The sequence below is a fragment of the Streptomyces lothianensis genome (genome assembly GCF_047779955.1).
GTDB lineage: Bacteria > Actinomycetota > Actinomycetes > Streptomycetales > Streptomycetaceae > Streptomyces.
Genome location: NZ_JBLMKT010000019.1, coordinates 1 through 55,500 on the forward strand (window position 1 = coordinate 1; position 55,500 = coordinate 55,500).

A 55,500-nucleotide genomic window follows, 5' to 3' on the forward strand; every position below is an offset into this window, starting at 1 on the left:
CGGAGGCGTCGTGTGCGGAGGCGTCGTGTGCGGAGGCGTCGTGTGCGGAGGCGTCGTGTGCGGAGGCGTCTCCTCGCACGGCGGCTTGTTGTCGCCGTAGCCGGGCCCGTGGTCGTCGCCGTACCCGTCGGCGCCCGATCCGTTGCCACTGCCGTGTCTCTCACCGCCGTATGCGAGCGCGATGTACTTGGCGGCCCACCCCTCGTGTTCCTTGACGCAGGGCGTGGATCCGCCGCCCGTGGTGGTTCGTTCGGTGGCGCCCGCCTGCAGGGCGAGCGCCGAGGATCCGAGAGCGGACAGGGTGACGGCGAGCAGCGCTGCCTGAGAGGCGCGGCTGGAGATCCTGATCATGAACGCCTTCCTCGACCGGATGCGGTGTACGGAATGCATACGACGTCGGAACGGCTTTGTTGTGTGGGCGCGCGGCGAGTCCTCGCGGCTTTCCGGTAAGACGACCTGAACAGCTCACACTTTCATACGAAGAACGAGCGACCGGATGAAAGAGCCGTTTCCGAACACGGGCTCTCTCGTTGGGCCAAGCGGATCCGGCGGACCCCGTTCGCCGGGCAATCCCCGGTAATCGACCCGCTTTTGCGCACCCCATCGAGGACGGACGGCCACGTTGAAGATCACGTGTGTGGGCGCGGGCCCCGCGGCCCTCTACCTGTCCATCCTGGCGCGGCTCGACCGGAGCGACCACGAGATCACCCTCGTGGAACGCGATCCGCGCGGCGCCACCTACGGATGGGGCGTCACGTACTGGCCCGACACGCTCGCCGCGCTCGAACGGCACGATCCCGTCTCGGCCGCGCGGATCCGCGACTCCTCCCTGATCTGGGGCGATGGCGAAGCCCATGTCCGAGGGCGGATCGTGCGGCACGCGGGGGACTCCGGCTATGCCGTCGGACGGCACAGACTGCTTGAGATCCTCTCCGACCGCGCACGCGAACTCGGCGTGCGGATCGAGTACGAAAGGGAACTCGACGCCGCAGCCCCGCTCCCCGATGCGGACCTCGTCGTGGCCGCCGACGGGATGCACAGCCAGGTGCGTTCCCGCCACGCCCGGGAATTCGGGACCCGTGTCACGCACGGGGCGAACCGCTTTCTGTGGCTCGGCACCACGAAGGTCTTCACCACCTTCGGTTTCTCCTTCGTCGAAACACCGCACGGCTGGATCTGGTGTTACGCCTACGGATACACGCCGAGTCAGTCCACGTGTGTCGTCGAATGCTCCGAGGCGACCTGGCGCGGCCTCGGCTTCGAAGGGCTCGGCCGCGATGAATGTCTGCGGCTCCTCGAGGGACACTTCTCCCAGTTCCTCGAAGGGCACAGCCTGACCAGCCGCGGGGAGCCGCGCTGGCAGTCCTTCCGTACGGTCGTCAACGCGTCGTGGGCGCACGGCAACGTGGTCCTGATCGGGGACGCCGCGCACACCACGCACTTCTCGATCGGCGCGGGCACCGCCCTCGCCTTCCAGGACGCCATCGCCCTGGCCCGGCAGCTGCGGACGGTGCCCGCCGGGCAGAGCCTCGGCGAGGCGCTCGGCGCGTACGAACGGGAGCGGATGCGCGCCCTGCTGCCCGTGCAGAGCGCGGCCCGGCTCAGCGCGCAGTGGTACGAGAACCTGCCGCGCTATGCGGCGCTCCCACCGGAGCAGATGTTCGCGCTGCTCGGGCAGCGCCACTCCCCCGTACTGCCGCATGTGCCGCCGCGCCTGTACTACGCCCTCGACCAGCTGGTCACGCAGACTCGTTGGCTGCGCCCGGTCAAACGCCGGCTCGGCCACGGGCTCAGCCGCGTACTGCAACGGCGGCACCTGGCACCGGCTGCGCGGCTGCCACAACAGGACACGGCCGCCCGGCCGGTCGGACGCCCGGACGCCCGGACGCCCGGTGCGGGCGCCGAGCCGGCTCGCGAGGGTGCCGGGCCGACCCGCCCGGACGCCGCACCGGCCGGTGCGGCGGGCAGCCACTTCGACGGGCCGCCGCACCAGCCGCAGTAGCCTCCCCGACCTCCCCTCCGCCCCCCTTCCGCCCCTCACCCCACGGTGGTTTCCATGGCCAAGCACCGCGCTCCCTCCGCTCCCGCCCGCGCCCGGCTCGGTCTGGGGGTGATGCTCGCCGCGGGCTCCGCCGCGATCGGCTTCGCCGGCTCCGCCCAGGCGGCCGAAGGACCGGCCCAGGGCGGCCCCTCCGTGGCCGCACCGGAGCTCGCGCCCGCCCTCGACTCGGCGACCCGCTTCGGTCTTGCCCCGGTCAAGGACCTGCAGCTCAACCCCTTCGCCAACACCAGCGTCGACCCGCTGAACAACGCCGTCGGTACGCAGGTCGCGGACTTCAAGCCGCTGTCGACCGAACTGCTGACCGGCGACCTGTCACGTGGGGCCTCGCTGGAGGAGGTCCCACTGGCAGGCGGCCTCACCCAGGTGCTGCCCGGCTGACACCCCGGCGGTCGTCCGGTCGGGAGCCCGGGAGCCCGGGAGCCCGGGAGGTCGGGAGGTCGGGAGCCCGGCGAGCGCCCCGGGCGTACGGACGGATCAGGCTCCCGAGCCACCACCGGCAGCCGACGCCGCGGCCAACCGGCCCTCGTGCACCCGCAGCTGAAGCAGCGCCAGGTCGAGGAGCGGCGTGGCGATCCCCGACGCACGTGCGCGGTCGGTCAGTTCGCCGAAGAGATGCTCGGCCTCCGTGGCCCGGCCCTCGACCACATCGCGGTACAGGGAGGGCACGAGCGGCGAGCCCTCCGCCGTGACCATGGTCTTCGTCATGGCCAGATCGGCCTCCGGGACCGGGTGCCCGGCCGCCTCGGCCACCGCCGCCGCCTCGGCGAGCAGCGCGGGCCCGAGCTCCGCCCCACCGGGCACGGCGCATACGTCACCGACGGTGCCGCGGCCCAGGCAGGTGAGTGCGCCGATGGTGGTGATGAACGCCCACTTCGACCACATCGCGCCGAGTACGTCGGTTGAGGCGACGGCGTCGATCCCGGGTGCGTCGAGGACCTCCCGTAGTGCGGTGACCCGCTCCGAAGGGCCACCGGCCTGCTCTCCGAAGGTCAGCTCGGAGACGGGTGCGGTCCTCATGATGTCGCCCTCGGGCGTGAGCTTGGTGACGACCTTCACCGTCCCGCCGAGCACCGCGTCCGAACCGAACTCCGCGCCGAGCCGCCCGAGATGGGAGAGCCCGTTGAGGAACGGCAGGATCACGGTCGAGGGTCCGACCGCGGGCCGGATCGCCTCGATGCTCTCGTCGAGCGTGGTCGCCTTCACTGCGAGCAGGATCAGATCGTACGGAGCGGGGGAGCCGGCGGCGAGCTCCTCCGCGAGGACCAGCCGGGGCTCGAGGCGGGCCCAGTCCTCCGTGCCCCTGCCCGTGATCCGCAATCCGCGCGAGCGCAGGCTCGCGGCGCGCGCGGGCCGCACCAGGAAGCTCACATCGCGCCCCGCGTGCGCGAGCAGCGCGCCGAAATATCCGCCGGTGGCACCGGCTCCGACCACCAGAATCCTCATGGGTCTCCTCCTGAGTTCCACGTCCCGTACCAGGGATCGCGTTCCGCCCATGAGTGAATCACCCGGCCCCGGAGCCCGTCACCGGACCCCCGGATCCAGGCCGTACGGGAACGACCGCGGCCCGCCGGGAGGTTCCGGCGGGCCGCGGTCGATTCGGTCCTGCGTCAGGGTGGTTGGGGACCCTGGGGAATGCGTGTCTGTGTGTGTGGGGGGGGGGGGAGGCGGCGGTCAGGCCTGGGAGCCCGCCGTCCACTCGGACCAGCTCATGTTCCAGCCGTTGAGGCCGTTGTCCGGGGCGATGGTCTTGTCGCCGGTGTTCTTGACGATCACCACGTCGCCGATCATCGAGTTGTTGTAGAACCAGTAGCCCGCGGTGCCCTTGTCGTCGGCGCCCTTGGTGTCGGACAGACCCACGCAGCCGTGGCTGGTGTTGGCGCTGCCGAAGACGGACTTGGCGCCCCAGTAGTTGCCGTGGATGAAGGTGCCGGAGGTCGACAGGCGCATCGCGTGCGGCACGTCCTTGATGTCGTACTCGCCCTTGCCGTCATCGTCGGTGAAGCCGACCGTCGCGCCGTTCATCCGGGTCTCCTTGAACTTCTCCGAGATCACCATCTGACCTTCGTAGGTCTTGTTCTCGGGCGAACCGGCGGAGATCGGGATGGTCTTGATGACCTTGCCGTCGCGCATGACGGTCATCTGCTTGGTCTTCGCGTCGACCGTGGAGACCTGCGAGCGGCCGATCTTGAAGCTGATGGACTTCTGCTGGACACCGAGGACGCCGTCCGCGCCCTCGACGCCGTCGAGCTTCAGGTCGAGGGTGACGGTGGAACCCGCCTGCCAGTACTTCTCGGGGCGGAAGTCGATCCGCTTCGAGTTGAACCAGTGACCGACGACCTCCTGGCCGCTGCTGGAGGTGACGGTGATGCCCTGCTGCACCGCCGCCTTGTTCTCGATCGCCTTGTCGAAGTTGATCGAGACCGGCATGCCCACACCGACGGTCGAACCGTCCTCGGGGGTGAAGTAGCCGATGAAGCTGTTCGCCGCGGCGACGGTGGTGAAGGTGATGTTCTCGTGCGCCTCCAGGCCCTTGGCGTCCTCGGCGACGACCGCGACCTTGTAGGTCGTGGCGCGCTTCAGCTTGCCCTCCGGCTTCCAGGACTTCTTGTCCGCGGAGATCGCGCCGGCGACCTCCTCGCCCTCGGCGGTCGTCATCTGGACGCTGGTGAGCGTGCCGTCCTCGACGCTGACCTGGCCCGCGTTGTTGATCGAGGCGTTCTTCTCGCCGTTCTTCGGCGTGACGGATATTCGGGCGGCCGAGGTGTCCTGCGCGGCGGCCTTGTCGGCCTGCTCCTGCGCCTTCGACTCCTTGCTCTTCGGGCTCTCGTCGTCCCCGCCGCCGCTGCTGCAGGCCGAGAGCACCAGGACACCACCGAGCATCGCGGACACGGCCGCCAGGCCCCTGCGCCTCCCCCAAGCTCTCGACCTCGTACGAGCAGGGGAGACCCCATTGCCGTCCGTCATCACACGCTTCTCCATCGTTGCCGAATCCCCGGAAATACTCGAAAGTCCCCGTTTGTCCCCGTGCGCGGAGACACCGCGCACACACCCTTAAAACACGCTGACAGGTTCGGCGGGTTCCATGGCTGAGGCCGATTGTGGTCAAGGACACGTACCCAGGGGCACCCGGAGGACACTCCCTAGCTGCCCCGACAGTAAAGACGCAAACGACAGAACCCCGGTTCACCCTCCCCGAGGGGGAGCCGAGGGCCGGGGTTCCGGAGTGCTCCTTTGAGGCTACGCGCCGATCGGGGCCGTTCCGTGGGGCCGCGTGTGATTCTCCTCGCCCTCACCGCCGCCCCCTTCGCCCCCTTCATCCCCTTCGTCTCCACCCTCGTCGCCCTCGGCCTCGTCATCACCCTCGTCGTCGTCCAGGTCGTCCTCGTCCCATACGAGGCTGCCGGGCTCGTCGGGGTCGTGCTCGACCGCCTCGCTGCTCCAGGAGGCCTGGTGCAGTTCGACGCCCGGGACCTCGGCGACCAGATCGAAGGGGTCGACGAGATACGCCAGCGCCTCGGCCGCCTCCTCGCGTACGGCGGACCGCGCGTGCGCACGCTCCTCGTCCGGCATGTAATCGTCCTCGCCGATGCGGTCGAGGGCCGCGCCGGTGAGGGCGCCCTCGTCGGTGACCTCGAGCACGAGGTCCACCCGGAGGCGTACGAAGCGGGAGGTATCAGGGCTGGTCATGCCGGGGGTTTCCATGCACGGAGAGTAAATCGAAAGCCGTCCTCCACTTTCGCGCGACCCGCTGGGTTCACTACCATCGCGGGACACGGTCCAACCACCGGCACCACAAAGGGGATCGACTCCGTGTCATCCGCACGCCGTTCACTGCTCACCGCCACAGCCGCAGGGTCCCTGCTCGGCGCCCTGTGGTTCGTCCCCTCGGCGGGGGCCACCGGAGAGCAGCAAGGGCGGGCGGCCGTCGACGCCGCCGTCCTGACGCAGAGCGCGCAGGCCGCGGAGGCCTCGGCGCTGTCCCGGGCGGACGCGTCCGCCGCGTCCGCGGGGACCCGGCTCGCCGAGACCGGGTCCACGGACACGACGCCGTACATCGCCGGCGGCCTCACCTTCCTGATCTCCGGAGTGGGGATCTACGCGCTGAGCCGGCACCGGATCGTCGGCGGCTGACCGCACCGGCTCACGCCGCTCCGGACGTACGGGTCTCCCTCGGCCGTGGCCGCTACTCCCCCGGCCACCGCGGTGCGCGCTTCTCGTTGAAGGCCGCGACGCCCTCCGCACGGTCGCCGGAGAAGGCGACCGAGCGCCAGGCCGCGTCCTCGACCTCCAGGCCGGCCCGCAGATCGAGCCCGTGCCCGAGCCGCAGCGCGCGCTTGGCGGCGCGCAGGCCCACCGGCGAGTTCGCGGCGATCCGGGTGGCGAGCGCCAGCGCCTGGGTACGGTCCTGACCTGCCTCGACGAGCTGGTCCACCAGGCCGAGCTCGCGCGCCTCGGGCCCTTCGAGCCGCCGCGCCGAGAAGATCAGCTCGGCGGCGCGGGCGGCGCCCACGCGGCGCGGCAGCAGCTGCGTACCGCCACCGCCGGGGATCACGCCGACGGAGACCTCGGGCAGGCCGACCACGGCGGTGGTGTCGGCGACGATCAGGTCGCAGGACAGGGCGAGCTCGAAGCCGCCGCCGAGGGCGAAGCCGTGCACGGCGGCGATCGTCGGCATCGGCAGCTCCAGGACGCCGGTGTAGGCGGCGCGGGCGACCGGGCGCTGGCGAAGGAGCTCGGCGTCGGTGAAGGAGTTGCGCTCCTTGAGGTCCGCGCCGACGCAGAAGGCGCGTTCGTGCGAGGACGTGAGGACGACGACGCGGGCCTCGCGGTCGGCGGCGAGCGCGGCGCAGGCCTCGCCGATCGCGGTGGCCATGGCGCTGGACACGGCGTTCATGGCCTTCGGGCGGTCGAGTACGAACTCGGCCACGTGTCCGTGCCGGCGTACGGCGACGAACTCGCCGTACCGCTGCTCGTCCTGCGCCGCTGACTGCGCCATGGGCTCCGTGGGCTCCGTGGATGCCATGGTTGAACCTCCGCCTCAAGGGTTAACGCACGTTCACTGACACCGGCATCATGGCAGGTAATGGGTGCCACCGGAACCCACCCGTGACAGAAGGCGATTCAGTCCGTAGTCTGCTGAATATGACTATGCACACCGTGGTGCTCGGGACCACCGGCACGACCCCCGCCGACGTCATCGCCGTGGCACGCGGCAATGCCCGAGTCGAGCTTTCCGCCGAAGCCGTCACCGCCCTCGCGAAGGCCCGCGAGATCGTCGACGCGCTGGCCGCCAAGCCCGAACCGGTCTACGGCGTCTCCACCGGATTCGGCGCGCTCGCCACGCGCCACATCAGCACCGAGCTGCGCGCACAGCTGCAGCGCAACATCGTGCGCTCGCACGCGGCCGGGATGGGTCCGCGCGTCGAGCGCGAGGTGGTGCGCGCGCTGATGTTCCTGCGCCTGAAGACCGTCTGCTCCGGCCGCACCGGCGTACGGCCCGAGGTCGCGCAGACCATGGCCGACCTGCTGAACGCGGGGATCACCCCGGTCGTGCACGAATACGGCTCCCTCGGCTGTTCCGGCGACCTCGCGCCGCTCTCGCACTGCGCGCTCGCGCTCATGGGCGAGGGTGACGCGGAAGGCCCGGACGGTGCGGTCCGGCCCGCCGGCGAGCTGCTCGCCGAGCACGGGATCGAGCCGGTCGAGCTGCGCGAGAAGGAGGGGCTCGCCCTCCTGAACGGCACCGACGGCATGCTCGGCATGCTGCTCATGGCCATCGACGACCTGGAGCGGCTCTACAAGAGCGCCGACATCACGGCCGCGCTCTCCCTGGAAGCCCTGCTCGGCACGGACAAGGTCCTCGCGCCCGAGCTGCACGCCATCCGGCCGCACCCCGGGCAGGGCGCCTCGGCCGCGAACATGGCGGCGGTGCTCGACGGCTCGGGGCTCACCGGGCACCACCAGGACGACGCCCCGCGCGTCCAGGACGCGTACTCGGTGCGGTGTGCGCCGCAGGTCACCGGGGCCGGGCGGGACACGATCGCGCATGCCGCGCTCGTCGCCTCGCGGGAGCTCGCCTCCGCCGTCGACAACCCCGTCGTGCTGCCCGACGGGCGGGTCGAGTCCAACGGCAACTTCCACGGTGCGCCGGTCGCGTACGTACTCGACTTCCTCGCCATCGCGGCGGCCGACCTCGCGTCGATCGCCGAGCGGCGCACGGACCGGCTCCTCGACAAGAACCGCTCGCACGGGCTGCCGCCGTTCCTCGCGGACGACGCCGGGGTGGACTCCGGTCTGATGATCGCGCAGTACACGCAGGCGGCGCTGGTCAGCGAGATGAAGCGGCTGGCGGTTCCTGCCTCGGCGGACTCGATCCCCTCCTCCGCGATGCAGGAGGACCACGTCTCCATGGGGTGGTCGGCGGCGCGCAAGCTGCGGACTGCGGTGGGGAACCTCGGGCGGGTGCTCGCCGTGGAGCTCTACGCGTCCACGCGGGCGATCGAGCTCCGGGACGGGCTGACGCCCGCGCCCGCCTCGGCCGCCGCGATCGCGGCGACGCGCGCGGCGGGTGTGGAGGGTCCCGGACCGGACCGGTACCTGTCGCCCGACCTGGCGGCGGCGGAGTCGTTCGTACGGGACGGGGGCCTCCTTGAGGCCGTGGAGAAGGTGACGGGCCCGCTGGCCTGAGGCCTTTTCCCCTACCCGCCCCTTCCCGAAACCGGGGGCTCACGCCCCCGGACCCCTTGGGCACCCACGGGGTGGGTGGGCCCAGGGCGGGCGGGCCGGGTTGCGCGGAGTACCCACGGGTGGGTGGGTCGCGGGGGCTTCGCCCCTTGCCCCCTGTCGCGCTGAACGCGCTCGTCCTCAGACGCCGGACGGGCTGGCAGTTCCCCCCCCGGGCTCAAGCCCAGGCGAAAGGGCGGGGCGGGGAACTCAGCGCCGGAACCGCCGCCGCTCCCCGCGCCGCACCTCCCCCGGCGACCCCGGCGCGTCCGCCAACCGGATGACCGGGTCGTCGGGGCCCTCGCGGCCCGCCACGATCGGCTTGGTCGTGTGGGCCGCCTTGGCCCGGTACTGCGCCGCGTCCGCGAGACGGAAAAGGCGGCGCGCGGAGCGGACGGGCCCGATGGGGTCGCCCGTCGAGGCGACCCCGCAGGCCACGCCCTCACCGAGGTCCAGGTCCTGGGCCCGTACGCACAGTTCGTCCGCGACCCGGACCACCTCGTCGGCGGACGGCCCCACCGTCACCAGGCAGAACTCGTCCCCGCCGAGCCGCGCCGCCAGCGCACCCGGCAGCATCGCGCCGCAGAGCGAGAGGACCGAGCCGAAGCGTTCGAGGAGCCGGTCGCCGGTGGCGTGACCGAGGGTGTCGTTGACGCGTTTGAGGCCGTTCAGATCGCAGACGACCAGCGAGACCACCGTGCCGTCACGGCGGTACGACTCCACCGCCTCGTCGAGCCGCGCGTCCACCGCCCGCCGGTTGGCGAGCCCGGTGAGCGCGTCCGTGAAGGCGAGCCGCCGGGCCTCCTCCAGGCGTTCGGTCTGGGCGAGCCCGGCCGCGATCACCGCCGCGAGGACCGTCGCGAAGTCGGCGTCCCCGCGGTCGAAGACCGGCGCCTCCCCGGGCCGGGCCACGTACAGCTCCCCCCAGGCCCGCCCGTGCAGCACGATCGGGGCGACCACGCAGCAGCCCCGGCCGCGGCGGCGCAGCGCGGCCACCCGCTCCCACTGCCCGAAGGGGGTGCCGGGGGCGTCGCGCCCGACGGGCCCTTCGGCGGTCTCCACCCAGGCATTGGGTTCGCCGCCGCCCGCCCAGCGTTCGTGCAGGAATTCGGTGATCTCCGGGAACTGGTGCACGGGGTAGGTCTCGCTGTCGGGGAACTCCTCCTCCCCGGGTGCCCGTTCTCCGGCGTTGACCAGGACCTTGAGCCGCCCGCGCTCGCGCTCCCAGACGGAGAGCGCCGCGAAGCTGCCGCCGAGGGCGCGCCGGGCGCCGTGTGCGGCGGCGAGCCAGGACTCGCGCGGGCTGCGCGCGGCGGCCATGGCCTGCGCGACCCGTACGACTCCGGCCAGCCGATCTTCCTCTGCCATCCCCTAAGCGTATGGAGATATGACTGGATTGGTTAGTTTTGCTCCTCGTATCCGATCCGCAGGTGCGCCCGCGTCTCAGCCACGCCGGCTGAGCAGCCAGGGCTCCACGAGTCCGAGCCCTCGCACCGACCGCTGCCACATCGGCTGCAGCGCGAAGCGGTACTGAGGCGGTTCCTCGCCCGCCGCGGCGGCCTTCTCCGCCTCCGCGGCGGCCTCCGCCTCGGAGACCGGCGCGTCGCCGCCGCGCTGCAGGTCCTGGGCGAAATCCCCGTCCACGAGGACGGCGTCCTTCGGCGCTATCGACGTGAGCCGGGAGGCGAGGTTGACGGTCGTGCCGAAGACATCGCCCATCCGGGTCGTCACCGTGCCGAAGGCGATGCCCACGCGCAGCTCGGGCATCGTCTCGTCGCCCGCCATCGTCTCGATGAGCCGGAGCGCGATCTCGCCGGCGGTGCCCGCGTCGTCGGCCGCGAAGAGGACCTCGTCGCCGAGGGTCTTGATGAGCCGCCCGCCGTTCGCGGCGACCAGATCCGCCGAGGTGGTCTCGAAGGCCTCGACGAGCTCGCCGAGTTCCTCCTCCTCCATCCGGCGGGTCAGCCGGGTGAAGCCGACGAGGTCCGCGAAGCCGACGGCGAGCCGACGGTCCACCATCTCCTCGTCGTCGGCTGCCTGTACGACCCGGCCGGTCGCGGCGGCGAGCTGGCGCCGCCATACGTAGACGAGGAACTCCTCGAGCTCGGGCAGGAGCAGCTCCATCAGCGGATACGTGACCTCGGTGCGGGTCATGCCCGGCTCGGGCGGCTCGGTGAGGCCCGCGAGGAAGGAGTCGATCTGCCATTCGGCGAGCCGCGCCGTGGTCTGCCCGGTGGAGCGCGCCACCTGCACCGCCATGGCCTCGCTGAGCAGCCCGGCCTCGACGAGACCGGCGAGGCGGCGCAGCGCCAGGACGTCGGCCTCGGTGAGGGCCTTCGCCTGGCCGATGTCCGCGAAGCCCATCGCGCGCCAGAAACGGGAGGCGAGCTCCATGGAGACGCCCGCGGTACGGGCCGCCTGGAACGGAGTGTAGCGGCGCTCGGCGCCCAGGATCAGGCCTTCGAGGCGCAGCGCCAGCGGATCGGTCTCGGCCTCGGGGTCGGCCGCCGTCTGCGCGGCGTGGTCGACGGGCCGGGGGCCGGGCTCCTCGCCCTGCTCGGCAGGGGCGGTGCCCCGGGCGCCGGGAGGCGGATCGCCGCCTTCGGCGGGCGCGGCGGTGGAGCCGGCGCCGGTGTCCGTGTCATCGACGGTCACTGCCTAATGCCCTGCCCTTCGCACTCGCTGCCGCTGCTGCACAAACTGCGCCACATGATCTGTCACAGCCCCATAACGACTGACGAACGCCTCAACGATACGGCAGCTGTGGGCTGGCTCACGTACGTACGGAAGTCCTCCCCCGCACGCACCACGGACCGCGACCCCGCACGCACCACGGACCGCGACCCCGCACGGGCCATGCACCGCCACCGCCGTCACCCGCACCGCCCCCGCCGTCGCCCGCACCGGCGCCGCTCTCCGTCCTCGCCGGTGGCTCACTCCGCCCTCAGGTGCACCACGTCCCCCGCCCCGACCGCCTCGCGCCCGCCGCCTTCCGTGGCGACGACGAGCCGGCCGTCGCCGTCAAGGGCGACCGCCTCGCCGACGAGGGTGCGCTCGCCGGGCAGCTCCGCGCGCACCCGCCGCCCGAGGGTGGCGCACCCGGCCGCGTAGGCCTCCTGGACCCCGGAGGCGGCCGGGTCCCCGGCGGCCTCGCGCCACCGCACGTACCACTCCTCGATCCCGCGCAGGACGGCCCGAAGGAGCGGGTCGCGGTCGTGCACCCGCGCGCCGGCGAGGGCGAGCGAGCCCGCGCCCGGTACGGGCAGCTCCTCTGCACCGAGGGTGACGTTGATGCCGATGCCGAGGACGACGAAGCGCTCCCCGGCGCGTTCGGCGAGGATGCCGCCGGTCTTGCGTTCCTCGCCGTCGACCGTGACCAGCAGGTCGTTGGGCCATTTCAGGGCGGTGTCGATGCCCGCCGTCCGGGAGATGGCGCTGGCGGCGGCGACCCCGGCGAGCAGCGGCAGCCAGCCGAGCCGCTCCACGGGGACGCCGGTGGGCTCCAGGACCACGGAGAAGAACAGACCCGAGCGCGCCGGTGCGGTCCAGCTGCGGTCGAGGCGGCCGCGGCCCGAGGTCTGCTCCTCGGCGACGAGGACCGTGCCCTCCGCCGCGTCGCCCTGGCCCGCGCGCGCGGCGAGATCGGAGTTGGTGGACCCGGTGGAGGCAACCAGTCCGATCTCGCGGTACAGACCGCCCTCACGGACCAGCGCCTGCCGCAGCGCCGAGGCGTTCAGCGGCGGCCGCTCCAGGTCGGACCAGGGGTTGCTGGGAGGGTTTTCGCTCGTCATGCAAGACAGAGTAGGTGTGGGGAACACCGCACTGCCGGTAGCGGCCCGCGCCGTTACGCTACGCATCAGTAGCCCAGTGTTCTCATACGAGCAAGCCACAGCGTTCTCATACGAGCAGCATCCGAGCAGGCAGGGAGCAGCATCCCGATGTCCGAGCCGCAGCAGCAGGCGCCCGAGATCGACATCCACACCACGGCAGGCAAGATCGCCGATCTGCAGCGGCGCATCGAAGAAGCCACCCATGCCGGTTCCGCGCGAGCGGTGGAGAAGCAGCACGCCAAGGGCAAGCTGACGGCCCGTGAGCGGATCGAACTGCTCATGGACGAGGGCTCGTTCATCGAGCTCGACGAATTCGCCCGGCACCGCTCCACCGACTTCGGCCTGGAGCAGACCCGCCCGTACGGCGACGGTGTGGTCACCGGCTACGGCACGGTCGACGGCCGTCCGGTCGCCGTGTTCTCGCAGGACTTCACGGTCTTCGGCGGTGCGCTCGGCGAGGTCTTCGGACAGAAGATCATGAAGGTGATGGACTACGCCCTCAAGACGGGCTGCCCGGTCGTCGGCATCAACGACTCGGGCGGCGCGCGCATCCAGGAGGGCGTGATGGCGCTCGGGATGTACGGCGAGATCTTCCGCCGCAACACCCACGCCTCCGGCGTCATCCCGCAGATCTCCCTGGTCGTCGGCCCCTGCGCGGGCGGCGCGGTGTACTCGCCCGCGATCACCGACTTCACGGTGATGGTCGACCAGACCTCGCACATGTTCATCACCGGCCCGGACGTCATCAAGACGGTCACCGGCGAGGACGTGGGCTTCGAGGAGCTGGGCGGTGCGCGCACCCACAACGCCACCTCGGGCGTGGCCCATCACATGGCGGGCGACGAGAAGGACGCGATCGAGTACGTCAAGTCGCTGCTCTCGTACCTCCCTTCGAACAACCTCTCGGAGCCGCCGGCCTTCCCCGAGGAGGCCGACCTGGAGCTCTCCGACGAGGACCGCGAGCTCGACACACTGATCCCGGACAGCGCGAACCAGCCGTACGACATGCACACCGTCATCGAGCACGTCCTGGACGACGGCGAGTTCTTCGAGACCCAGTCGATGTTCGCGCCGAACATCGTCACCGGCTTCGGCCGCGTGGAGGGCCGCCCGGTCGGCATCGTCGCCAACCAGCCGATGCAGTTCGCGGGCTGCCTGGACATCGACGCCTCCGAGAAGGCCGCGCGCTTCGTGCGCACCTGCGACAGCTTCAACGTGCCGGTGCTCACCTTCGTGGACGTCCCCGGCTTCCTGCCGGGCGTCGACCAGGAGTACGGCGGCATCATCCGCCGCGGCGCCAAGCTGATCTACGCCTACGCCGAGGCCACCGTCCCGCTGATCACGATCATCACCCGCAAGGCCTTCGGCGGCGCGTACGACGTGATGGGCTCCAAGCACCTGGGCGCCGACCTCAACCTCGCCTGGCCGACCTCGCAGATCGCCGTCATGGGCGCGCAGGGCGCCGTCAACATCCTGCACCGCAAGACCCTCGCGGCCGCGGATGCCGCCGGAAACGCAGAGGCGACTCGCGAGCGGCTCATCCAGGAGTACGAGGACACCCTGCTCAACCCGTACACGGCGGCCGAGCGCGGCTACATCGACGCCGTGGTGATGCCCTCGGAGACGCGCCGGCACATCGTGCGCGGGCTGCGCGGGCTGCGCACGAAGCGGGAGTCGCTGCCGCCGAAGAAGCACGGCAACATCCCGCTGTAGGCGGCATCCCCTTGCAGGTGGCATCCCCTCGCAGGCGACGCCAGTGACCTCGTACGAGCGGCAGGAGACCGCGATGATGATCAAGGTGGTCCGGGGCAATCCGACCCCGGAGGAGCTCGCCGCCGCCCTGGCGGTGGTCCAGGCGCGCGCCGCGTCCCTGAGCGCGATGGGATCCGGCGCGCCCGCACCGGCCGACACCTGGTCCGATCCGGCGCGCGTCGCCCGGCACCGGCTGCCGGCCCCGGGGCCGACGTCCTGGGCGCGTACGTACTGGCCCGGATAGGCCCGGATAGGCCCGTACGCACCGGCCCGCCGGTGAACCCCGCGGTGCGGCTGAGTACCCGTACTCAGGCGCACCGTCGTTCACGGCGGCACCATCGGGGGCATGCTCTGGTCCGACCCCGAGAACAAGCCGCCGAAGGAACTGCGCGAGACGCAGGCGATGCTGCGGCGCGCGGGCTTCGTGCTCGCCCTGATGATGGTGCTCGCGATGTTCGTCCTCGGGATGCGCTGAGACCGGGCCCTTCCTCGGGATACGCCGAGACCGGGCGGCGCCCAGGGGAGGGCGGCCGCGCTCCCGGCCGTACACCAGGGACCCGGGCTGCGGCAACCGGCCGCCGCGTCCTATCGTCCCTACTGCGGAAGACCGCATTCTTTTCGGGGCCGGGGAGGCGCACCACGTGAACAAGCCACTGCGGCACATAGCCATCTTCTGTGGGCTGCTCGTGCTCGCACTGCTGATCCGCGCGAACTGGCTCCAGTACGCTCAGAGCGAAGAGCTGAGCAAGCACGACGAGAACCGCAGGGTCTCGATCGAGCGGTACTCGAAGCCGCGCGGCAACATCATCGTCGCAGGCAAACCGATCACGGGCTCGAAGGCCGTGGACGGCACGGACTTCAAGTACAAGCGGACGTTCAAGAACGGTCCGATGTACGCGCCGATCACCGGCTACTCCTCGCAGGTCTTCGGCTCCAGCGCCCTGGAGAACCTGAACGACGAACTGCTCTCCGGCACCGACGACCGGCTGTTCATCCAGAACACCGTCAACATGCTGACGGGCAATGACCGGCGCGCCGGCGATGTGTACACGACCATCGACCCCGATGCCCAGAAGGCCGCCTACCAAGGTCTCCTCGACCTCGACCTGAAGGGCGGCGTCGCGGCGATCGAGCCCTCGACCGGCAAGATCCTCGCCATGGCCTCGACCCCCTCGTACGACCCCTCCGCCTTCGCCGGGATGAGCAACAAGGACGGGGAGGCCTGGAACAAGCTGAACAAGGACAAGTCCAAGCCGCTCAGCAACCGGGCGCTCAAGGAGGTCTACCCGCCGGGTTCGACGTTCAAGGTGCTCACCACCGCGGCCGCCATCGAGGCCGGCATCGTCAAGGACGTCAACGATCCGACGGACACGCCCGATCCGTACACGATGCCGCAGACCAGCAGGCCGCTGGACAACCACTCCCCGAACCTGCAGTGCGGGGACGCCACGGTGAAGTACGCCATGGAGGTCTCCTGCAACACGGTCTTCGCGAAGCTGGCCATCGAGGTCGGCAAGGACAAGATGCGTGAGGTCGCCGAGGGCTTCGGCTTCAACGACCCCGAGGTCGACACCCCGGTCCGCGCCGCCACGTCCGTCTACCCCTCCGAGATCGACGTCCCGCAGACCGGCCTGAGCGGCATCGGCCAGGGCTCGGTGGCCGCGAGCCCGCTGCAGATCGCCATGCTCGCCGCCGGTATCGCCAACGACGGCAAGGTGATGAAGCCGTACATGGTCGACGAACTGCGCGGCCCCGACACCGACGTCATCGCGAAGACCGAGCCGTCCGTGTACGGCGAGCCGATCTCCGCCGAGACCGCCGCCAAGGTCCGCGAGGCCATGGAGTCCACGGCCACGAACGGCTCGGGCCGCCCCGCCCTCATCGACGGCATCACCGTCGGCGCCAAGACGGGCACGGCCCAGCACGGTGTCGACAACAAGCTCCCGCCGTACGCCTGGTTCATCGCCTACGGCGAGAACAGCGACGGCAAGCAGGTCGCGGTCGCGGTCTTCGTCGACCCGGGCCAGGACATCCCCCGCTCGGACATCGCGGGCGGGCGCCTCGGCGGGCCGATTGCGAAGGACGTGATGGCGGCGGTCCTCAAGAAGTAGCCGGAGCCCACGGCATCGGGGGTGCCCACCCGCCCCCCGATACCCTGGCCCGTATGACTTCTCAGCCCTCCCGCCGTCTGATCCTCGCCTCGCAGTCCCCAGCCCGCCTGGGCCAGCTCCGTGACGCGGGGCTTGTGCCCGAGGTGATCGTCAGTGGGGTCGATGAGGACGCGATCAGCGCGCCCACTCCCGGCGAGCTGGCCCGTGTCCTCGCCGAGGCGAAGGCGCGGGTGGTCGCCGCCCGGCCGGAGGCGGCAAACGCGCTGGTCGTCGGTTGTGACTCGGTGCTGGAGCTCGACGGCGAGGCGCTGGGCAAGCCCGCCGACGCCGAGGAGGCCACCGCGCGCTGGAAGGCGATGCGCGGGCGCTCCGGGGTGCTGCAGACCGGTCACTGTGTGATCGACACGGCGACGGGACGGCAGACGTCGGCCACCTGCTCCACCACGGTCCGCTTCGGCGAGCCGACGGACGCCGAGATCGCCGCGTACGTCGCGAGCGGCGAACCCCTCCACGTGGCGGGCGCGTTCACCCTGGACGGCCGCTCGGCGCCGTTCCTCGACGGGATCGACGGCGACCACGGCAACGTCATCGGGATCTCCCTGCCGCTGCTGCGCCGTCTGCTCGCCGAGCTGGGCACGTCGATCGTCGACCTCTGGGCGCCGTCATCGGAGGCGTAGGAGGGTACTCAGGGGCCTGAGACGGCCGGTGGGGCCGCTCAGGGGACTGGAGGCGGCCGGGTGGGCCCTCTCCGCTCGGGGAGGCCGCTCGGCGAGGCCGGTTGCGCGCAGGCCGCCGTTCAGGCGGTCTGTGGTGTTCCGTCGCCGTTCGCCGGGCCCGTCGGTGCCGTCGGTGCCGTGGGAGGGGTCGGCGCCGTGGGAGGGGTCGGCGGTGGTTCCTCGGTGGGGGCGGCCGGCTTCTGCTCGTATGACATGAGGCTGAGCACGAGCAGCCCGAAGAGCACCATCATGAAGGCGAAGGCGCCCCAGCCGACGATACCGACGGTGACCGCGCCGAGGATCGCGTGCAGCACGGCCGCGCTGATCAGCAGGACGCGGGCGAAGCGGCCGTGCGGGCGGCCCCGGATCGCGGAGATCAGGAGGATCAGCGCGCAGGCGCCGAGGTAGAGGAAGATGACGACCGCCAGGACGTACGTGGAGGTCGACATGACATCCGGGTCGAGTCCGTCCAGGGACATCGACTGCGCCTCGGTGACCTTGGCGAGCACCACGTTGACGATCAGCAGGCCCACGGCCTCGATCAGGAGAAGGATCGCGGCCACGACCGCCGCCACTCTGCGCACCACGTGAACCCCTACCCCCACTGCCGCCGCCGCTGCCACCGCCTCGGGTCACCCCTACTACCCCGGGTTACCCCTACGCTTCGTCGGCGAAGGCTACTGGCGGGTAAGGGCCAGGGCAAGGGTTCCGGCCCGGTCAAGAGCGCCCGCAAGGGCCCGGCGCGGCCTCGCGGGCAAAGAATGATTCGGCCGTTCGTAGGGACTCCACAAAGAAACGCGCGGCGGCGCTGGCCGCCGGAACAGAGACCTGCACCACATCCCGCGGTTACCGTGCTGTCAAGAAACCCGGCGTACCTTGGTGCGACAAGGGATTTCGCGAGTGGAGCGGCCCCCGGATCACACTGCGTGTGGGCAAGCTCACCCTTGGGGACGGGTCGTAACGCCGTGTCGGCTGTCCCTAAACTCAGCTTGTTTCAAGGAGGGAGCCATCGTGCGCAAGGTGCTCATCGCCAACCGTGGCGAAATTGCTGTCCGCGTAGCCCGGGCATGCCGGGACGCAGGGATCGCGAGCGTAGCCGTCTACGCCGACCCGGACCGGGACGCTCTGCATGTACGGGCCGCGGATGAAGCGTTCGCCCTTGGTGGTGACACTCCGGCGAGCAGCTACCTGGACATGGAGAAGGTCCTCAAGGCCGCCCGCGAGTCGGGGGCTGACGCCATCCACCCGGGCTACGGATTTCTCTCGGAGAACGCCGAGTTCGCCCAGGCGGTCCTGGACGCGGGCCTGATCTGGATCGGCCCGCCGCCGCAGGCGATCCGCGACCTGGGCGACAAGGTCGCCGCGCGCCACATCGCGCAGCGCGCGGGCGCGCCGCTCGTGGCCGGTACGCCGGACCCGGTGAGCGGCTCCGAGGAGGTCGTGGCCTTCGCCGAGGAGCACGGCCTGCCGATCGCGATCAAGGCCGCCTTCGGTGGCGGCGGCCGCGGCCTGAAGGTGGCCCGCACCCTCGAAGAGGTGCCGGAGCTCTACGACTCGGCCGTACGCGAGGCCGTCGCCGCCTTCGGGCGCGGCGAATGCTTCGTCGAGCGTTACCTGGACAAGCCGCGGCACGTCGAGACCCAGTGCCTGGCCGACCGGCACGGCAACGTGGTCGTCGTCTCGACCCGTGACTGCTCGCTGCAGCGCCGCCACCAGAAGCTCGTCGAGGAGGCACCCGCGCCGTTCCTGACCGAGGCGCAGAACGCCGAGCTGTACGCGGCCTCGAAGGCGATCCTCAAGGAGGCCGGATACGTCGGCGCCGGCACCGTCGAGTTCCTGGTCGGCCTGGACGGCACGATCTCCTTCCTTGAGGTCAACACGCGTCTGCAGGTGGAGCACCCGGTGACCGAGGAGGTCACGGGCATCGACCTGGTGCGCGAGATGTTCCGTATCGCCGACGGCGAGGAACTCGGTTACGGCGACCCGGAGATCCGCGGCCACTCCTTCGAGTTCCGCATCAACGGCGAGGACCCGGGGCGCAACTTCCTTCCGGCGCCCGGCACGGTCTCGCTGTTCGCGCCGCCGACCGGCCCGGGTGTCCGCCTGGACGCCGGTGTCGAGTCCGGCTCGGTCATCGGCCCGGCGTGGGACTCGCTGCTGGCGAAGCTGATCGTCACCGGTGCGAGCCGTGAGCAGGCGCTGCAGCGTGCGGCGCGTGCGCTGGCGGAGTTCAAGGTGGAGGGCATGGCGACGGCCATCCCGTTCCACCGGGCCGTGGTGGTCGACCCCGCCTTCACCGCGGACCCGTTCAAGGTGCACACGCGGTGGATCGAGACGGAGTTCGTCAACGAGATCGCGCCGTTCTCGGTGGCCCCCGAGGCCGCCGAGGACGAGGACGAGGCGGGCCGCGAGACGATCGTCGTCGAGGTCGGCGGCAAGCGGCTCGAGGTCTCCCTGCCGTCCTCGCTGGGCATGACGCTGGCCCGTACGGGCCTCGCGGCGGGCGCCAAGCCGAAGCGGCGCGCGGCGAAGAAGTCCGGCCCTGCCGCCTCCGGTGACACGCTCGCCTCCCCCATGCAGGGAACGATCGTCAAGGTCGCCGTGGAGGAGGGCCAGACGGTCGCCGAGGGCGAGCTGATCGTGGTCCTGGAGGCGATGAAGATGGAGCAGCCCATCAACGCGCACCGGGCCGGGACGGTCAAGGGCCTGGCGGCGGAGGTGGGCGCGTCGCTCACCTCCGGTGCGGTGATCTGCGAGATCAAGGACTGAGTCCGAGCTCGACTCGGATTCGCCTCGATCGCCGGCTGTGCTGTTTCAGCCCGGCCGGCGATCGAGGTCGAGCGCGTTGAAGCGCGACAGCGGGTGCGCTAGGGCGTGTCACGTCCTACCGGCGACGCAGATCCGCCACCCTGGCCCCCTCCCCCGCCCCCGCCAACGCCGAGGCGGGCCGGAGCGCGGGCGCCGTGACGCCTCGCCGTTGCCCGGGCAGCGGCACGTCCCGGCGCGGCTGGCGCCCCGGCGGGACGGGTTCGGCGCCCGGTGGCGATGACCCGGCCACCGCCACCTGGACGCCTTGGTCCGCAAGGGCCTGCAACTCCGTGGCGGCCCGCTCGTCGTGCGCGGGCGGCTCGTCCGTCACCAGGTGGGTGATGACATCCGTCGGCACCGTCTGGAACATCGTGTCCGTCCCCAGCTTGGTGTGGTCCGCGAGGACCACCACCTCCGCCGCGGCCTGCACGAGCGCCCGGTCCACCGACGCCGACAGCATGTTGGACGTCGAAAGGCCGCGCTCGGCGGTCAGGCCGCTGCCGGACAGGAACGCACGGGACACCCGCAGCCCTTGCAGTGACTGCTCCGCACCACTGCCCACCAGGGCGTAGTTGGAGCCGCGCAGGGTTCCGCCGGTCATCACCACTTCGACCCGGTTGGCATGGGCGAGCGCCTGTGCCACGAGCAGTGAGTTGGTGACGACCGTCAGGCCGGGTACGCGGGCGAGCCGGCGGGCCAGCTCCTGTGTGGTCGTACCCGCTCCGACCACGATCGCCTCGCCCTCTTCGACGAGTCCGGCGGCGAGGTCGGCGATCGCCGTCTTCTCGGCGGTCGCCAGATGGGATTTCTGGGGGAAGCCGGATTCACGGGTGAATCCGCCGGGGAGGACCGCTCCGCCGTGGCGGCGGTCCAGGAGTCCTTCTGCCTCCAGTGCCCGCACGTCCCGCCGTACGGTCACTTCGGAGGTCTGGACGACGCGGGCGAGCTCACGGAGCGAAACGGCCCCGTTGGCGCGCACCATTTCGAGGATCAATTGGCGACGTTCTGCAGCGAACACGAAACTGACAGTAACCCCAACGTCCGTCTGCTTTCAGCACTTTGCGCCGAATTACAGAAGATGAGCATGTGAGGACGCCCGGAGTGGTATAAGGCCCCAGCCCTCTGGCCTATGCCGGACGACTGGGGCCCAACTCTCCGTAATCGGACGGGAGTCAACGGCCCGTCACCGCTCTGCCTGCGGCAACGGCCTGCGGGGCGGGGCGGGTTCAGACCTCGCCGGTCGCCTTGCGGGTGTGCAGCTGGCGCGCGACCTCCGCGATCGAGCCCGACAGGGAGGGGTAGACCGTGAACGCTTTCGCGATCTGTTCCACCGTCAGGTTGTTGTCGACCGCGATCGAGATGGGGTGGATCAGTTCCGAAGCGCGCGGGGCGACGACCACGCCGCCGACCACGATGCCCGTACCCGGACGGCAGAAGATCTTGACGAAGCCGTCCCGGATGCCCTGCATCTTCGCGCGCGGGTTACGGAGCAGCGGGAGCTTGACGACCCGGGCCTCGATCTTGCCGCCGTCCACGTCGGCCTGGGTGTAGCCGACGGTGGCGATCTCCGGGTCGGTGAAGACGTTCGAGGAGACGGTCTTCAGGTTGAGCGGCGCCACCGCGTCGCCCAGGAAGTGGTACATCGCGATGCGGCCCTGCATGGCCGCGACGGAGGCGAGCGCGAACACGCCGGTCACGTCACCGGCCGCGTACACGCCGGAAGCGGACGTGCGCGAGACCTTGTCGGTCCAGATGTGACCGGACTCCTTCAGCCGGACCCCGGCCTCCTCCAGGCCCATGCCCGCCGTGTTGGGCACGGCGCCGACGGCCATCAGGCAGTGCGTACCGGAGATGACGCGGCCGTCGGCGAGGGTGACCTCGACGCGGTCGCCGACGCGCTTGGCGGAGGCGGCGCGCGAGCGGGCCATGACGTTCATGCCGCGGCGGCGCATGACGTCCTCCAGGACCGCGGCGGCGTCCGGGTCCTCGCCCGGGAGCACGCGGTCGCGGGAGGAGACGAGGGTGACCTTGGAGCCGAGCGCCTGGTAGGCACCGGCGAACTCGGCGCCGGTGACACCGGAACCGACCACGATGAGCTCCTCGGGGAGCTCCTCCAGGTCGTAAACCTGCGTCCAGTTGAGGATGCGCTCGCCGTCGGGCTCGGCGTCGGCGAGCTCGCGCGGGTGGCCGCCGGTGGCGATCAGGATGGCGTCGGCGGTGAGCAGCGTCTCGGTGCCGTCGGCGGCGGTGACGATGACATCGCGGGTGCCGTCGATGCCCTGCGGGCCGCCGAGGCGGCCGCGGCCGCGCATCACCTTGGCGCCGGCGCGCGTGACGGCGGCGGTGATGTCGTGCGACTGGGCGAGCGCGAGGCGCTTCACGCGGCGGTTGACCTTGCTGAGGTCCACGCCGACGACCCGGGCCGGATTCTCCGGATCGGGGGTGCCGTCCTCGACGATGATGCCCAGCTCTTCGTACGAGGAGTCGAAGGTGGTCATCACCTCGGCCGTGGCGATCAGAGTCTTGGACGGCACGCAGTCGGTCAGCACCGACGCCCCGCCCAGGCCGTCGCAGTCCACGACGGTCACCTCCGCGCCGAGTTGAGCCGCCACGAGGGCCGCTTCGTATCCGCCGGGTCCGCCACCGATGATCACGATCCGAGTCACGTACTCCATTGTCCCGCACGACGCGCGTGCTCACGCCCCCGGGGGCTCCGCGTGTGAGGGCGCGCTGCTCGGCCGGGGCGCGAATCGGGGGTGGCACGGAGGGCAGGACGGCGCACGGCCGGGAGATGGACGGCGGGCGCGCGGGTACGGACCGGGTCCCGCGGGCCGTGCCGGTCCGCACGACCGGCGGCCCCCTCTGCCGTACCCTCGGTCCCATGTCGCTCTACGCCGCGTACGCCGGCAATCTCGACCCGCGGCTCATGTCCCGCCGCGCCCCGTATTCGCCGCTGCGTGCCACCGGATGGCTGAACGGCTGGCGCCTGACCTTCGGCGGGGAGCACATGGGATGGGAGGGGGCGCTCGCCACGGTCGTCGAGGCGCCGCGCTCGCAGGTGTTCGTCGCGCTGTACGACGTCGCCCCGATGGACGAGGACTCCATGGACCGCTGGGAGGGTGTCGGGCTCGACATCTACCGGCGGATGCGGGTCAGGGTGCAGACGCTGGAAGGCGAGATGCCGGCGTGGGTGTACGTCCTGAACGGCTACGAGGGCGGCCTGCCCTCGGCCCGCTACCTCGGCGAGATCGCCGACGCGGCGGAGTCGGCCGGCGCGCCGCACGACTACGTCATGGAGCTGCGCAAGCGGCCCTGCTGACCTCGAAGACTTCGCCTTGCGGACCTGCGTCCGCCCACGAGATCCACACCCTGTTGGCGAAACGCACAAGCGTTCTCCGCCACACTTGTACCCCAAGGGTCTACGCGCGTAGGCCGAGAACGGCTACGCTCTTGGGCGTGAACGCTTCGATTACCCCCACCGACCCGTACGCCTCCGCCGACGCCGCAGCCGCCACGCTGCGCGAGCTGACCGGGGCCGAGACCCATGACGTCGCCCTCGTGATGGGCTCGGGGTGGGCCCCCGCCGTGGACGCGCTCGGCACGCCCGAGGCCGAGTTCCCCGTGACCGAGCTGCCCGGCTTCCCGCCGCCGGCCGTCGAGGGCCACGGCGGCAAGATCCGCTCGTACAAGATCGGCGACAAGCGCGCGCTGCTCTTCCTCGGCCGCACCCACTACTACGAGGGCCGTGGCGTCGCGGCCGTCGCGCACGGTGTGCGCACCGCCGTGGCCGCCGGCTGCAAGACGGTCGTCCTGACCAACGGCTGCGGCGGTCTGCGCGAGGGCATGCGCCCCGGCCAGCCCGTCCTGATCGCCGACCACCTGAACCTGACGGCGACCTCGCCGATCGTCGGCGCGAACTTCGTCGATCTGACCGACCTGTACTCGCCGCGCCTGCGCGCGCTGTGCAAGGAGGTCGACCCGACGCTGGAGGAGGGCGTGTACGCCCAGTTCCCCGGCCCGCACTACGAGACGCCGGCCGAGATCCACATGGCCCGCACGATCGGTGCGGACCTGGTGGGCATGTCGACGGTCCTGGAGGCGATCGCCGCCCGCGAGGCGGGCGCGGAGGTGCTCGGCATCTCCCTCGTCACCAACCTGGCGGCGGGCATGACGGGCGAGCCGCTGAACCACGAGGAGGTCCTCCAGGCGGGCCGCGACTCGGCGGCCCGGATGGGCCGCCTCCTCACGCAGGTCCTGTCCCGGATCTGATACCCACGGAGTGAGGGTGCGGCCACCGTGCGGCCTCCGTGCGGCCACCGTGCGCCGCACCCTCCCCCCCGGGGCACCCACCCCGCGTCAGGGCGTGTTTCGAAACACGCCCCAGCCGCCCCTCGCCGCCTCCCCCTGGACCTCCTGCTCCCCGAAAGGCATTCACCGTGTCCGAAGAACTCATCGCTCGTGCGCAGGCCTGGCTCGGCGAGGATCCCGATGCCGAGACCCGGGATGAGCTGGCGAAGCTCATCGAGGCCGGGGATGTGGACGCGCTGGCCGAGCGGTTCGCCGGGACACTGCAGTTCGGGACCGCCGGGCTGCGCGGCGAGCTCGGGGCCGGGCCCATGCGGATGAACCGGAGCGTCGTCATCCGCGCCGCCGCCGGACTCGCCGCGTATCTGAAGGCGAAGGGGCAGGACGGCGGCCTCGTCGTCATCGGTTACGACGCGCGGTACAAGTCCGCGGACTTCGCGCGGGACACCGCCGCCGTCATGACGGGCGCCGGGCTCCGCGCCGCCCTGCTGCCGAAGCCGCTGCCGACGCCCGTCCTCGCGTACGCCATAAGGCATCTGGGCGCCGTGGCCGGTGTCGAGGTGACCGCGAGCCACAACCCGCCGCGCGACAACGGCTACAAGGTCTACCTCGGCGACGGCTCGCAGATCGTGCCGCCCGCCGACGCGGAGATCGCCGCCGAGATCGCCGCCGTCCAGGCGCTCGCCGACGTCCCGCGCCCCGAGAGCGGCTGGGAGACGCTCGGCGACGAGGTCGTCGAGGCGTATCTCGCCCGTACGGACGCGGTCCTGAAGCCCGGCTCGGCCCGCACCGCCCGGACCGTCTACACGCCCATGCACGGCGTCGGCAAGGAGACCCTGCTCGCCGCCTTCGCCCGCGCGGGCTTCCCCGAGCCGGCCGTCGTCGCCGAGCAGGCCGAGCCCGATCCGGACTTCCCGACGGTCGCCTTCCCCAACCCGGAGGAGCCGGGCGCCATGGACCTCGCGTTCGCCGCCGCCGAGCGGGAGCGTCCTGACCTGGTCATCGCCAACGACCCGGACGCCGACCGCTGCGCCGTGGCCGTGCACGACGGCGAGCGCTGGCGGATGCTCCACGGCGACGAGGTCGGTTCGCTGCTCGCCGCCCATCTCGTACGCCGCGGCGTCGAAGGCGTCTTCGCCGAGTCGATCGTCTCCTCCTCCCTCCTCGGGCGGATCGCCGCGAAGGCGGGACTCGGCTACGAGGAGACGCTGACCGGCTTCAAGTGGATCGCCCGCGTCGAGGGCCTGCGCTTCGGCTACGAGGAGGCGCTCGGCTACTGCGTCGACCCCGAGGGCGTACGCGACAAGGACGGCATCACGGCCGCGCTGCTCGTCGCCGAGCTGGCTTCCGAGCTCAAGGCCGAGTCGAAGAGCGGCTCCGCCGCGGGGGGCCGCACCCTCCTCGACCTGCTCGACGAGCTTGCCGTCGAGCACGGCCTGCACGCGACCGACCAGCTCTCGGTACGCGTCGAGGACCTGTCGATCATCGCGGACGCCATGCGCAGGCTGCGCGAGCAGCCGCCGACGGTCCTCGCCGGCCTCGACGTCGTACGCCGCGAGGACCTCGCCGAGGGCACGGAGACCCTGCCGCCCACGGACGGCCTGCGCTACACCCTGGACGGCGCGCGCGTGATCGTCCGCCCGAGCGGCACCGAGCCCAAGCTGAAGTGCTACCTGGAGGTCGTCGTCCCGGTCGACGGGGGCGTGGCGGGTGTGCCCGCGGCCCGCGCCCAGGCCGGGCAGCTGCTCGCCGGGATCAAGCGGGACCTGGCGGCGGCGGCCGGAATCTGAGCCGCCCCACCGGCTCGGCCAAACGAGTGGGCCCCCTCGGTACTTCCCGTACCGAGGGGGCCCACTCGTCTGCGGAGCCTTGAGCGGCGCTCAGCCTGCACAGCTCTCAGTAGGACGACCCGCCCGAGCCCAGCGACCCGGTGGGGTGCCAGACGGTCTTGGTCTCCAGGAAGGCCGTCATGCGGGAGGTGCCGGGGTCCGCGGTCCAGTCCACAGACTGTGGACGCAGGACGCGCTTCAGGTTGTCGGCCGCCGCGACCTCCAGCTCCTTGGCGAGCTGCTCCTCCGCACCCGCGAGGTCGATCGCGTTGACGTCCTGGTGGGCGGCGAGCGGGGTGGCGATCTCCGCCGTGCGGCCGGAGAGGATGTTGACCACGCCGCCGGGGACGTCGGAGGTGGCGAGTACCTCGGCGAGGGAGAGGGCGGGCAGCGGGCGGTCCTCGGAGGCGATGACCACGGCGGTGTTGCCGGTGGCGATCACGGGGGCGAGGACGGAGACCAGGCCCAGGAAGGAGGAATCCTGCGGCGCGAGGACCGTGACCACACCCGTCGGCTCGGGCGAGGACAGGTTGAAGAAGGGGCCCGCGACCGGGTTGCCGCCGCCGGTCACCTGAGCGATCTTGTCGGTCCAGCCCGCGTACCAGACCCAGCGGTCGATCGCCGCGTCCACGACCGCGGCCGCCTTGGCCTTGGACAGGCCCTCGGCGTCGGCGACCTCGCGTACGAACTGCTCGCGACGGCCCTCCAGCATCTCCGCGACCCGGTACAGGATCTGGCCGCGCAGGTACGCCGTGGCGCCCGCCCAGCCGCCGAAGGCCTTGCGCGCGGCGACCACCGCGTCGCGGGCGTCCTTGCGGGAGGACAGCGGGGCGTTGGCCAGCCAGTTGCCCTTTGCGTCGTTCACTTCGTACACCCGGCCGCTCTCGGAACGAGGGAACTTCCCGCCCACGTACAGCTTGTAGGTCTTGAAGACGGACAGCCGCCCGTCAGTGCGCTCAGACATCGAGGTACGCCTCCAGACCGTGCCGGCCGCCCTCGCGGCCGAAGCCCGACTCCTTGTAGCCGCCGAACGGCGAGGTCGGGTCGAACTTGTTGAACGTGTTGGACCAGATCACGCCCGCGCGCAGCTTGTTCGCGACGGCGAGGATGCGCGAGCCCTTCTCGGTCCAGATGCCGGCCGAGAGTCCGTACGGGGTGTTGTTGGCCTTCGCGACGGCCTCGTCGGGCGTACGGAAGGTGAGGACCGACAGCACCGGGCCGAAGATCTCGTCGCGGGCGACGGTGTGGGCCTGGGTGACGCCCGTGAACAGCGTGGGCGCGAACCAGTAGCCGGTGCCCGGCAGCTCGCAGGGCGCGCTCCAGCGCTCGGCGCCCTCCGCCTCGCCGGTCTCGACGAGTGCGGTGATACGGGCGAGCTGCTCCTCGGAGTTGATCGCGCCGATGTCGGTGTTCTTGTCGAGCGGGTCGCCGAGGCGGAGGGTGGTCAGGCGCCGCTTGAGCGAGTCGAGCAGCTCCTCCTGGATGGACTCCTGGACGAGGAGGCGGGAGCCCGCGCAGCAGACCTGGCCCTGGTTGAAGAAGATGCCGCCGACGATGCCCTCGACGGCCTGGTCGATGGGGGCGTCGTCGAAGACGATGTTGGCGCCCTTGCCGCCCAGCTCCAGGGTGAGCTTCTTGTCGGTGCCCGCGAGGGTGCGGGCGATCTCCTTGCCGACGGCCGTGGAGCCGGTGAAGGCGACCTTGTCGACGTCCTGGTGCGCCGTGATGGCGGCGCCCGCGTCCCCGTAGCCCGGGAGGATGTTGACGACACCCTTGGGCAGGCCCGCCTGGCGGCAGATGTCCGCGAAGAAGAGGGCGGAGAGCGGGGTGGTCTCGGCGGGCTTGAGGACGACGGTGTTGCCGGTCGCGAGCGCCGGTGCGATCTTCCACGCGAGCATGAGCAGCGGGAAGTTCCACGGGATGACCTGGCCCGCGACGCCCAGCGGCTTCGGGTCCGGGCCGTAGCCCGCGTGGCCGAGCTTGTCGGCCCAGCCCGCGTAGTAGAAGAAGTGCGCGGCGACCAGCGGCAGGTCCGCGTCGCGGGTCTCCTTGATCGGTTTTCCGTTGTCGAGGGTCTCCAGGACGGCCAGCTCGCGGCTGCGCTCCTGAATGATCCGGGCGATACGGAAGAGGTACTTGCCGCGTTCGGCGCCGGGCAGCGCCGACCACTTCTCGAAGGCCTTGCGGGCGGCCTTCACCGCACGGTCCACGTCCTCGGCGCCCGCGCGGGCGACCTCGGAGAGGACCTCCTCGGTGCTCGGCGAGACGGTCTTGAAGACCCGGCCGTCGGCGGCCTCGGAGAACTCGCCGTCGATGAACAGGCCGTAGGAGGGCGCGATGTCGACGACCGAGCGGGATTCGGGTGCGGGCGCGTACTCGAACGGGTTGGTCTCGGGGGTGGTCATGGGGGTCATCTCGATCAGTCCACCGTCACGTAGTCAGGGCCGGAGTAGCGTCCGGTGGCCAGCTTCTGACGCTGCATGAGCAGGTCGTTGAGGAGGCTGGAGGCGCCGAAGCGGAACCAGTGGTTGTCAAGCCAGTCGGGCCCGGCCGTCTCGTTGACCAGGACCAGGAACTTGATGGCGTCCTTGGTGGTGCGGATGCCGCCCGCGGGCTTCACCCCCACCTGTACCCCGGTCTGCGCCCGGAAGTCGCGCACGGCCTCCAGCATGAGCAGGGTGTTCGCCGGAGTGGCGTTGACGCCGACCTTGCCGGTCGAGGTCTTGATGAAGTCCGCGCCGGCGATCATGCCGAGCCAGGAGGCGCGGCGGATGTTGTCGTACGTGGAGAGTTCGCCGGTCTCGAAGATCACCTTGAGGCGGGCCTCGCCGCAGGCCTCCTTCACGGCACGGATCTCCTCGTACACCTTCATGAAGTCGCCCGCGAGGAAGGCGCCGCGGTCGATCACCATGTCGATCTCGTCGGCGCCCGCGGCGACCGCGTCCTTCGTGTCGGCGAGCTTCACGTCCAGGGCGGCACGGCCCGCCGGGAAGGCGGTGGCGACGGAGGCGACCTTGACGCCCGAGCCGGCGACGGCCTCCTTGGCGGTGGCCACCATGTCCGGGTAGACGCAGACGGCAGCGGTCCTGGGGGTGCCGCGGTCGGTCGGGTCCGGGTTGACGGCCTTGGCGCCGAGCGCGCGGACCTTGCCCGCCGTGTCGGCGCCCTCCAGGGTCGTCAGATCGATCATCGAGATGGCCAGATCGATGGCGTACGCCTTGGCCGTCGTCTTGATGGAACGCGTGCCGAGCGCGGCGGCACGCGCCTCCAGACCGACGGTGTCCACGCCGGGCAGGCCGTGGAGGAAGCGGCGGAGGGTGGCGTCGGAGGAGGTGACGTCGGCGAAGGGGGACTCGGCGGGGGCTGCCTGCTCGGCCAGCGCCTCGGCCTTCGTCTCGCCCTTGGGCGACTTGTCTGACTTGGGGACTGGGGGCATGCTCACGAGGGGAGCATATCTACGCGCGTAGCGGCTTGTGAAGCCCTCCCGGGGGACGAGGTGAAGTCCTCTCGGGGACGAGGTGGGGTGCCGTGGAGGCACTCTCATGGGGGTTGGGTCGCCGTAGGTGGTTCGCCGTGGGTGGTTCGCCTTGGGGCACCTCACGAGCCCCGCCGGTGCCCCCTGGGGCAGAATCGACGGCATGAGCTCCCGCGACGAGTCCGCGCCTTCCCAGGGCCCCTCCGAGAACCGACGCCCCGAGCCGGGCGAGCCCGCGACCCCCGACCGGGTCTACCGGTCGCCGGGCGCGATCGTCGGCGGTGTCCTGCTGCTCGGCCTCGGCATCTGGATGGGCGGGGACGCGCTGTTCCGCGGCTCCGGGATGACGCCCTGGCTGGTGCTCGCGGCAATGATCGCCGTGGTGCCGCTGGTGGTCGCGTTCACGCTGCGGCCCGCGGTGTACGCCAACAACCAGCGGATGCGGGTCCGCAATCCGTTCCGCACGATCGTGCTGCCGTGGGCGGCGGTGGACGCCGTACGGGCCGGGTACTCGTGCGAGGTGCTGTCCGGAAGCGAGAAGTACCAGCTGTGGTCGATCCCCGTGTCGCTGCGGGCCCGCAAGTCGGCGAACCGGGAGCGGGCGAAGGCGGAGGCGGCCCGCGCGAAGGAGAACGGGAACGGGAACGCGGTGGGCCGGGCCTCCGCCGCGCCGCCCAAGGATCACCGCGCCGCGGCCGACCAGGCGGTCGACGACCTGCGCGAGCTCGCCTCGCGGCACGCCCGCGAGGAGGGTGCCCAGGGAGCGGTCGAGGTCCGCTGGGCGTACGAGGTGCTGGTGCCGATGGCGGCGGGGGCGATTCTGCTGGTGGTGCTGGGGGCTGTTGCGTAGCACCCACGGATGGGTGGCCGCCTCGGGGTCTTCGGACCCCCTGTCGCGCTGAACGCGCTCGGCCTCAAACGCCGGCCGGGCTTGAGTGTGGCGTGACCGTCGTGTGAAGTGCGCTGCAAACGGCGTTCCCCGGGGTGAGGCCCGTGCCGGGATGCCTCACACTGGTGTTCCGTGAGTTCCCATCCCGCGATACCTACCCGTGTCGTCCTCCTCTGTGGCCCCTCCGGCGGCGGCAAATCGCGTCTCGCGGCCCGTTCCGGGCTTCCGGTGCTGCGCCTCGACGACTTCTACAAGGAGGCCGGCGATCCGTCCCTGCCGGTCGTGGCGGGCGGTACGGACATCGACTGGGACGCGCCCGCCTCCTGGGACGCCGACACCGCCGTCGCCGCGATCGGCGAGCTCTGCCGTACGGGTCGCACCCGCGTGCCCGTGTACGACATCTCCACCAGCTCCCGCACCGGCGAGGACAGCCTCGACATCGAGCGCACGCCGCTGTTCATCGCCGAGGGCGTCTTCGCGGCCGAGCTGGTCGAGCGCTGCGGTGAGCTGGGGGTCCTCGCGGACGCGCTGTGCCTGCGCGGGCGGCCGTCGACAACGTTCCGGCGGAGGTTCCTGCGGGATCTGAAGGAGGGCCGCAAGTCCGTGCCCTTCCTACTGCGGCGCGGCTGGCGTCTGATGCGGTCGGAGCGGGCGATCGTCGCCCGCCAGGTCGCTCTCGGCGCCCACCCCTGCAACAAGGAGGAGGCTCTGAGCCGCCTCACCGCGGCGGCCGCGGGACGCCGCCCCCGCGCTCGTACGACCGCGTAGGGCGATCGCGTAGGGCGACCCCCTCGTAGGGCGATCGCGTACGGCGACCCCCTCGTAGGGCGATCGCGCAGGGCGCTCACGGGTGGGCAGGGCCCGTACGGCGGCGCAGGAAACAGCACGGGACCGGACAAGACCCCCCGGCCTCTCCGGTCCCGCTGCCTGCTCCCCCACGTCCCCCGTGGGCCCCCGTTCCCCCCGCTCCCCCCCCGTTCCGGCCTCCGCCTCCCCCCGGGAGCGGCGGTCGGAGTCCATGTGTGCGCTCAGGCGACCAGTTCGCCGAAGCACTCCTCCTGGTCCCGCCCGAAGGCGAGGACCTCGTCGTCGCGCAGGCGGCGCAGTGAGCGCCAGATGCTTGACTTCACCGTGCCGACGCTGATGTCGAGGATGTCGGCGATCTCCGGGTCGGTGCGGCCCTCGTAGTAGCGCAGGACCAGCATCGTGCGCTGGAGTTCCGGCAGCCGGGCGAGCGCCTGCCACAGGACGGCGCGCAGTTCGGTGCCGCGCATCGCGTCCGTGTCGCCTGCGGACTCCGGCAGTTCCTCGGTCGGGTACTCGTTCAGCTTGCGGCGGCGCCACGCGCTGATGTGCAGGTTCGTCATGGTGCGGCGGAGGTAGCCCCCGACCGCGGCCTTGTCGGAGATCCGGTCCCAGGCGCGGTACGTGGAGAACAGCGCGCTCTGCAGCAGGTCCTCGGCCTCGAAACGGTCACCGGTGAGGTGGTAGGCGGTGGCGTACAGGGAGGCGCGGCGCTCCTGGACGTAGGCCGTGAACTCGGCCTCCGCCCGGGGCGCCCGCTCCCCCGAGACCTCCCTGTACGCGGCTCCCCCGTCAGCTCCGGTCACGGCCGGTGTCGTATCGACCACGGCCATGAGTCCGGTGTGCTGACGTCCGTTGCCGCGGGAGCACCCCCGCCCTCCCGCGGCAGCGGACTTCTCGCAACCCCCGTTGCCCCCGTTGCCGGACTTCGCGACATCGTGCAGACGCGTGACAACTGCGCTTGAGGTGGTGCCGTGCGACAGTGTGTTCATCTCGCGCCCCCCGTCGTGGAGTCCGTGTGTGTTCCGTGTGGTGAAGATCCTGCCCCGGCACTTCGACGACGGTGTCAGCCGACTGTCACAGACCTGTCACAGGGCGCTGCGCCTTTACGTAGGTCTTATGAGGGTTGAGCACCGGAGCGCCCCAACAGTCGAAACGGGGCGGTGCGATGGGCCAGAATGACCTCCGTGCCTTCCCTGTTGCTGATCGAGGACGACGACGCCATCCGGACGGCCCTGGAGATGTCTCTGACACGCCAGGGTCATCGGGTGGCCACGGCTGCCACCGGTGAGGACGGACTGAAACTGCTCGGCGAGCAGCGGCCCGACCTCATCGTGCTGGATGTGATGCTGCCCGGCATCGACGGCTTCGAGGTCTGCCGACGTATCCGGCGCACGGACCAGTTGCCGATCATCCTGCTCACCGCGCGCAGCGACGACATCGACGTGGTGGTCGGCCTGGAGTCGGGCGCCGACGACTACGTCGTGAAACCCGTGCAGGGCCGGGTGCTCGACGCCCGGATCCGCGCGGTGCTGCGCCGCGGCGAGCGCGAGGCCAATGACGCGGCCACGTTCGGTTCGCTGGTGATCGACCGCGCGGCGATGACGGTCACCAAGAACGGGGAGGACCTGCAGCTCACGCCGACCGAGCTGCGACTGCTCCTCGAACTGAGCCGCAGGCCCGGACAGGCGCTGTCGCGGCAGCAGTTGCTGCGGCTCGTGTGGGAGCACGACTATCTCGGTGACTCGCGGCTCGTGGACGCGTGTGTGCAGCGGCTGCGCGCGAAGGTGGAGGACGTCCCGTCCTCGCCGACGCTGATCCGTACGGTGCGTGGCGTGGGGTACCGCTTGGACACGCCTCAGTGACATCGGATCCACACGGTACGGACGCACAGGATACGGACGCACACGGTACGGATGCCCACAGCACGGTTGCGCACGGTACGGACTCGGCGGCTGCGGACGACGCCCCGCACAGGCCCGGCTGGGGGCGCAGGGCGGCGGCGGTGCTGCGGTTCACGAGTCTGCGGCTGCGGCTCGTCGTGGTCTTCGGGCTTGTCGCGCTGACCGCCGCGGTCTCCGCCTCGGGGATCGCGTACTGGCTCAACCGCGAGGCCCTGCTCACCCGTACCCAGGACGCGGCGCTCAACGACTTCCAGGCGGAGATGCAGACCCGGGCGGCCACGCTGCCGTCCGAGCCGGGGAAGGTCTCGCTGCAGACCGCGGCGAGTCTGATGGCGCGCAGCAGCCAGCAGTACGCGGTGATCCTGATCGCTCAGGGCCCGGACGGGAAACCCGTCACGGCCGTGGCGGCCGAGGGCGACAAGGAGTCGGGGGCCGTCGAGTTCTCGCTCACCGATGTGCCCGAGTCGCTGCAGGAGGCGGTGAACGCCCCGCAGGACACGTCCGGTTCGGGCCCCGAGGCGTACCGGATGTTCTGGCAGCGCACGGAGCTGGACGGGACGCCGTATCTCGTCGGCGGTACGCGGGTCCTGGGCGACGGCCCGACCGGCTACATGCTGAAGTCGCTCGCGCCCGAGCAGAAGGATCTGACCTCGCTCGCCTGGTCGCTGGGGATCGCGACGACGCTCGCCCTGATCGGTGCGGCGCTGCTCGCGCAGGCGGCGGCGACGACGGTGCTCAAGCCCGTGCACCGGCTCGGGGTTGCCGCGCGGCGGCTCGGCGAGGGGAAGCTCGACACGCGGCTGCGGGTGTCCGGGACGGATGAACTCGCGGAACTCTCGCGGACGTTCAACGCGACCGCGGCCTCCCTGGAGAAGAAGGTCGCGGACATGAGCGCGCGGGAGCAGTCGAGCCGGCGTTTCGTCGCGGACATGTCCCATGAGCTGCGTACTCCGCTGACCGCGATCACCGCCGTGACGGAGGTGCTCGAAGAGGAGGAGGACTCGCTCGATCCGATGATCGCCCCTGCCGTACGTCTTGTGGTGAGCGAGACGCGGCGGCTCAACGACCTCGTGGAGAACCTGATGGAGGTCACCCGCTTCGACGCGGGCACCGCGAAGCTCGTCCTCGACGATGTCGATCTCGCGGACCAGATCACGGCGTGCATCGACGCGCGCGCGTGGCTGGACGCGGTGGAACTCGACGCCGAGCGGGGCATCATGGCGCGGCTCGACCCGCGGCGGCTCGATGTGATCCTGGCGAACCTGATCGGCAATGCGCTCAAGCACGGCGGGTCCCCGGTGCGGGTCTCGGTGGGTACGGAGGGCGGCAGCGGTGAGTGCGTGGTGATCTCGGTGCGTGACCACGGGCCCGGCATCCCGGAGGAAGTCCTTCCGCATGTCTTCGACCGCTTCTACAAGGCGAGTGCCTCGCGGCCCCGCTCGGAGGGTTCGGGGCTCGGGCTCTCCATCGCACTGGAGAACGCGCACGCCCACGGCGGCGAGATCACCGCGACGAACTCGCCCGAGGGCGGCGCGGTGTTCACACTGCGACTGCCGCGGAATGGCTCCGGGCTCGTGGAGCGGGTGGAGCAGGTGGAGCGGGATGAGCAGGTGGCGCAGGTGGCGCAGGTGGCGCAGGTCGACTTCGAAGAGGACGGCGGCGGCCGGGAGGCGGGCGGCTCCGCCTCCGGTGAAGGTGCGAAGGGGGCGCGGTGAGGCGGCCGGGCTTCGCGGGGCGTGCGGTGCGGCGGCGGGCGGGGGCGGTGGTGCTCGCGTGCGGGCTCGCGCTGCTCGCCGGCTGCGGGATCCGGTCCACGGCGGTGCCGACCGAGTTCGGTGCGGCCCCCTCGCGGGTGCCGTGCACCGCCTCGGCGCCCGAGATCGCGGCGCACGCGGCCGGTGAGCTGCCCGTGCAGGTGTTCCTGATCTGCGGTTCGCAACTGGTGAGCGTCGAGCGTTCGGTGGAGCCGGCGGACCTGACCTCCCCGGACGACCGGGTCGAGGTGGCCGGGGCCCTGCTCGACGAGCTCGGCCGACAGCTCTCGCAGGCGGAGAAGACGGCCGGTCTGACCTCGGACGTGAGCTCCGGAATCACCGTGGAGGGCGCCCGCGAAGGCGATCCGGCGCAGGCGCTGCGGCTCAGCACACCGCCGTCCCGGCTGACGCCCTTCGCGCTCGCGCAGGTGGTCTGCACCCTGGCGCACGGACTCGGCCCGGGCACGGAGGCCGTGGTGCTCGGCGGGCCGGACCCGGAGGCGGTGCTGCGCTCGTACGCCTGCACGGAGGAGGTACGGGCCCGTCCCGGGGTGGTGCCGGTGCCGACCTCCTCGGCCAACTGAGCAGCTGTTGCCGAACCCCGCTTTGGGCCCGCCCCCGGCACGGGCGCCTCACTGCATCAGGGCCCGCCCGAACCCCGAGGCCAGCGGCATCCGCAGCCCCAGCGGCGGCGGGGCGGCGAAGGCGTCCGCCACCGGGCGGGCGAACGGGTGCCCGAACAGCGCACCGCGTACGAAGTCCACCGCGAGCGCGGCGACCTCCGCCCGGTGCTGCACCATGGCGTGCCCGTCGGAGTGCACCTCGAAGCGGGCCGTGTCCCGGTTGATCTTCTTCGCCCGCTGGGCGAAACGGAAGGACAGTTCGGGGTCCGTCCGCTCGTCGTTCGTCCCGTGTGCGATCAGCACCTGCCGCCCCACCAGTTGCTTCACGGGCTCCGGGGCCAGCGGATCCTCCCCGGCGGGCCGGGGCAGCCAGGGCGCCAGCGCGAGCACCGAGTTGACGGCCGGGTGCCCACCCGCGCGCAGCGCCGCCCGGCCGCCCATGTCGATCCCGGCCAGGCATACGGGAACGTCCCCGTAGCGCCGTACGACCTCGTCCGCGGCCCTCAGCGCATCGGCCGCGAGCCATGCCTCCGTACCGTTCCAGCCGCGGCAGCGGTAGTGCACGAGGTGCGCGACCAGGCCCTCCGCCCGCCCGGCGCGGGCCAGGCGGCGGCCGAGCGCCCGGGCCTGGGCGAGCGCGAGCGGGCGGGCCCGGCGGACCGAGCTCTCCTCGCCGGCCGGGAGCAGCAGCACCACCCCGGCGACCGCGCGGCCCGGTCCTGTCTCCTGCCCGATGGGCCGCCCAAGTCGGGCCTCGCGCACCGGCGTTGATTCCTGCGCCATGGCAGAACAGTCTCAGACTTCGAGGTGTACGGAGCCTGGCCCGGGGGTCAAGGTTGCGTATCGACGGCGGAGGACGGAACGGATGATCCCGACAAGGAGAGTCGGCGGAACCGGCACGGGGAGCGCATGATTTCCGCACGGAGAGCAGCGCTCTACGCGCGTAGGCGTTAGAGTGCCGAAATGACGAGCCAGACCATCCCCGCACCCGCCCCGGACCAGATCCGCCGGGCCCCCAAGGTGCTTCTGCACGACCACCTCGACGGCGGCCTGCGCCCCGGGACCATCATCGAGATCGCCCGCGAGACGGGCTACGAAGGCCTTCCCGAGACCGAGCCGGACAAGCTCGGCATCTGGTTCCGCGAGGCCGCGGACTCCGGTTCGCTGCCGCGCTACCTGGAGACCTTCGCGCACACCTGTGCCGTCATGCAGACCAAGGAGGCGCTCTTCCGGGTCGCCGCCGAGTGCGCCGAGGACCTCGCCGAGGACGGCGTGGTGTACGCGGAGATCCGCTACGCGCCCGAGCAGCATCTGGAGAAGGGCCTCAGCCTCGAAGAGGTCGTCGAGGCGGTCAACGAGGGCTTCCGCGAGGGCGAGCGCCGCGCCCGGGAGAACGGGCACCGCATCCGTGTCGGCGCCCTGCTCACCGCGATGCGACATGCGGCCCGTGCCCTGGAGATCGCGGAGCTCGCGAACCGCTACCGCGATCAGGGCGTGGTCGGCTTCGACATCGCGGGCGCCGAGGCGGGCTTCCCTCCCACCCGTCACCTCGACGCCTTCGAGTACCTCAAGCGCGAGAACAACCACTTCACGATCCACGCCGGCGAGGCCTTCGGCCTGCCCTCCATCTGGCAGGCGCTGCAGTGGTGCGGCGCGGACCGCCTCGGCCACGGCGTGCGGATCATCGACGACATCGAGGTCGCCGACGACGGTTCGGTGAAGCTCGGGCGGCTCGCCTCGTACGTACGGGACAAGCGCATCCCGCTGGAGATGTGCCCCACGTCCAACCTGCAGACGGGCGCCGCCAGCTCCTACGGCGACCACCCCATCGGGCTGCTGCGCCGGCTGCACTTCCGCCTCACGGTGAACACCGACAACCGGCTCATGTCGGGGACGAGCATGAGCGTCGAGTTCGAGCACCTGGTGGACACGTTCGGGTACACGCTGGACGACATGCAGTGGTTCACCGTCAATGCGATGAAATCAGCGTTCATTCCTTTCGATGAACGTCTCGCGATGATCAATGACGTGATCAAGCCGGGCTACGCCGGCCTGAAGTCGGAGTGGCTGTTCCAGCAGACCACCGCGACCAGCGGTTCCGAGGGCTGAACGGGCACACACGCGATACGGAGGGCGGCCGGGACATCACGTCCCGGCCGCTTTTCATTCCGTATGCCCGCGCCGGACGGTGTTTGCGTACGGGCCGAGATGATCGCTACCTTGCGAGACCGCTCGACCACCCCCCGTCGTCACGTCGCGCGACTCCCCGTACGCCCCGTCTGCAAGGAAGATCCACCATGAAGCAGTCTGCCAAGACCCTCGGTGTCACCGTCCTCGGCGCCGCATTCGCCGCGGCGGGCGCGAGCACCGCGTCGGCAGCGCCCGTGCCCGACCCCACCCAGGCCGTCGGCGGCCTCACCCAGGGCCTGCCGGTCGCCCAGGTGGCGCAGAACGTGCCGGGCGCGACGGAGGCGGTGGGCGCCGGGCAGAACGCCCTGTCGACCGGCCTGAACGCCGCGCAGCCGGCCATCGGCCACGCGGCCCCCGCGGCGGGCCTGCTCGGCGGTCTGCCGGTGGGCTGATGCCGGTGGCCGATGGGCCGATGCCGGTGGGCTGACGACGCTCGGTCGCCGCACGGTCGCCGCACACGCGAGAGGGGGCCCGCCCGGAGTCTCCATGCTCCGGGCGGGCGCCCTGCTGTTCGTACGGGCCGGTGTCCGCCTCGTACGGACCGGTGCCCACGTGCCGCCTACCACGCAGGCGCGTCGGTGCCCTTGTGGACCGAGCCCTGCTCGGCGGGCAGCAGCACCCACAGCGCCAGGTAGACGAGGAACTGCGGGCCGGGCAGCAGACACGAGACGAGGAAGATCACACGCATCGTCTTCGCGGAGGTGCCGAAGCGCTTCGCCAGCGCTGCGCACACTCCGCCGATCATCCGTCCATCGCGCGGGCGGGCAAGGGCGGTCATGGGGGGCTCCTTCGCGAACCGTCGGTGAGGCGCCGTTCCCGGTGCCTCGATCTGGTTCAAAGCTACGTTCGCAAAGCGGGCGAAGCGTCCGGCTACGGTGCGATCCCGACCCTGGGAATCGTCGGGGTCGGCCCCTGAGCCACCTCATCCCTGGGCAGGGGCGCACGCGGCGGGAGCCCCTCCTGGCGTCGGATACGGGCCCGTACCGCGGGGACGATCGCGAGATGGGCGATGGCGACGCCCGCGGTGTTGAGCATCAGCGAGTCGATGTCCACGAGTTGGCCCGGTACGGCGGTCTGCAGGAGCTCGATGCCGAGCGAGATCATCGCGCCCGCCGCGACGGTCCGCAGGAACGATCCCAGCACCGAGGCGTGCAGCCTCCCGCCGGCCGCGGGCAGCAGGATGCCGAGCGGCGCGAGCAGCAGCAGCGCCTCGCCGATCCGGCGGGTGGCCTCGGCCGGGCCGAGGGCCAGATCGGCCTTGATCCCGGCGAACGGCTGCAGATTCGCCGCGGTCATCCACGGCACATCCAGCGGGCGCAGGCTCAGCCAGCCGACGAAGGCGAGATGCACGACGAGGAGCACGACCCCTGCCGCCCTCAAACGAAGCCCTTGACGCTGCACGCGAAGCCCTTGACGCTGCACGCCCCCGTAGACGCAGCCGTGCGCCGCGGCGGTTCCACCCTGGTACGGAGCGGCTCCGGCTGTTGCACCTCCCTATTAGAATGTAGTACTTCTTATACATGAGCGAGCAGGTACACAACCGACTGGCCGTCATTCGCGCCGAGCGGAAGGTGTCGCGGCAGCAACTGGCCGAAGCGGTGGGGGTGCACTACCAGACCATCGGCTACATCGAGCGGGGGCAGTACAACCCGAGCCTCGACCTGGCACTGAAGATCGCGAAGTTCTTCGGGCTGCCGGTGGAGGCGCTGTTCTCACTCGAGCCGTTCCGGCCGCTCACGGATGAGATCTACGGGAGGAACAGGCCATGACCACGAACCGGCTGACGCGCTACGACCGCGGCATGCTGCGGCTGATGAACGACCGGCGGGGCCGGGCGCTGTACGCCACGGCCGCCCGGCGGAGGCTGGCCGTCGCCGCGCATCTGGTGCTGACCGCCGCCATCGGCGGGCTCATGGCCTACTCCTACCTCGCGGAGGGGAAACCGTTCTGGGCCCTCGCCGTCATGGCCGTGCTGCTCCTGCCGTGGATGGTGGCCACCGGGACGATCAACGGGGCCACCCGCGGCCTGCTGGAACTGCGCGAGCGGGCGCTGGACGAGCGGCAGTCCGTCGAACGCGCCCGGGTGCAGGCCCGCGCCCACCGGGCGATGACGCTGCTCCTCGGCGCGGCCGCCGCCGGGCTGCTGGCCGCGGGGGCGGCCCGGGGCGAGGCCCCGACGGCGTACGCGGCGCCGGTGCTCATCGCGGTGCTCACCGTGCACTGGCTGATGCCGCTGTGGGTGGCCGGGCTCATGGCACAGGACGAGCCGGGCGAGGACGACGGGCCGGCCGCCTGAGGGGCACGGGCTGCGCGCCCGACCGGGACGGCGGCCGCCCCGTGGGACGGCGGGCCGACCCGTGGGGCGGCGCTCGGGAGGCCGGGGCGTAACCGCCGTGCTATCCCGGAGTTAGGGGAAAGCGAGGGGGGGTACGTCCGCCGGCGGCCGGGGTTCCGGTTCATCGGCCTTTCTGAGTCGAGGTACCACTCGTGACCGCGTCCACCAACGCACTGACCAGCACTCTTGCCATCGACTTCACCCAGGGGCTCAACGACGCCTGGTCGAAAGTCGCCCAGTTCGTACCGAAACTGGTCGGTTTCCTGGTGGTCCTGGCCATCGGCTGGTTCGTCTCCAAGATGATCGCCCGCGTACTGAACCGGGTACTGCGCAAGGCAGGCTCCGAGAAGCTGGCCGAGCGGGCCGGAGCTGCCCAAATGCTGGAGGGCTCGAAGTACGACACGACCGGAATCGTCTGCAAGGTCGTCTACTTCGCCCTGCTGCTGATCACGCTCCAGCTCGCCTTCGGTGTCTTCGGCACCAACCCGGTCTCGACCATGCTGAACGGCATCGTGGCCTGGATCCCGCGCGGCATCGTCGCGATCGTGCTGATCGTGGTGGCGATGGCCGTCGCCAACATCGTCCGCGACATCGTCACCAGCGCCCTGTCCTCGGTCTCGTACGGGAAGACACTCGGCACGGTGGTGTGGGCCGTCATCGTGACCCTGGGCGCCATCGCCGCGCTCGGCCAGGCCGGTATCGCGGTGGCCGTCACGCAGCCGGTGCTCATCGCGGCGCTCGCGGCCGCGGCGGGCATCCTGATCGTCGGTGTCGGCGGCGGGCTCATCATGCCGATGCGCCAGCGCTGGGAGAAGTGGCTGGACAAGGCCGAGGAGGAAACCGCGAAGGCCCGCGGCAACATCGGCGCCTACCAGGCGGGCCGCGAGGACGCGATGGCGAACCAGCCGGCGCAGGAGCGTCAGCGCACCGATCAGTGACTCCGCTCAGTGCCCGGCGGGCCTGCCCTCGCCGAGCAGGTCGTGCCGTCTCACCAGCCAGCTGATGGCGGTGAGGCGGCACACCACGTAGTCGTGCCCCACCGGTTCCCGCCAGCCCGTCTCGTCGAGCGCGTCGAGGAAGCCCAGGGCGTAGTCGGAGAGCAGGTCCGCGTCCGGCGCGGAGGGCTCCAGGGCGGCGCAGGCGGCTTCGAGGCGCTCCCGTATCTCCGCTACGTGCTGGTCCACGGCGGCCGTGAAGGCGGGCTCGAAGGCGAACTCGGCGAAGCGCGTGCCGTACGCCTCGCTGACCCGGGCGAGGGGGGACATTCCTCAAAAATACGGTGGCCGGGGCGGGGCGAGGTAGCGGCGAAGGCGTGCTGTTCATCACCTGGGCTTCCCCGGGCCTCACCCGGACGGGCGTATGCGCGCCGCCGGGGAGTGGCGGCGGATATCCCCTCCCGCCTTCGATTGTCAGTGGGGGCCTGTAGCTTTCGAAGTGCCAGTGTTGAGGCAGGGCTACCGGGGTGAATCCAATGACGGGATCGTCTGATGCGAGCGGTACGGGCCTGAAGGGCGCGGACCCGAGCGGCGCGGCAGGGACCAGGGCGGACCTGGATCTACGGATGGAGAAGCACCGGACCGAGCTGACCGGTTACTGCTACCGGATGCTCGGCTCCGGCTTCGAGGCCGAGGACGCCGTACAGGACACGTTCGTGCGCGCGTGGCGGGCGTACGACAAGTTCGAGGGCCGCTCCTCGCTGCGCTCCTGGCTGTACCGGATCGCGACCAACGTGTGCCTGGACATGCTCAACGCGGGCAACAAGCGGGCGCGCCCGATGGACCTCACCGACCAGGCCCACCAGGCGACCGCGGTGCTCAACGAGCGCTCGGAGATCACCTGGCTGGAGCCGGTTCCCGACGGTCGCGTGCTGCCCTCCTCGGCGGACCCGGCGGAGACGGCGGTGGCGCGCGAGACCGTGCGGCTGGCGTTCGTCGCGGCGCTGCAGCATCTGCCCGCCAAGCAGCGTGCCGTGCTCATCCTGCGCGAGGTGCTCGCCTGGAAGGCGGCCGAGGTGGCCGAGCTGCTCGGCACGTCGGTGGCCTCGGTGAACAGCGCGCTGCAGCGGGCGCGGGCCACGCTCGCGGACACGGGCGGGATCAGGGAGACGGACACCGCCGACCCGCTGGACGATGAACAGCAGAAGCTGCTCGACCGCTATGTGGCGGCCTTCGAGGGGTACGACATGGAGGCGCTGACCTCGCTCCTCCACGAGGACGCGATCATGTCCATGCCCCCGTTCGACCTGTGGCTGTCCGGCCACGAGGACATCGTCAACTGGCACCTGGTGCAGGGCGCGAAGTGCCGCGACGGAAAGCTCGTCGCCACGGTGGCGAACGGGACACCGGCCTTCGGCCAGTACCACCTCGACGAGGACGGTACGTACTCGCCGTGGGCGCTTCAGGTCATCGAGATCACGGACGGAAAGATCTCCGGGCTCAACGCCTTCCTGGACACGAAGCGGTGGTTCCCGATGTTCGGGCTGCCCGATTCGCTGCCCGCGGAGGCCTAGGCCGCAGTGGCGTAGGCGTCGGCGGAGACGGCAGAGGCGTCGGCGGCTCGGGCGGGCCGCCCCCGCCCCCACGTACGCGGTGCGTGGTGGGTTCGTGCCGATAGCGGTGCGTGGTGGGTCCGTACCGATGAGTTTTCGGTGCGGGGGCGGTCATCCCTGCATGACTCGACCCGAGCCCGTGATCGTCCGCCTGGCCGCACCGCTGACCCGCGCGCAGGTGCCGCAGCTGTGCGAGCACCTGCGCGGGCGGCTCGAACTGACCGGCGCGGCGGAAGTGATCGTGGATACGCAGGCGCTGCAGCAGGCGGGCCAGGCGGACTTCGCGGTCATCGACGCGCTGGCCCGCCTGCGCCTCACGGCCCGCCGCGCAGGAGCCGGCACCCGCATCCGCGACCCCGGCCCCGCGCTGATACGACTGCTTCAGCTGACGGGGTTGGCCGAAGTGGTGGGATCGATCGAGCAGCAGAACTGATGCGGCCCCCGCCGGGATCTCCCGGCGGGGGCCGTACTGCGCTCTGTGTGCCGCGCCTATGCGATCCGGTCGAGCACGATCGGGTTCGGCGAGACCTCCGCGCCCGCAGGCGCGATGTCGTACGCGGACGCCAGCGACTGCAGCGCGTACTCGAAACGCTCCGGCGTATCCGTGTGGAGGGTGAGCAGCGGCGCCCCCGCCTCCACCGCGTCGCCGGGCTTGGCGTGGATCTCCACACCGGCCGCCGCCTGGACCGGGTCCTCCTTGCGGGCCCGCCCGGCGCCCAGGCGCCAGGCCGCCACGCCCACGTCGTAGGCGTCGAGCCGCGAGAGCACACCCGAGCTGGGCGCGGTGACGACGTGCTGCTCACGGGACGTGGGCAGCTCCGCGTCCGGATCGCCGCCCTGCGCGGCGATCATCCGCCGCCACACGTCCATCGCCGAACCGTCGGCGAGTGCCTTCGCCGGGTCGGCGTCCTTGATCCCGGCCGCGTCCAGCATCTCGCGGGCGAGCGCGAGGGTCAGCTCGACGACGTCGGAGGGACCGCCGCCCGCGAGCACCTCGACGGATTCGCGCACTTCGAGCGCGTTGCCCGCGGTGAGGCCGAGCGGGGTGGACATGTCGGTGAGCAGGGCGACGGTGCGTACGCCGCTGTCGGTGCCGAGGCCGACCATGGTGGAGGCGAGTTCGCGGGCGTCGTCGATGTTCTTCATGAACGCGCCGGAGCCGACCTTCACGTCGAGGACGAGCGAGCCGGTGCCCTCGGCGATCTTCTTCGACATGATCGACGAGGCGATCAGCGGGATCGCCTCGACCGTGCCGGTGACGTCACGCAGCGCGTAGAGCTTCTTGTCGGCGGGGGCGAGGCCGTCGCCCGCCGCGCAGATCACGGCGCCGGTCGAGTCGAGCACGTCGAGCATCTCCTCGTTGGAGAGCAGGGCGCGCCAGCCGGGGATCGACTCCAGCTTGTCGAGGGTGCCGCCGGTGTGGCCGAGGCCGCGGCCGCTGAGCTGCGGGACGGCGGCACCGCAGGCGGCGACGAGGGGGGCGAGCGGGAGGGTGATCTTGTCGCCGACGCCGCCGGTGGAGTGCTTGTCGGCGGTGGGGCGGCTCAGGCTGTCCCAGCTCATGCGCTCGCCGGAGGCGATCATGGCCGCGGTCCAGCGGGCGATCTCCTGGCGGTTCATGCCGTTGAGGAGGATGGCCATGTTGAGGGCGGCCATCTGGTAGTCGGCGACCTCGCCGCGGGTGTAGGCGTCGATGACCCAGTCGATCTGCTCGGGGCTGAGTTCGCCCCGGTCCCGCTTGGTTCGGATGACGGAGATGGCGTCCATGGGGTCCTTCCGGTCAGTGCAGTTGTTTCTGGGGAGGGCGGGCACTCCCAGGGGGTGGGCCGGCACGCTCGGCGTGCCGGGCCGGAATTACCGCAGGTGGTCCGGCCCGAAGGCCTGCGGCAGCATCGCCGACAGGGGGAGGACCCCCTCGGGGGTCTCCACCAGCAGCTCGGGGCCGCCGAATTCGTACAGGAGCTGGCGGCAGCGGCCGCACGGGACCAGGACGGCCCCCTTGCCGTCCACACACGTGAAGTGCGTGAGGCGGCCGCCCCCGCCCGCGACGAGGGAGGAGACGAGGCCGCATTCCGCGCAGAGGCCGAGCCCGTACGAGGCGTTCTCGACGTTGCAGCCGGTGACCACGCGCCCGTCGGAGGCCTGCGCGGCCGCTCCGACGGGGTACCCGGAGTACGGGGCGTAGGCCCGGGACATCGCATCCCGGGCCGCGTCCCGCAGGGGCTCCCAGTCGAAGGGGGAATCGAAGGGAGCCGCCTGCGCGGACGCCCCCGTCGTCACTTCCCTTGCCCCTTGTAGTACGGCTTGCCGTTCGCCTTCGGCATCCTCAGGCGCTGCGCGGAGAGCGCGAGGACCAGCAGGGTCACGACGTACGGCGTGGCGGAGACGAACTGGCTGGGGACCTCGTCCGTGAGGATGTACCAGACCAGGACGAGCGCCGCGACCGCCGTGGTGATGAGCGCCTGCACGTACTTCTTGCGCCAGATCAGCCAGCCGATCGCGATGACCAGGAGGAAGAACAGGAGCAGCAGGAGCGCGTGCACGTTGGTGCCGCCGCCGCGCAGGTTGAGGCTGTCGGTGTAGCCGAAGAGGCCCGCGCCCATGGCGAGTCCGCCCGGCATCCAGTTACCGAAGATCATCGAGGCGAGACCGATGTAGCCGCGGCCGCCCGTCTGGCCTTCGAGGTAGATGTTCGCGGCGACGATGGACAGGAACGCGCCGCCGAGGCCGGCGAAGGCGCCGGAGATCAGCACGGCCAGGTACTTGTACTTGTACACGTTGACGCCGAGCGATTCGGCCGCGGTCGGGTGCTCACCGCAGGAGCGCAGGCGCAGACCGAAGGACGTGCGCCACAGCACCCACCAGGTGAACGGCACGAGCGCGATCGCGATCAGAGTCAGCGGCGAGAGGTTGGTGACCATGCCGCCGAGCAGGCCCGCGATGTCCGAGACCAGGAACCAGCCCTTCTCGTTCAGCGAGTCGAGCCAGTCGGCCAGGCCCGGGACCGTGAAGGTGCCGAGGGATTCCACCGGCGGGGACTGCTTCGAGGTGCCGCCCTCGACGCCTTCGAAGGCGAACGTGGACATGTAGCGGGTGGCGCCGACCGCGAGGATGTTGATCGCGATACCGGAGACGATGTGGTTGACCTTGAAGGTGACCGTGGCGACCGCGTGGATGAGACCGCCGATGGCGCCGCCGAGGGCGCCGAAGAGGATGCCGGTCCAGGGGCCCCACTGGTAGCCCGCCCAGGCGCCGAACCAGGTGCCGAGGATCATCATGCCTTCGAGGCCGATGTTGATGACGCCCGCGCGCTCGGCCCACAGGCCGCCGAGACCGGCGAGGCCGATCGGCACGGCGAGCCGCAGCGCGGTGGACATCTGGCCGACGGAGGTGATGCCGTCGGCGCCGGTGATCAGCCGGACGATCGAGACCAGGATGAGCAGGCCCGAGATCCCGATCATGATCTTCGGCAGGGAGAGCTTGCGCGTGGCGGGACGCGGCTGCAGCTTCGGCTTGTTGGACTCGGTTGCCGTCGTCATCGGGCAGCCACCTCCTCGGTGTTCTTCGACTTACGGGCTGCCGCGGCAAGCTCTCGGCCGACTCGCTGCTGCTGGCGCTTGAGGCCCCACTGGCGTACGGCCTCGTCGCAGATGACGACCGCGAGGACGATCAGGCCCTTCATGATGACCGTGATCTCCTTGTCGTAATCGTGGAAGTCCAGCTCCGGAGATGCCTTGTCGAGCCAGGCCCACAGGAGCGAGGCCAAGATGATGCCGACCGGGTGGTTGCGACCGAGCAGCGCGATACCGATGGCGGTGAAGCCGAGGCCGGCGGGGAAGGTCAGGCCGAACGTATGCGAGTCGCCGAGAAGCAGTGGTAGGCCGGAGATGCCGGCCAGGCCGCCGGAGATGACCATGGCCATGAAGACCATGCGCTTGGCGTTGACACCGCTGGCCGCGGCCGCGGACTCGGAGGCGCCGGTGGCGCGCAGGTCGAAGCCGAAGCGGGTACGGCCGAGGACCAGCCAGTAAGCGAAGCCGACCAGGACGGCGAGGACAAGCAGCCCGTAGATCTCGCCCCCGGCCACCTCGAAGCCCGGGATCCAGCCGGATTCGGCCATCAGGCCGGTGGTGGAGTTGTTGCCCTGCAGGACACCGAAGTTCTCGGGCAGGGTCAGCCAGGCGATCAGGCTGGTCGCGATGGCGTTCAGCATGATCGTGGCGACGACCTCGGAGACGCCGCGGGTGGTCTTGAGGATGCCCGCGATTCCGGCCCAGAAGGCGCCGGTGAGCATCGCGACCAGGATCAGCAGCGGCACCTGCAGGAAGTTTGGCAGCGCAACATGCGCGCCGACCAGTGCGGTGGTCATCGCGGCGAGGCGGTACTGGCCGTCGACGCCGATGTTGAACAGGTTCATCCGGAAGCCGACCGCGACCGCGATGGCTGCGATGTAGTACATCGTGGCCTGGTTGATGATCAGGACCTGGATGTCGGAGAACGTGGCCTGCTCGAACATGATCGCGTACGGCTCGAACGGGTTCTTGCCCGAGATGAGCAGCACGATCGAGGTCAGCGCCACGGCCACGACCAGCGCCATGGCCGGTCCGGCGAGTGCGAGGAGCACCCGCTCCTTGTCGAACTTCTTCATCAGGCCTCGTCCTCCGGGGCGTCTGCGTCCTGATACGGGGCCTGGGCCCGCTTGGTGAAGGCGTCCGAGGCGGCCGGCTGCCCGGCGTCGGGCGCGGGGATGCGCCCCTCGGCCACGTCGAGGGCGGCCCGCTCGGCGGCGACCTCGGCCTCGTCGACCTCCAGGTGGCCGCTGGCCGCACCCGTCATCGCGGAGCCGAGCTCCTCGGGGGTGATGGTCGCAGGATCGGCGTCGGCGACGAGCTTGCCGCGGTAGATCACGCGCAGCGTGTCGGAGAGGCCGATGAGTTCGTCGAGGTCCGCGGAGATCAGCAGGACGGCGAGTCCTTCGCGGCGTGCCTCGCGGATCTGGTCCCAGATCTGCGCCTGCGCGCCGACGTCCACACCGCGGGTGGGGTGGGCGGCGATCAGGAAGCGCGGCGTGTGGCTCATCTCGCGGCCGACGATCAGCTTCTGCTGGTTGCCGCCGGACAGGGAGCCCGCGGTGACGTCGATGCCGGGGGTGCGGACGTCGTACTCCTCGACGATCCGCGCGGTGTCGGCCTGGGCGGCCTTGATGTCCAGCCAGTGGCCCTTGGCGTTGGGCTTCTCGGTGACGTGGCCGAGGATACGGTTCTCCCACAGCGGGGCCTCCAGGAGGAGGCCGTGGCGGTGGCGGTCCTCGGGGATGTACCCGATGCCGTCCTCGCGGCGCTTGCGGGTGGGCGCGGAGGTGATGTCCTCGCCGAGGAATCGGATGGAGCCGGAGTCAGCGTGCGCGAGGCCGATCAGAGCCTCGATGAGCTCCGTCTGACCGTTGCCCTCGACACCGGCGACACCGAGAACTTCACCCGCGTGGATCGTGAAGCTGATGTGGTCCAGGACACGGCGGCCGCCCCCGCGACTGATCTCGGACATGAGCATGCCCGCGGAGCTTTCCTTGGCGCTCAGTTTGATGCTGCCCTTGTCGACCACCATCAGGTCTCGGACTTCGATGACCGGCTGGTCGGTGACCGTGGACTCCGCCGTCTCCGGCGTCGGCAGCGCGCTGCCGACCATCAGCTCGGCGAGCTGGCGGGGCGTGGTCTCGGAGGGGACGGCCGTGCCGACCGTCGTGCCGCGGCGGATGACGGTGATGTCGTCGGCGACCGCGAGCACCTCGCCCAGCTTGTGCGAGATGAAGATGACCGAGAGGCCTTCGGCCTTGAGCTCGCGGAGGTTGTCGAAGAGCGCGTCGACCTCCTGCGGCACGAGCACGGCGGTCGGCTCGTCGAGGATCAGGGTGCGGGCGCCGCGGTAGAGGACCTTGAGGATCTCCACGCGCTGGCGGTCGGCGACACCGAGGCTCTCGACGAGGACGTCGGGCCGGACTCCGAGCCCGTAGGTCTCGGAGAGTTCCTTGATCTTCTTACGGGCCTGGCTTCCGATGCCGTACAGCTTCTCGCTGCCGAGCACCACGTTCTCCAGGACCGTGAGGTTGTCGGCGAGCATGAAGTGCTGGTGCACCATGCCGATCCCGCGGGCGATGGCGTCGGCGGGGCTGGTCAGGGCGACCTGTTCACCGTTGATCGCGATGGTGCCCTCGTCCGGCTTCTGCATGCCGTACAGGATCTTCATCAGCGTCGACTTGCCCGCGCCGTTCTCGCCGACCAGGGCGTGCACGGTGCCCGTGCGGACGCTGAAGTGGATGTCGTGGTTGGCCACGACACCGGGGAAGCGCTTGGTGATGCCCGCCAGTTCTACGGCAGGCGCCTGGCCGTCGGCCGGAGGGCTGCTGGACGCTTTGATGGCGACTCTCCTCAGGGGGGTGGGGCGTCCTGCGCAACGCCCCTGAATCAAACTTCCAGTTGAGGCCGGAAGGCCGACCGTCGGCGGAACCTGGGCCGACTGCCCTCCGTACGGACCGGAACGGGGTACGGAGATGATGCTCGCCGTACCCCGCTCCCGTCCCGTGTCATGACGCGAACATCGGCATCACGTCATGAACTTCTGGTGTTACGGGGTGGTCTTGACCTTGATCGAACCGTCCTTGATGCCTTCCTCGGCCTTCTTGACGGCCTCCTGCACCTCGGTCATCTCCATGAACGCCGGGTTCGACTCGGCGAGCGCGACACCACCGGACTTCAGGTCGGCGCGGATGACGCCGGACTGCGGGTCGCCGTCCACGACGGACTTGGCGAGGTTGAAGACCGCGTCGGAGACACCCTTGGTGACCGAGGTCAGGATGTAGTCCTTGTACTTGGCCAGGGCCTTCTGGTTGTACTGGTCGGAGTCGACGCCGATGGCCCACTTCTTCTTGCCGGCGGCGGCCTCGATGGTGCCCTGACCGGCGAGACCGGCGGCGTGGTAGATCACGTCGGCCTTGCGGTCGAGCATGCCGTTCGCGGCGGCCTTGCCGAGGTCCGGCTTGGAGAAGCCGTCGAAGTTCGGCGGCTGCGTCAGGTACTGCGACAGGACCTTCACCGACGGGTCGGTGTCCTTGACGCCCTGCTCGAAACCGGCCTGGAACTTCTTGATCAGCGGCGTCTCCACACCACCGACGAAACCGACCGTCTTCGTCTCGGTCGTCTTGGCCGCGGCCACACCGGCGAGGTAGGAACCCTCCTCCTCGGCGAAGACCAGGTCGGCGACGTTGTTCGCCTCGACCGTGGAGTCGTCGACGATGCCGAACGTGGTCTCGGGGAACTTCGCGGCGACGTCCTTGACGGCCGGCGCGTAGGCGAAGCCGACGCCGATCACCGGGTTGTACCCCTGCTTGGCCAGCGAGGTCAGCCGCTGGATCTTGTCCGCGTCGGACTCACCATCGGAGGGCTCGACGTCCTCGCCGCCGATGTTGAGCTCCTTCATGGCGCGCTGCATACCGTCGTAGGCAGCGTCGTTGAAGGACTGGTCACCCTTTCCGCCAATGTCGTAGGCGATCGCCAGGCCCTTCGGCTTGGAGTCGTCAGTGGACGAAGAGGACGAATCGGTGGACTTGCCGCCACAAGCGGCAAGGGAGACGGCGAGCGCGGTGGCAGCAGCGCCTGCAACCGCGAATCGGGACACCCGGTGCATGGGTCGTACTCCTTTGTGCAAGCGCCCGTGTGTGGCGCAGGTTTCGCCGCAGCGTAACGCGCGTAGACTAAACATAGAACCGCTGGGGAACAGCCGTTATCGGTCTGTGCCAGGACTCACACCTTGCACCAATTGTCCCATCTGTCAAAGCACTGCGCCGGACCAGCGGAAACAGCCGGCCCGGCGCGGTGGGGTCACAGATGGATGACGGTGCGTTACGGCGTGTCCTTCACCGTGATCGTGCCGTCCTCGATCGCCTTCCGGGCCTTCTCCACGGCCTCGACGACCTCCGTCATCTCCTTGTAGGCCGGGTTGGAGTCGGACAGGCCCACACCCTCGGCCTTGAGGTCGAAGCGCTGCACGCCGCTCAGGGGCTCGCCCTCGACCACGGACTTGGCGAGCGAGTAGACGGCGCCGCCGACGTCCTTGGTCATCGAGGTGAGGATGTAGTCCTTGTACTCGGCGAGCGCCTTCTGGTTGTACTGGTCGGAGTCGACCCCGATGGCCCACTTCTTCTTCGCGGCGGTCGCCTCGATCGCGCCCTGACCGGCGAGACCGGCGGCGTGGTAGATCACGTCGGCCTTGCGGTCGAGCATGCCGTTCGCGGCGGCCTTGCCGAGGTCCGGCTTGGAGAAGCCGTCGAAGTTCGGCGGCTGCGTCAGGTACTGCGACAGGACCTTCACCGACGGGTCGGTGTCCTTGACGCCCTGCTCGAAGCCCGCCTGGAACTTCTTGATCAGCGGCGTCTCCACACCACCGACGAAACCGACCGTCTTGGACTCGGTGGCCTTGGCGGCCGCGACGCCCGCGAGGTAGGAGCCCTGCTCCTCCGAGAAGATGAGGTCGGCGACGTTCTTCGCCTCGACGGTCCCGTCGTCGACGATGCCGAACGTGATGTCGGGGAACTTCGCGGCGACGTCCTTGACGGCCGGCGCGTAGGCGAAGCCGACGCCGATCACCGGGTTGTACCCCTGCTTGGCCAGCGAGGTCAGCCGCTGGATCTTGTCCGCGTCGGACTCACCATCGGAGGGCTCGACGTCGATGCCGTCGATGCCGAACTCCTTCTGGGCCTTCGCGAAACCGGTGTACGCGGCGTCGTTGAACGACTGGTCGCCGCGGCCGCCGATGTCGTACGCGAGGCCGATGCCCTTGCCCTTGTAGTCGCTGGAGGCCGTCTTGTCGCTGCCCTTGTCCGTGGGCGTGTCGCTCTCCGTACTGGTCTTGCCGCAGGCACTCGCCGCGAGGGCCAGGGCGGAGACCGCCACGGCCACGCTGGAGAGCCTCGATATCCGCCGTATACGCCGCTTCTGCCGCACGTGAAGCACCCCTTATTGTCCCCAACACGCCGTCGCCGGCGCCCCATTCGGTGCGGTGACCGCACCGGTTTCGGCGCACAGTAACGCGCGTAGAGGGGGCGGGGAACGGGAGTCCGGGTTCCCGTTATCGAACCGTGGCAGGGGGAGGGCCCTCCGGGCGGCGTGGGAGGGCGAGCGCCACGGCCCCGCTTACGGCGGCTGCGGTCAGCCCGGCGCGTCCAGCAGGGCCGCAGCCGTGAACAGCTCGACGCCCGCCTTGATCGCCGACTCGTCCACGTCGAAGTCGCCCTGGTGCAGGTCGCAGGCGGACCTGTCCCCCGGGCGGCGGACACCGAGGCGGGCCATCGCGCCCGGCACGTGCTCCAGATACCAGGAGAAGTCCTCGCCGCCGAGGCTCTGCTCGGTGCCCTCGACCGACAGCGGCCCGCGCCGCGCCGTCATCGCGTCCCGCAGCAGCTCGGTGACCTGCGGATCGTTGACGACCGGGGGCACCCCCCGCACGTAGTTGATCACCGACTTGGCGCGGTGCAGATCGGCGATCTCCTGCACGGCCGCGTGCACCAGATCCGGCGCCGAGCGCCAGGCCGCGAGGTCCAGACACCGCACGGTCCCGGAGAGTTCCGCGTGCTGCGGGATCACATTGCAGGCGTGCCCGGCCTCGATCCGCCCCCAGGTGACCGCGAGCCCGGCCCGCGCGTCGGCCCGGCGCGCGACGAGCGCGGGCACGTCGGTGGCGACGCGGGCGGCCGCCGTCACCAGGTCGGTGGTCAGGTGCGGACGGGCCGTGTGCCCGCCCGCCCCGTCCAGGGCGACCTCGAGGCGGTCGCAGGCCGAGGTGATCGCCCCGGCACGCAGCCCGATCCTCCCCGCGTCGACCTTGGGATCGCAGTGCACCGCGATGATCTTCCCGACCCCGTCGAGCACCCCGGAGTCGATGGCGTCCGTCGCTCCCCCGGGCAGCACCTCCTCCGCCGGCTGGAACAGCAGCCGCACGGCACGGGGCAGCCGCCCCTGGCGGTGCAGCTCCGCGAGCACCAGACCCGCGCCGAGCACCGTCGTGGTGTGCACGTCGTGCCCGCAGGCGTGCGCGCGGTCCGGGACCGTGGAGCGGTACGGGGCGTCGGTCTTCGTGTCCGGGATCGGCAGCGCGTCGATGTCCGCACGGATGGCGAGCATGGGGCGCAGGCCGTCCCGGTCGCCGATATCGCATACGAGCCCCGTCCCCGTGTCGAGCACCCGGGGCACGAGCCCCGCCTGCTCCAGCCGCTGCTTCAGCGCCGCCGTGGTGCGGAACTCCTGATGGCCCAGCTCAGGGTGCATGTGCAGATCGCGCCGGAAGGCCACGAGCTCGGCGCGCAGCCCCTCGGGGAGCGCGCCGGGCAGACTTGCCGCGACGGCGGAATCACCCTCTGGGGTGTCGGTCGTAGGGGACATCACTTGGTTCACCCTCGCAAGCGTAAGGCGATGCAAGGGGCAACTGAGCCTCGATCAACAAAAGTTCAGCCAGATTGACGTAAGAAATTCGGCTGGGTCGCGCATGGGGATTCGCACAGAAGGGTATGACTGTTCGTTTGCGTACGGATGCACTGGGTGAGATCACCTGGTGGTGGGGGTGGGGCGGGCGGGATCCGTGCGGTGGCGGGGTGCGGTGGTGGGGGTGGCCAGGGGGTGATCCGGCCGGGATGCCGGGCCGGGCCCCGTGCAGGAGGATTGCACCGGAGGTGGGACAGTGACCGGTCGCCGACCCCCGGGCGGTACGGCCCGGCTCCTCGCCGTGTGCGCGCTCCTTGCACTCGCGGCCGCGGTCGTGGTGCTGTGCGTGGGCTTCGTCGACACGGGGGCACTGGCCCTCGTCATCGGGGTCGCCGGGCTCGTCCTGTCGGCGGTGGGCCTGTGGTGGCTGCTGTCGATGCGCGGCCTGCTGCGCGCGCTCGGCGCGCTGCTCGCCCTCGGCGCGCCCGTCGCGGTCCTCGTCCACTACATCCGGCACGACGTCTGGGTCTGGGCCCTGTGCGCCCTCCTCCTCTACGGCGTGGCCCTGGTCTGCGGCCGGGCGGCGATGCGCGCGCACGGAAAGTCCTACGTGCTGCGCGGCACGACCGGCACGCCGCCGCAACACCCCTTCCTGATCATGAACCCGCGTTCCGGCGGCGGGAAGGTCGCCCGCTTCGGCCTCGTCGAGAAGGCCGAACGGCTGGGCGCGAAGGTGCACTTGCTCGACACAAGTGGTGATGATCCCACCGACGTGGCGGCGCTGGCGCGCGAGGCGGTCGCGGACGGCGCCGACCTGCTCGGGGTGGCGGGCGGCGACGGGACACAAGCACTGGTCGCCGGAGTCGCCGCCGAACACGGGCTGCCGCTGCTCGTGATCTCCGCGGGCACCCGCAACCACTTCGCCATGGACCTCGGCCTCGACCGCACCGACCCGTCCCACTGCCTCGACGCACTGACCGACGGCGAGGAACTCCGCGTCGACCTGGGCATGGTGAACGGGCGCCCCTTCGTCAACACCGTCTCCTTCGGGGCGTACGCGGACATCGTGCAGCGCCCCGAATACCGCGACGCGAAGACGGAAACCGCGCTCGCCCTGCTCCCCGACCTGCTCGGCACGGAGGGCAGGCGCCTGTCGGCCCGGGCCGGGGAGAAGGAGTACCCCGCACAGCAGGCAGTCCTCGTCACCAACAACCCCTACGCCACGCCCGATCCGCTCGCCGCGGGCCTTCGGCCGCGCCTGGACCGCGGCAAGCTGGGGGTGATCGCCCTGTGCATCGAGGGCGCGGCCCAGGCCGCCCACCTGGCCGTACGGGGTGAACGCGCGCGCGGTGTCGGCTTCGCGGCGGTCCGCAGGGTGGAGGTGACGGCCCCGGAGGAAACCATCCCGGTCGCGGTGGACGGCGAGGCGCTGACGTTCACGACGCCGGTCGTCTGCACCGTACGCCGCCGCGCCCTGCGCGTCCTGGTGCCCCGCACCAGACCGGGCACGGTGGCGCCGCGTTCACCGCTCAACTGGCGCTGGATCACGGCACTCGCCCTGGGGCGTACGCGGTGAGCGCGGCGCGGAAGGCGGGCGCGGCGGGCGCGGCGGGTGCGGCGGGTGCGGCGGTGCTGCGGGATCTGCACGCCGTCGACCACGCCGTGTACGCGGCGGTCGCCACCACCGCGACACCGGCCCTGGACAGCATGCTCCGGCGGCTGTCCCGGGCCGCGGACCACTCCAAGATCTCCCTCGGCATCGCCGCCGCGCTCGCCGTCTTCCCCGGCCGCCCGCGCCGGGCGGCCTGTACGGGGATGGCGGCGGTCGCGGTGGCCTCCGCGTCGACGAACCTGTTCGCCAAGAAGCTGGTCCGCCGGCGACGCCCCGACCGCGAGGCGGCCGGGGTGCCACCGGCACGCCACGTCCCGACGCCGGCCTCTGCCTCGTTCCCGTCGGGCCACACCGCCTCGGCGGTCGCCTTCGCCCTCGGCGCGGGCGCGGTGCTCCCGGCGGCGGCCGGCCCGCTGTGGATCCTCGCCAGCGCCGTCGCGTACTCCCGCATCCACACGGGCGTGCACTACCCCGGCGACGTGACCGCGGGCGCGGCCCTCGGCGTCGCGAGCGCGGTCACGGCGCTGGCGGCGGGGGAGGTGCGGCGGGTGGCGGCTCCAGGGGGCTAGGTGAGATCCCCGCTGTGGAGCGAGGCGAGGAACGCGGTCCAGGCGGTGGAGGTGAAGGGGATGGCGGGGCCGGTGGGGTTCTTGCTGTCGCGGACGGGGATGCGGGTGCCCGGGTGGGCGTCGTTCACTTCGAGGCAGGCGTCACTGTCGCCTCCGCTGTAGCTGGACTTGCGCCACGCCGGAGCCAGGCGG

The 55,500-nt window shown here is 71.1% G+C and carries 54 protein-coding genes and 1 pseudogene (1 of these 55 only partly in view); 27 read left to right on the forward strand and 28 right to left on the reverse strand.

Annotation, left to right across the window (positions count from 1 at the left end):
- Window positions 1-351, reverse strand: a pseudogene (locus tag ACLF6P_RS03755) (hypothetical protein); the annotation flags it as partial.
- A 271-nt stretch (window positions 352-622) separates the two neighbouring features.
- Here ACLF6P_RS03755 and ACLF6P_RS03760 point away from each other — a divergent pair.
- Together ACLF6P_RS03760 and ACLF6P_RS03765 are read left to right on the forward strand one after the other, a co-directional pair.
- Window positions 623-2,002 carry an FAD-dependent monooxygenase gene (locus tag ACLF6P_RS03760; RefSeq protein ID WP_415948053.1) on the forward strand — a complete coding sequence of 460 codons (1,380 nt, stop codon included), beginning with the start codon at window positions 623-625 and terminating at the stop codon, window positions 2,000-2,002.
- Between the two features lie 54 nt (window positions 2,003-2,056).
- The gene (locus ACLF6P_RS03765) at window positions 2,057-2,440 is read left to right on the forward strand and encodes a hypothetical protein (RefSeq protein WP_415948055.1); all 384 of its coding nucleotides are present in this window, start codon (window positions 2,057-2,059) and stop codon (window positions 2,438-2,440) included.
- 96 nt (window positions 2,441-2,536) lie between these two features.
- Here ACLF6P_RS03765 and ACLF6P_RS03770 read toward each other — a convergent pair whose 3' ends face one another.
- The 3 genes from ACLF6P_RS03770 to ACLF6P_RS03780 form a co-directional block, all read right to left on the reverse strand.
- Window positions 2,537-3,505, reverse strand: a complete 969-nt coding sequence (locus ACLF6P_RS03770) for a ketopantoate reductase family protein (protein WP_415948056.1) — start codon at window positions 3,503-3,505, stop codon at window positions 2,537-2,539.
- A 228-nt stretch (window positions 3,506-3,733) separates the two neighbouring features.
- Window positions 3,734-5,041: a L,D-transpeptidase gene (locus tag ACLF6P_RS03775; protein ID WP_415948058.1), complete on the reverse strand. Its 1,308-nt coding sequence runs from the start codon at window positions 5,039-5,041 to the stop codon at window positions 3,734-3,736.
- Between the two features lie 258 nt (window positions 5,042-5,299).
- Complete coding sequence (locus ACLF6P_RS03780) at window positions 5,300-5,749, reverse strand: hypothetical protein (RefSeq protein ID WP_415948059.1); 450 nt, start codon at window positions 5,747-5,749, stop codon at window positions 5,300-5,302.
- Window positions 5,750-5,872: 123 nt separating this feature from the next.
- On the opposite strand from ACLF6P_RS03780, the gene ACLF6P_RS03785 reads away from it, so the two are divergent.
- Entirely contained in the window at window positions 5,873-6,193 is a 321-nt protein-coding gene (locus ACLF6P_RS03785) for an LAETG motif-containing sortase-dependent surface protein (protein ID WP_415948060.1), read from the forward strand.
- 52 nt (window positions 6,194-6,245) lie between these two features.
- Here ACLF6P_RS03785 and ACLF6P_RS03790 read toward each other — a convergent pair whose 3' ends face one another.
- Complete coding sequence (locus tag ACLF6P_RS03790) at window positions 6,246-7,058, reverse strand: enoyl-CoA hydratase/isomerase family protein (RefSeq protein WP_415948148.1); 813 nt, start codon at window positions 7,056-7,058, stop codon at window positions 6,246-6,248.
- 152 nt (window positions 7,059-7,210) lie between these two features.
- On the opposite strand from ACLF6P_RS03790, the gene hutH reads away from it, so the two are divergent.
- Entirely contained in the window at window positions 7,211-8,749 is a 1,539-nt protein-coding gene (hutH, locus tag ACLF6P_RS03795) for a histidine ammonia-lyase (protein ID WP_415948150.1), read from the forward strand.
- Between the two features lie 246 nt (window positions 8,750-8,995).
- On the opposite strand, the gene ACLF6P_RS03800 is transcribed toward hutH, so the two are convergent.
- From ACLF6P_RS03800 to ACLF6P_RS03810, 3 genes are all read right to left on the reverse strand, one after another.
- Window positions 8,996-10,153, reverse strand: a complete 1,158-nt coding sequence (locus ACLF6P_RS03800) for a GGDEF domain-containing protein (RefSeq protein WP_415948061.1) — start codon at window positions 10,151-10,153, stop codon at window positions 8,996-8,998.
- Window positions 10,154-10,228: 75 nt separating this feature from the next.
- Entirely contained in the window at window positions 10,229-11,440 is a 1,212-nt protein-coding gene (locus ACLF6P_RS03805; RefSeq protein ID WP_415948062.1) for an adenylate/guanylate cyclase domain-containing protein, read from the reverse strand.
- A 278-nt stretch (window positions 11,441-11,718) separates the two neighbouring features.
- Window positions 11,719-12,576 carry a biotin--[acetyl-CoA-carboxylase] ligase gene (locus tag ACLF6P_RS03810; protein WP_415948064.1) on the reverse strand — a complete coding sequence of 286 codons (858 nt, stop codon included), beginning with the start codon at window positions 12,574-12,576 and terminating at the stop codon, window positions 11,719-11,721.
- Between the two features lie 147 nt (window positions 12,577-12,723).
- Here ACLF6P_RS03810 and ACLF6P_RS03815 point away from each other — a divergent pair, with 147 nt between their 5' ends.
- The 5 genes from ACLF6P_RS03815 to ACLF6P_RS03835 all read left to right on the forward strand — a co-directional run bounded on the left by ACLF6P_RS03815 (window position 12,724) and on the right by ACLF6P_RS03835 (window position 17,155).
- Complete coding sequence (locus ACLF6P_RS03815) at window positions 12,724-14,328, forward strand: acyl-CoA carboxylase subunit beta (RefSeq protein ID WP_415948065.1); 1,605 nt, start codon at window positions 12,724-12,726, stop codon at window positions 14,326-14,328.
- A gap of 73 nt (window positions 14,329-14,401) precedes the next feature.
- Complete coding sequence (locus ACLF6P_RS03820; protein WP_415948151.1) at window positions 14,402-14,611, forward strand: acyl-CoA carboxylase epsilon subunit; 210 nt, start codon at window positions 14,402-14,404, stop codon at window positions 14,609-14,611.
- A gap of 102 nt (window positions 14,612-14,713) precedes the next feature.
- A complete protein-coding gene (gene mmpB, locus ACLF6P_RS03825; RefSeq protein ID WP_415948067.1) occupies window positions 14,714-14,842 on the forward strand; it encodes a morphogenic membrane protein MmpB in 129 nt (42 codons plus the stop codon).
- A gap of 166 nt (window positions 14,843-15,008) precedes the next feature.
- Window positions 15,009-16,478: a peptidoglycan D,D-transpeptidase FtsI family protein gene (locus ACLF6P_RS03830; protein WP_415948068.1), complete on the forward strand. Its 1,470-nt coding sequence runs from the start codon at window positions 15,009-15,011 to the stop codon at window positions 16,476-16,478.
- A gap of 53 nt (window positions 16,479-16,531) precedes the next feature.
- A complete protein-coding gene (locus ACLF6P_RS03835; RefSeq protein WP_415948069.1) occupies window positions 16,532-17,155 on the forward strand; it encodes a Maf family protein in 624 nt (207 codons plus the stop codon).
- A gap of 119 nt (window positions 17,156-17,274) precedes the next feature.
- On the opposite strand, the gene ACLF6P_RS03840 is transcribed toward ACLF6P_RS03835, so the two are convergent.
- Entirely contained in the window at window positions 17,275-17,781 is a 507-nt protein-coding gene (locus ACLF6P_RS03840) for a hypothetical protein (RefSeq protein ID WP_415948070.1), read from the reverse strand.
- A 424-nt stretch (window positions 17,782-18,205) separates the two neighbouring features.
- Here ACLF6P_RS03840 and ACLF6P_RS03845 point away from each other — a divergent pair, with 424 nt between their 5' ends.
- Window positions 18,206-19,963, forward strand: a complete 1,758-nt coding sequence (locus tag ACLF6P_RS03845; protein WP_415948072.1) for an acetyl/propionyl/methylcrotonyl-CoA carboxylase subunit alpha — start codon at window positions 18,206-18,208, stop codon at window positions 19,961-19,963.
- A 115-nt stretch (window positions 19,964-20,078) separates the two neighbouring features.
- Here the strand turns inward: ACLF6P_RS03845 and ACLF6P_RS03850 are convergent, their stop codons facing one another.
- Together ACLF6P_RS03850 and ACLF6P_RS03855 are read right to left on the reverse strand one after the other, a co-directional pair.
- Window positions 20,079-21,020, reverse strand: a complete 942-nt coding sequence (locus ACLF6P_RS03850) for a DeoR/GlpR family DNA-binding transcription regulator (RefSeq protein WP_415948074.1) — start codon at window positions 21,018-21,020, stop codon at window positions 20,079-20,081.
- A gap of 208 nt (window positions 21,021-21,228) precedes the next feature.
- Window positions 21,229-22,677 carry an NAD(P)H-quinone dehydrogenase gene (locus ACLF6P_RS03855; RefSeq protein ID WP_415948075.1) on the reverse strand — a complete coding sequence of 483 codons (1,449 nt, stop codon included), beginning with the start codon at window positions 22,675-22,677 and terminating at the stop codon, window positions 21,229-21,231.
- Between the two features lie 206 nt (window positions 22,678-22,883).
- Here ACLF6P_RS03855 and ACLF6P_RS03860 point away from each other — a divergent pair, with 206 nt between their 5' ends.
- The 3 genes from ACLF6P_RS03860 to ACLF6P_RS03870 all read left to right on the forward strand — a co-directional run bounded on the left by ACLF6P_RS03860 (window position 22,884) and on the right by ACLF6P_RS03870 (window position 26,097).
- Entirely contained in the window at window positions 22,884-23,321 is a 438-nt protein-coding gene (locus ACLF6P_RS03860) for a gamma-glutamylcyclotransferase (RefSeq protein ID WP_415948076.1), read from the forward strand.
- Between the two features lie 137 nt (window positions 23,322-23,458).
- Window positions 23,459-24,271 carry a purine-nucleoside phosphorylase gene (locus ACLF6P_RS03865; RefSeq protein WP_415948077.1) on the forward strand — a complete coding sequence of 271 codons (813 nt, stop codon included), beginning with the start codon at window positions 23,459-23,461 and terminating at the stop codon, window positions 24,269-24,271.
- A gap of 167 nt (window positions 24,272-24,438) precedes the next feature.
- Window positions 24,439-26,097 carry a phospho-sugar mutase gene (locus ACLF6P_RS03870; protein WP_415948078.1) on the forward strand — a complete coding sequence of 553 codons (1,659 nt, stop codon included), beginning with the start codon at window positions 24,439-24,441 and terminating at the stop codon, window positions 26,095-26,097.
- A gap of 106 nt (window positions 26,098-26,203) precedes the next feature.
- Here ACLF6P_RS03870 and ACLF6P_RS03875 read toward each other — a convergent pair whose 3' ends face one another.
- Genes ACLF6P_RS03875 through deoC form a run of 3 tightly spaced genes read right to left on the reverse strand, consistent with a single transcriptional unit; the run spans window position 26,204 to window position 29,572 of the window.
- Window positions 26,204-27,100, reverse strand: coding sequence for an aldehyde dehydrogenase family protein (locus ACLF6P_RS03875; RefSeq protein ID WP_415948080.1), 897 nt, complete (start codon window positions 27,098-27,100; stop codon window positions 26,204-26,206).
- Window positions 27,093-28,541 carry an aldehyde dehydrogenase family protein gene (locus ACLF6P_RS03880; protein ID WP_415948152.1) on the reverse strand — a complete coding sequence of 483 codons (1,449 nt, stop codon included), beginning with the start codon at window positions 28,539-28,541 and terminating at the stop codon, window positions 27,093-27,095. The genes ACLF6P_RS03875 and ACLF6P_RS03880 overlap by 8 nt, the downstream gene beginning before the upstream one ends.
- 14 nt (window positions 28,542-28,555) lie before the next feature.
- Window positions 28,556-29,572 (reverse strand): deoxyribose-phosphate aldolase, encoded by a 1,017-nt coding sequence (gene deoC / locus ACLF6P_RS03885; RefSeq protein WP_415948153.1) that lies wholly within the window; start codon window positions 29,570-29,572, stop codon window positions 28,556-28,558.
- A 202-nt stretch (window positions 29,573-29,774) separates the two neighbouring features.
- On the opposite strand from deoC, the gene ACLF6P_RS03890 reads away from it, so the two are divergent.
- Window positions 29,775-30,461, forward strand: a complete 687-nt coding sequence (locus ACLF6P_RS03890) for a PH domain-containing protein (protein WP_415948082.1) — start codon at window positions 29,775-29,777, stop codon at window positions 30,459-30,461.
- Between the two features lie 171 nt (window positions 30,462-30,632).
- The gene (locus tag ACLF6P_RS03895) at window positions 30,633-31,268 is read left to right on the forward strand and encodes a uridine kinase family protein (RefSeq protein ID WP_415948083.1); all 636 of its coding nucleotides are present in this window, start codon (window positions 30,633-30,635) and stop codon (window positions 31,266-31,268) included.
- 260 nt (window positions 31,269-31,528) lie between these two features.
- Here the strand turns inward: ACLF6P_RS03895 and ACLF6P_RS03900 are convergent, their stop codons facing one another.
- Window positions 31,529-32,296, reverse strand: a complete 768-nt coding sequence (locus tag ACLF6P_RS03900) for a SigE family RNA polymerase sigma factor (RefSeq protein WP_415948084.1) — start codon at window positions 32,294-32,296, stop codon at window positions 31,529-31,531.
- Window positions 32,297-32,491: 195 nt separating this feature from the next.
- Here ACLF6P_RS03900 and afsQ1 point away from each other — a divergent pair, with 195 nt between their 5' ends.
- From afsQ1 to ACLF6P_RS03915, 3 genes are all read left to right on the forward strand, one after another.
- A complete protein-coding gene (gene afsQ1 / locus ACLF6P_RS03905) occupies window positions 32,492-33,169 on the forward strand; it encodes a two-component system response regulator AfsQ1 (protein ID WP_415948086.1) in 678 nt (225 codons plus the stop codon).
- A gap of 140 nt (window positions 33,170-33,309) precedes the next feature.
- Window positions 33,310-34,923 (forward strand): ATP-binding protein, encoded by a 1,614-nt coding sequence (locus ACLF6P_RS03910; protein WP_415948087.1) that lies wholly within the window; start codon window positions 33,310-33,312, stop codon window positions 34,921-34,923.
- A complete protein-coding gene (locus ACLF6P_RS03915) occupies window positions 34,920-35,546 on the forward strand; it encodes a hypothetical protein (RefSeq protein ID WP_415948088.1) in 627 nt (208 codons plus the stop codon). The genes ACLF6P_RS03910 and ACLF6P_RS03915 overlap by 4 nt, the downstream gene beginning before the upstream one ends.
- Window positions 35,547-35,594: 48 nt before the next feature.
- On the opposite strand, the gene ACLF6P_RS03920 is transcribed toward ACLF6P_RS03915, so the two are convergent.
- On the reverse strand, window positions 35,595-36,368 hold the full coding sequence (locus ACLF6P_RS03920) for an alpha/beta hydrolase (RefSeq protein ID WP_415948090.1): 774 nt from the start codon (window positions 36,366-36,368) through the stop codon (window positions 35,595-35,597).
- Window positions 36,369-36,548: 180 nt separating this feature from the next.
- Between ACLF6P_RS03920 and ACLF6P_RS03925 the strand changes: the two genes are divergently transcribed.
- Both ACLF6P_RS03925 and ACLF6P_RS03930 read left to right on the forward strand, forming a co-directional pair.
- Window positions 36,549-37,694: an adenosine deaminase gene (locus ACLF6P_RS03925; protein ID WP_415948091.1), complete on the forward strand. Its 1,146-nt coding sequence runs from the start codon at window positions 36,549-36,551 to the stop codon at window positions 37,692-37,694.
- Between the two features lie 188 nt (window positions 37,695-37,882).
- Window positions 37,883-38,167: an ATP-binding protein gene (locus ACLF6P_RS03930; RefSeq protein ID WP_415948092.1), complete on the forward strand. Its 285-nt coding sequence runs from the start codon at window positions 37,883-37,885 to the stop codon at window positions 38,165-38,167.
- 167 nt (window positions 38,168-38,334) lie between these two features.
- On the opposite strand, the gene ACLF6P_RS03935 is transcribed toward ACLF6P_RS03930, so the two are convergent.
- Together ACLF6P_RS03935 and ACLF6P_RS03940 are read right to left on the reverse strand one after the other, a co-directional pair.
- Window positions 38,335-38,553: a PspC domain-containing protein gene (locus ACLF6P_RS03935; protein ID WP_415948093.1), complete on the reverse strand. Its 219-nt coding sequence runs from the start codon at window positions 38,551-38,553 to the stop codon at window positions 38,335-38,337.
- Between the two features lie 92 nt (window positions 38,554-38,645).
- A complete protein-coding gene (locus ACLF6P_RS03940) occupies window positions 38,646-39,197 on the reverse strand; it encodes a VanZ family protein (RefSeq protein WP_415948094.1) in 552 nt (183 codons plus the stop codon).
- A gap of 98 nt (window positions 39,198-39,295) precedes the next feature.
- Here ACLF6P_RS03940 and ACLF6P_RS03945 point away from each other — a divergent pair, with 98 nt between their 5' ends.
- The 3 genes from ACLF6P_RS03945 (at window position 39,296) to ACLF6P_RS03955 (ending at window position 41,048) form a co-directional block, all read left to right on the forward strand.
- Window positions 39,296-39,544 carry a helix-turn-helix transcriptional regulator gene (locus ACLF6P_RS03945; RefSeq protein WP_415948095.1) on the forward strand — a complete coding sequence of 83 codons (249 nt, stop codon included), beginning with the start codon at window positions 39,296-39,298 and terminating at the stop codon, window positions 39,542-39,544.
- Entirely contained in the window at window positions 39,541-40,071 is a 531-nt protein-coding gene (locus ACLF6P_RS03950) for a hypothetical protein (protein ID WP_415948096.1), read from the forward strand. Before ACLF6P_RS03945 ends, ACLF6P_RS03950 begins: the two co-directional genes overlap by 4 nt.
- Before the next feature lie 191 nt (window positions 40,072-40,262).
- Window positions 40,263-41,048, forward strand: a complete 786-nt coding sequence (locus tag ACLF6P_RS03955) for a mechanosensitive ion channel family protein (protein ID WP_415948098.1) — start codon at window positions 40,263-40,265, stop codon at window positions 41,046-41,048.
- Window positions 41,049-41,054: 6 nt separating this feature from the next.
- On the opposite strand, the gene ACLF6P_RS03960 is transcribed toward ACLF6P_RS03955, so the two are convergent.
- On the reverse strand, window positions 41,055-41,375 hold the full coding sequence (locus ACLF6P_RS03960) for a DUF6401 family natural product biosynthesis protein (protein WP_415948100.1): 321 nt from the start codon (window positions 41,373-41,375) through the stop codon (window positions 41,055-41,057).
- 206 nt (window positions 41,376-41,581) lie between these two features.
- Between ACLF6P_RS03960 and ACLF6P_RS03965 the strand changes: the two genes are divergently transcribed.
- Together ACLF6P_RS03965 and ACLF6P_RS03970 are read left to right on the forward strand one after the other, a co-directional pair.
- Window positions 41,582-42,619 carry a sigma-70 family RNA polymerase sigma factor gene (locus ACLF6P_RS03965; protein WP_415948101.1) on the forward strand — a complete coding sequence of 346 codons (1,038 nt, stop codon included), beginning with the start codon at window positions 41,582-41,584 and terminating at the stop codon, window positions 42,617-42,619.
- A 160-nt stretch (window positions 42,620-42,779) separates the two neighbouring features.
- On the forward strand, window positions 42,780-43,091 hold the full coding sequence (locus ACLF6P_RS03970) for an STAS domain-containing protein (protein ID WP_415948102.1): 312 nt from the start codon (window positions 42,780-42,782) through the stop codon (window positions 43,089-43,091).
- A 56-nt stretch (window positions 43,092-43,147) separates the two neighbouring features.
- Here the strand turns inward: ACLF6P_RS03970 and ACLF6P_RS03975 are convergent, their stop codons facing one another.
- The 8 genes from ACLF6P_RS03975 to ACLF6P_RS04010 all read right to left on the reverse strand — a co-directional run bounded on the left by ACLF6P_RS03975 (window position 43,148) and on the right by ACLF6P_RS04010 (window position 53,088).
- Window positions 43,148-44,425: a thymidine phosphorylase gene (locus ACLF6P_RS03975; protein WP_415948103.1), complete on the reverse strand. Its 1,278-nt coding sequence runs from the start codon at window positions 44,423-44,425 to the stop codon at window positions 43,148-43,150.
- Window positions 44,426-44,512: 87 nt separating this feature from the next.
- The gene (locus tag ACLF6P_RS03980) at window positions 44,513-44,938 is read right to left on the reverse strand and encodes a cytidine deaminase (protein WP_415948104.1); all 426 of its coding nucleotides are present in this window, start codon (window positions 44,936-44,938) and stop codon (window positions 44,513-44,515) included.
- Window positions 44,935-46,197: an ABC transporter permease gene (locus ACLF6P_RS03985; protein ID WP_415948106.1), complete on the reverse strand. Its 1,263-nt coding sequence runs from the start codon at window positions 46,195-46,197 to the stop codon at window positions 44,935-44,937. The genes ACLF6P_RS03980 and ACLF6P_RS03985 overlap by 4 nt, the downstream gene beginning before the upstream one ends.
- Complete coding sequence (locus ACLF6P_RS03990) at window positions 46,194-47,306, reverse strand: ABC transporter permease (RefSeq protein WP_415948108.1); 1,113 nt, start codon at window positions 47,304-47,306, stop codon at window positions 46,194-46,196. Before ACLF6P_RS03990 ends, ACLF6P_RS03985 begins: the two co-directional genes overlap by 4 nt.
- Window positions 47,306-49,072, reverse strand: a complete 1,767-nt coding sequence (locus ACLF6P_RS03995) for an ABC transporter ATP-binding protein (RefSeq protein WP_415948154.1) — start codon at window positions 49,070-49,072, stop codon at window positions 47,306-47,308. The genes ACLF6P_RS03990 and ACLF6P_RS03995 overlap by 1 nt, the downstream gene beginning before the upstream one ends.
- Before the next feature lie 207 nt (window positions 49,073-49,279).
- Window positions 49,280-50,338, reverse strand: a complete 1,059-nt coding sequence (locus ACLF6P_RS04000) for a BMP family lipoprotein (protein ID WP_415948110.1) — start codon at window positions 50,336-50,338, stop codon at window positions 49,280-49,282.
- Window positions 50,339-50,553: 215 nt separating this feature from the next.
- Window positions 50,554-51,636 carry a BMP family lipoprotein gene (locus tag ACLF6P_RS04005; protein WP_415948156.1) on the reverse strand — a complete coding sequence of 361 codons (1,083 nt, stop codon included), beginning with the start codon at window positions 51,634-51,636 and terminating at the stop codon, window positions 50,554-50,556.
- Between the two features lie 222 nt (window positions 51,637-51,858).
- Complete coding sequence (locus ACLF6P_RS04010) at window positions 51,859-53,088, reverse strand: amidohydrolase (RefSeq protein WP_415948157.1); 1,230 nt, start codon at window positions 53,086-53,088, stop codon at window positions 51,859-51,861.
- Between the two features lie 295 nt (window positions 53,089-53,383).
- Between ACLF6P_RS04010 and ACLF6P_RS04015 the strand changes: the two genes are divergently transcribed.
- Both ACLF6P_RS04015 and ACLF6P_RS04020 read left to right on the forward strand, forming a co-directional pair.
- Window positions 53,384-54,703, forward strand: coding sequence for a diacylglycerol/lipid kinase family protein (locus tag ACLF6P_RS04015; RefSeq protein WP_415948112.1), 1,320 nt, complete (start codon window positions 53,384-53,386; stop codon window positions 54,701-54,703).
- The gene (locus tag ACLF6P_RS04020; protein ID WP_415948114.1) at window positions 54,700-55,308 is read left to right on the forward strand and encodes a phosphatase PAP2 family protein; all 609 of its coding nucleotides are present in this window, start codon (window positions 54,700-54,702) and stop codon (window positions 55,306-55,308) included. The genes ACLF6P_RS04015 and ACLF6P_RS04020 overlap by 4 nt, the downstream gene beginning before the upstream one ends.
- Here ACLF6P_RS04020 and ACLF6P_RS04025 read toward each other — a convergent pair.
- Window positions 55,305-55,500 carry the 3' portion of a DUF397 domain-containing protein gene (locus ACLF6P_RS04025; protein WP_415948116.1) on the reverse strand. The gene runs 113 nt beyond the window's last position, so the window shows 196 of its 309 coding nt (coding positions 114-309); the start codon falls outside the window, past its right edge; the stop codon is at window positions 55,305-55,307. The two genes, ACLF6P_RS04020 and ACLF6P_RS04025, sit on opposite strands and share 4 nt — an antisense overlap.

Bases quoted from the DNA above. Each gene is read 5' to 3' on its own strand.
- ACLF6P_RS03875 (WP_415948080.1), bottom strand. From the start codon at position 27,100: ATGTCTGAGCGCACTGACGGGCGGCTGTCCGTCTTCAAGACCTACAAG.
- ACLF6P_RS03860 (WP_415948076.1), top strand. From the start codon at position 22,884: ATGTCGCTCTACGCCGCGTACGCCGGCAATCTCGACCCGCGGCTCATG.
- ACLF6P_RS03935 (WP_415948093.1), bottom strand. From the start codon at position 38,553: ATGACCGCCCTTGCCCGCCCGCGCGATGGACGGATGATCGGCGGAGTG.
- ACLF6P_RS03930 (WP_415948092.1), top strand. From the start codon at position 37,883: ATGAAGCAGTCTGCCAAGACCCTCGGTGTCACCGTCCTCGGCGCCGCA.
- ACLF6P_RS04010 (WP_415948157.1), bottom strand. From the start codon at position 53,088: ATGTCCCCTACGACCGACACCCCAGAGGGTGATTCCGCCGTCGCGGCA.
- ACLF6P_RS04000 (WP_415948110.1), bottom strand. From the start codon at position 50,338: ATGCACCGGGTGTCCCGATTCGCGGTTGCAGGCGCTGCTGCCACCGCG.
- ACLF6P_RS03945 (WP_415948095.1), top strand. From the start codon at position 39,296: ATGAGCGAGCAGGTACACAACCGACTGGCCGTCATTCGCGCCGAGCGG.
- ACLF6P_RS03985 (WP_415948106.1), bottom strand. From the start codon at position 46,197: ATGACGACGGCAACCGAGTCCAACAAGCCGAAGCTGCAGCCGCGTCCC.
- ACLF6P_RS03815 (WP_415948065.1), top strand. From the start codon at position 12,724: ATGTCCGAGCCGCAGCAGCAGGCGCCCGAGATCGACATCCACACCACG.
- ACLF6P_RS03790 (WP_415948148.1), bottom strand. From the start codon at position 7,058: ATGGCGCAGTCAGCGGCGCAGGACGAGCAGCGGTACGGCGAGTTCGTC.
- ACLF6P_RS03780 (WP_415948059.1), bottom strand. From the start codon at position 5,749: ATGACCAGCCCTGATACCTCCCGCTTCGTACGCCTCCGGGTGGACCTC.
- ACLF6P_RS03960 (WP_415948100.1), bottom strand. From the start codon at position 41,375: ATGTCCCCCCTCGCCCGGGTCAGCGAGGCGTACGGCACGCGCTTCGCC.
- ACLF6P_RS03775 (WP_415948058.1), bottom strand. From the start codon at position 5,041: ATGGAGAAGCGTGTGATGACGGACGGCAATGGGGTCTCCCCTGCTCGT.
- ACLF6P_RS03800 (WP_415948061.1), bottom strand. From the start codon at position 10,153: ATGGCAGAGGAAGATCGGCTGGCCGGAGTCGTACGGGTCGCGCAGGCC.
- ACLF6P_RS03770 (WP_415948056.1), bottom strand. From the start codon at position 3,505: ATGAGGATTCTGGTGGTCGGAGCCGGTGCCACCGGCGGATATTTCGGC.
- ACLF6P_RS03835 (WP_415948069.1), top strand. From the start codon at position 16,532: ATGACTTCTCAGCCCTCCCGCCGTCTGATCCTCGCCTCGCAGTCCCCA.
- ACLF6P_RS03990 (WP_415948108.1), bottom strand. From the start codon at position 47,306: ATGAAGAAGTTCGACAAGGAGCGGGTGCTCCTCGCACTCGCCGGACCG.
- deoC (WP_415948153.1), bottom strand. From the start codon at position 29,572: ATGCCCCCAGTCCCCAAGTCAGACAAGTCGCCCAAGGGCGAGACGAAG.
- ACLF6P_RS03965 (WP_415948101.1), top strand. From the start codon at position 41,582: ATGACGGGATCGTCTGATGCGAGCGGTACGGGCCTGAAGGGCGCGGAC.
- ACLF6P_RS03820 (WP_415948151.1), top strand. From the start codon at position 14,402: ATGATGATCAAGGTGGTCCGGGGCAATCCGACCCCGGAGGAGCTCGCC.
- ACLF6P_RS03765 (WP_415948055.1), top strand. From the start codon at position 2,057: ATGGCCAAGCACCGCGCTCCCTCCGCTCCCGCCCGCGCCCGGCTCGGT.
- mmpB (WP_415948067.1), top strand. From the start codon at position 14,714: ATGCTCTGGTCCGACCCCGAGAACAAGCCGCCGAAGGAACTGCGCGAG.
- ACLF6P_RS03975 (WP_415948103.1), bottom strand. From the start codon at position 44,425: ATGGACGCCATCTCCGTCATCCGAACCAAGCGGGACCGGGGCGAACTC.
- ACLF6P_RS03855 (WP_415948075.1), bottom strand. From the start codon at position 22,677: ATGGAGTACGTGACTCGGATCGTGATCATCGGTGGCGGACCCGGCGGA.
- ACLF6P_RS03920 (WP_415948090.1), bottom strand. From the start codon at position 36,368: ATGGCGCAGGAATCAACGCCGGTGCGCGAGGCCCGACTTGGGCGGCCC.
- ACLF6P_RS03890 (WP_415948082.1), top strand. From the start codon at position 29,775: ATGAGCTCCCGCGACGAGTCCGCGCCTTCCCAGGGCCCCTCCGAGAAC.
- ACLF6P_RS03925 (WP_415948091.1), top strand. From the start codon at position 36,549: ATGACGAGCCAGACCATCCCCGCACCCGCCCCGGACCAGATCCGCCGG.
- ACLF6P_RS03950 (WP_415948096.1), top strand. From the start codon at position 39,541: ATGACCACGAACCGGCTGACGCGCTACGACCGCGGCATGCTGCGGCTG.
- ACLF6P_RS03900 (WP_415948084.1), bottom strand. From the start codon at position 32,296: ATGAACACACTGTCGCACGGCACCACCTCAAGCGCAGTTGTCACGCGT.
- ACLF6P_RS03810 (WP_415948064.1), bottom strand. From the start codon at position 12,576: ATGACGAGCGAAAACCCTCCCAGCAACCCCTGGTCCGACCTGGAGCGG.
- ACLF6P_RS03970 (WP_415948102.1), top strand. From the start codon at position 42,780: ATGACTCGACCCGAGCCCGTGATCGTCCGCCTGGCCGCACCGCTGACC.
- ACLF6P_RS03880 (WP_415948152.1), bottom strand. From the start codon at position 28,541: ATGACCACCCCCGAGACCAACCCGTTCGAGTACGCGCCCGCACCCGAA.
- hutH (WP_415948150.1), top strand. From the start codon at position 7,211: ATGCACACCGTGGTGCTCGGGACCACCGGCACGACCCCCGCCGACGTC.